Origin of the sequence: Streptomyces sp. NPDC091972, from assembly GCF_044756385.1 — a bacterium.
Classification (GTDB): domain Bacteria; phylum Actinomycetota; class Actinomycetes; order Streptomycetales; family Streptomycetaceae; genus Streptomyces.
In genome coordinates this window covers 440,864-498,153 of record NZ_JBIVSV010000002.1, presented here as the reverse complement: position 1 = coordinate 498,153, position 57,290 = coordinate 440,864, and the positions used below count along the sequence as shown (strand labels likewise).

The window sequence follows — 57,290 nt, the reverse complement described above, 5'->3', positions numbered from 1 at the left end:
CGCAGCGCCCGCCCGCCGCCCTGACCTTCGTCATCGACATCTCCGGCTCCATGGCCGAGCCCGGCCGCCTCGACCTCGCCCAGCACTCCCTCGACACCATGACGGAACGGCTGCGCGACGACGACTCGGTCGCCCTCGTCACCTTCAGCGACCGGGCCGAGACGGTCCTGCCGATGACCCGCCTCGGCGGCCACCGCGACCGCGTCCACGAGGCGGTCGACAGCCTGGAGCCGACGTACTCCACCAACCTCGGCGCGGGCGTCGAGACCGGCTACGAGACCGCCGTCGAGGGCCTGCGCAAGGGCGCCACCAACCGGGTCGTCCTCATCTCCGACGCCCTCGCCAACGACGGCGAGACCGACCCCGACGCCATCCTCGACCGCATCGACACCGCCCGCCGCGAGCACGGCATCACCCTCTTCGGCGTCGGTGTCGGCAGCGACTACGGCGACGCCCTGATGGAACGCCTCGCCGACAAGGGCGACGGCCACACCGTCTACGTCTCCGGCGACGACGCCGAGAAGGTCTTCTGCGAACAGCTCCCGCAGAACATCGACCTGACCGCCCGCGACGCCAAGGCCCAGGTCGCCTTCGACCCCGAGACGGTCGCCTCCTTCCGCCTGGTGGGCTACGACAACCGCCGCGTCGCCGACGACGACTTCCGCGACGACCGCGTGGACGGCGGCGAGGTCGGCCCCGGCCACACCGTCACCGCGCTCTACGCGGTCCGCACCAGGCCCGGCGCCGACGGCCGGCTCGCCACGGCCACCGTCCGCTGGCAGGACCCGAAGACCCGGGCCCCGCACGAGAAGTCGGCCGGCCTGGAGACCTTCGACGACTCGCTGCGGGACGCGGACCCCCGCTTCCAGGTCGACGCGGTGGCCGCCTACTTCGCCGACGCCCTCCGGGACGGTTACGCGGAGGACCGGCTGCCGGGACGCCCCTCGATGCGCGAACTGGCCGACTGGGCCGACGACTTGGCGGACCGCACCGAGGACGCCGCGGTACGGCAGCTCGCCGACTCCATCCGCCGGGCCCGGCACCTCGAGGACTGACACCGGCCCCATTGACCTTTTCTTACTTCAGAGTAAGTTAGCGGCCCAGTCGGAGCCGACCGGGGAGCCAGCATGGGCGTACGCAGGGATCTGAAGAGGGCGAAACACCTGGCGGGCCGGACCAGGGTCGAGGTCGTCAGGGACGAGAACGGCGTCGTACGGGAAGCCCGCACACCGCCCCTCGCCCCGCCCCCGACCACGGGCAGCCTCGCCGACCTCCCCTTCACCAACGCCACCGAGGCCCCCGACGCGGTGGTCCTGCACCGCCGGGACGGGACGGGACGGCAACCCGTCACCGCCCGGCGGTTCGCCGACGAGGTCACCGCCGTGGCCAAGGGGTTGATCGCCGAAGGACTCGAACCGGGCGGCCGGGTCGCGGTGATGTCCCGCACCCGCTACGAGTGGACCGTCCTGGACTTCGCGATCTGGGCGGCCGGCGGCCAGACGGTCCCCGTCTACGCCACCTCCTCGGCCCAGCAGGTGGAGTGGATCGTCCGGGACTCCGGGGTGCGCCACTTCTTCGTGGAGACCGACGACAACCTGAGGACCGCGACCGCCGCCGACCACCCCTCGCCCGACTCGGTGCGGTACTTCCGGATCGACAGCCACGACCTGGCCGCGCTCAGGGCCAAGGGGCTCGACGTCCCCGACGAGGAGGTCACCAAGCGCCGCGCCGCCCTGACCCCCGACACCATCGCCACCGTCTGCTACACCTCCGGCACCACCGGCCGCCCCAAGGGCTGCGTCCTCACCCACGCCAACCTGCACGCCGAGGCCGCCAACACCGTCGAACTGCTCCACCCCGTCTTCAAGGAGGTCACCGACCGGACGGCCTCCACCCTGCTCTTCCTCCCGCTCGCCCACATCATGGGCCGCACGCTCCAGATCGCCTGCCTGATGGCCCGCATCGAGATCGGCCACTGCCCGAGCATCAAGCCCGACGAACTGCGGCCCGCGCTCAAGGAGTTCCGCCCGACCTTCCTGGTCGGCGTGCCGTACCTCTTCGAGAAGATCCACGCCACCGGCCGCGCCACCGCCGAGAAGATGGGCCGCGCCGCCTCCTTCGACCGCGCCCACCGCGTCGGCGTCCGCTTCGGCGCGGCGTACCTGGACAAGTTCCTCGGCCGCGGCAAGGGACCGGGCCCCGGCCTCTACGCCGCCTGGGGCCTGTACGACCTGCTGGTCTACCGCCGTATCCGCAAGGAGCTCGGCGGCCGCACGCGCTACGCCATCAGCGGCGGCTCACCCCTGGACCGCGAGCTCAACCTGTTCTTCGCCGCGGCCGGAATCATCATCTACGAGGGCTACGGCCTCACCGAAACCAGTGCCGCCGCCACCCTCGTCCCGCCCCTCGACCCCCGCCCCGGCACGGTCGGACAGCCGATCCCCGGCACCGCGATCCGCATCGCCGACGACGGCGAGGTCCTCGTCAGGGGCGGTGTCGTCTTCGGCGCCTACTGGAACAACCCCGAGGCCACCGACGCCGTCCTCAAGGACGAGTGGTTCGCCACCGGCGACCTCGGCGCCCTCGACGAGGACGGCTACCTCACCATCACCGGCCGCAAGAAGGACCTCCTCGTCACCTCCGGCGGCAAGAACGTCTCCCCGGCCGTCCTGGAGGACCGCCTGCGCAGCCAGGCCCCCGTCGGCCAGTGCCTGGTCGTCGGCGACAACCGCCCCTTCGTCGCCGCCCTGATCACCCTCGACCCCGAGGCGATGGCCCACTGGCTGTCGGTACGCGGACTGCCCGCCGACACCCCGCACTCGGAACTCGTCGAGGACGAACGGCTGCACGCCGACATCCAGAAGGCCGTCGACCACGCCAACGCGGCCGTCTCCCGCGCCGAGTCGATCCGCGCCTTCCGGCTCATCGAGGGGGAGTTCACCGAGGACAACGGCATGCTCACCCCGTCCCTGAAGGTCAAGCGGCACGTGGTGACGGCGGCCTACGCGCAGGAGATCGAGGCGCTGTACCGGCGCTGACACGCCGAAGGGGCCGCCGAGATGCTCGGCGGCCCCTTCGGCCCTGACCAAAAGACCGGGATCAGTGACCGGCCTTCTTGTCGCCGGCCTCTTCGCTGGTGGACAGGATCGACACGTCCTCCAGCAGGTGGGCCAGCGCACCGTCCCGCTTGGCCTGGGTCGAGTTCTCCGCACACTGCTGGGTCTGCTGGTCCGACAGGATCGGCACGTCCTGGACGTTGACGACCTGGAGCACACCGATGGGCAGGTCGCTGACGGCGATGCAGGGCTTGTTGAAGGAGCCCTGGATCAGCGCCATCTGCGGGCTCATGTTCCCGTAGGTGCTCGAGTTGCCGAAGCTCTGCCACGAGCCGTTGCCGTTCGCCGCGGTCGGCCCCTGGTCGTTGCCGATCGCGAGTGCCTGCGGAGCCGCGGCGGCGGAGGCACCCACGGCGGACGCTGCGATGGCCGCGGTGGCAACAATCTTCTTGATCACTGGCCAGTCCTTTCTGAGGAAGCCCCGTGGACCGGAGCGTTCTGGCTAACTGCGCGCCCGCGACGAGGTTTCTCCCGTTCACTCCGACGGCCGATAGCGGAGGGCGCCCGGGAGCCCCGCCGGAACCCGGCCCCGCCGGGCGTCCATGACGGCGATACGGCCAAAGGGGTGAACGCCCGCAACCATTCCGCACGTGCCGGGTTGATGTGGCCGTAGGGCATTGTGTCGCTACGAGGAAAGGAACGCGAAGTGCTTAAGAAGGCAATGGCCGCCGCGGCGGCCGCCGCTTCTGTCGTCGGAATGTCGGTGGCGGCAGCTCCGACGGCGCTTGCCATCGGCAACGACAACGGACCGACCGTGCAGAACGGTAACGGCGCCACGTCGTCGTTCGGCAATTCGGCGACCAAGGGTGACATGAGCCCCCAGCTCTCGCTGGTCCAGGGCACGCTCAACAAGCCGTGCCTCGGCCTGAGCGACACCAACGTCGGCGTCCTGCAGATCGTCAACGTCCAGGACGTCCCGATCCTGTCGGACCAGCTCACCCAGCAGTGCAGCGACAACTCCACCCAGTCCAAGCGGGACGGCGCCCTGTCGCACGTCCTCGAGGACCTGTCGGTTCTCTCGGCCAACGCCGAGGAGTAGGTCGCATCCGACCGAACGGACGGCCCGCAGGAATGTCTGCGGGCCGTCCGGGTTTTTGTGCGTGTCCTTTCGCCGCGCGGTCGAGGGAAATGAGTGACGGCGCAGGGCAATCGAGTGAATTCTCCCGCGCCACGCGTTCGGTAGTTTCTCCGACGGCTATTCCTCGTTCTACAGCCTGCAGGTCATGGCGCGAGCCGTTCCGTCTGTGCTCGCTCGGTCACACGCCGACAAAGGGGCATGACCGCAGAGAAGGGAAATCTCATGAAGAAGACCGCCGCTGTTGCCGCGGGCGTGATCATGGCCTTCGGCGTGGCCGCCCCGGCCTTCGCGGACTCCGGAGCTCAGGGTGCCGCTGTCGGTTCCCCGGGTGTCCTCTCCGGCAACGTGGTCCAGGTGCCCATCCACGTTCCGATCAACGTGTGCGGCAACACGATCAACGTCATCGGTGCGCTGAACCCGGCGTTCGGCAACGCGTGCGTGAACGACTGACCGAGTAACGACTCAGCCTCACCGGCTGTCTTGGCCGGCCCTGGACCGCTCGATGCCGTCCGGGGCCGGCTTTTCCCACTTCTACAAGCAGGAAGACAACGAGATTGCGACAGACCCTGAGTAGGGGAATGGTCGCGGCCGCCGCCGCGACAAGCATTCTGTCCCTGTGCAGCAGCCCCGTCCTCGCCGACACGCACACGAGCGGGGTCGCCACGGACTCGCCCGGCGTCCTGTCCGGCGACAACGCGGCGGCGCCCGTCGAGGTGCCGGTCAACGCCTGCGGCGACTCCGTCGACGTGGTCGCCGGGCTCAACCCGGCCTTCGCCAACTCCTGCGCCGAGGGGCCGGGTTCGGGCAAGCACGGCTCACGCGGCCCGCGGCACGGCGACGACGGTCCCGGCCACGGGGACTCCGGGCACCAGCAGGACGGCGGGTACGGGGACGACTCCGGGGAGGAGGAGGGCGGCGGCTACGGCGACCACACGCCTCCTCCGGGCGGCCACCACACGCCCCCGCCGGACGACCACACGCCTCCGCCCGGTGGGCACACCCCGCCTCCCGGCGGGGAGCACACGCCTCCGCCCGGGGACCATCACACGCCTCCGCCGGGTGACCACACACCACCTCCCGGTGGGGAGCACACGCCCCCGCCCGGTGGCGAGCACACTCCGCCTCCCGGTGGGCACACTCCGCCCCCCGGTGGCGAGCACACCCCTCCGCCGGGTGGGCACACGCCTCCCCCTGGCGGCGAGCACACGCCCCCGCCCGGCGGCGAGCACACGCCCCCGCCCGGCGGCGAGCACACTCCGCCCCCCGGTGGCGAGCACACCCCTCCGCCCGGTGGGCACACGCCTCCCGGTGGGCACCACACGCCTCCGCCCGAGCTGCCGCACACCGGTGCCGAGGCCATGCTGGCCGCTTCCGGTGCCAGTGCCGCGATGATCGTGGGCGGGGTCGTGCTGTACCGCCGAGGCCGGGCCGCCTCCCGCCGCTAGTGCGCCGGGTGCCGGACCGTCGACGTCCGGCACCCGCGGCTCGCCGCACGAGCGCCGAAGCCGTCAGCCGCGCGCACCCGTCGGCGCCCCGCTGTGCCCCCGCCTCCCCGGCGCCGGGACCGCCGCTCCCACGCCCCCGGCCCGCAGCCGGCGCCGCACCCCCCGCACCAACGTCTGTGCCGTGTAGGCCGCCCCGTGCACGAACCGCATCGCAGGGCCGAACCCCGGTGCGGTGATCAGGCCGGCCAGGAAGAGGCCCGCGTGCGAGGACTCGAAGACCGAGGTCACCCGGGGTGCACCGGGCGAGCTCGTCACGAGGGCGGCGCGCAGGTCGGGGCAGAGGAGGGTCAGCCGGTCGCAGGTGGCCGTGAACCCCGTGGCCGCGACGACGTGGTCGGTCTCCAGGGCCGACAGGAGCTCTGGCCCGTCACCGCCGTTGCGGTGCACCACCTCCAGCCGGACCCCGGCCCCGTCCCGCACCGGCCGGGCCGCCGCGATCTCGTGGCCGGGCAGTACCTCCACCGTCCCCTCCACCCGGTCCCGCACCCACCACGCGCCCGCCGGGCCGAGAGCCGTCGCCGCGAGGCGGGTCCGGGTCGACTCCGGGAGGCGGTGGAAGAGGCCGGGGCGTTCGGCGTAGAACCAGTTGCGCCAGCCGCAGCCGAGGCCGCTGTGCGGGGCGCGGGCCGACTGCCACCAGGGGCGTTCCCACGGCGGTGGCACATCGTTCCAGACCAGGCGGTCGGCGCGCACCAACACCCTTACCCGTGTGCCCTGTTCGGCGAGCAGGGCCGCGGTCTCCAGGGCCGCCTGGCCGCCGCCGACGACCGTCACGTCCCGGCCGCGGAAGCCGGAGAGGTCGTGGTGGTGGCTGCTGTGCGAGACGAGGGAGGCGGGCAGGCCGCGCAGGGCCGGCGGGATCTCGACGAAGGGCATCACGCCGACCGCCAGGGCGACCGTGCGGGCGTGCACGACCTGGCCGTCCGCCGTGACCGCCTCGAAGCCGCCGGGGCAGGGGGTCACCCGGGTCACCGTGCGTTCGTCGACCTCGGGCGCGGCGTTGCGCGCGAACCACAGGCCGTACTCGGCGAAGGTCTCCACGGGGATCGGCTCCCCGTGCCGGGCCGCCGCCCGCCGTCCCGCGCAGTACCGGTCGAGCTGCCAACAGCCCTCCGGGTCCGAGAGGTTGGAGGCCCACGGCTCCGACTTGAGGAACATGCCGCGGGGCATGTGGTCGCGCCAGGACGCCATGGGCCGGCCGAAGACGCGCAGCCTCAGCCCGGCGGCCGCGGCATGGGAGGCGATGGACAGGCCGTAGGGCCCGGCGCCCACCACCAGCAGGTCGTACATCAGCAACTGCTCGCTTTCTCGTCGCGGAAGCCGTCGAAGCCGTCGGAGACGTCGCCGGACAGCTCGGGGGACACTCCCGGGGACAGGTCGTGGGACCGGTCGCGGGGCAGGCCAGGGGGGAGACCCGGGGACTGGACGCGGGGTGACCCGGTGCAGCGGGCGGTGGCGCGAGCCAGCAGCCGGTCCGCCACCCGGCGTGCCCACAGGCTCCACAGCGCCCGCCCGGGCCCCCGGTCGTCCCGCGCGTTCCAGGCCAGCTCGCGGCCGGCGCGAGGGGCGGGCCGCAGCGCGGTGAGTGGGGCGTAGTTCTCCACCACGAACTCCCGCCCCGGCAGCGGCACCCCGTCCGGCAGCGGACGGTGGGTCAGGTCGAGGTGCAGGGCGCGGACGACGTCCAGCCCGGCGCTGTCGGTGAACAGCCGGAACTGCGCCCCGGGGCGCGGGTTGAAGTCGAGCAGGTGATAGCGCCCCGTCGCGCCGCAGCGGCGGAAGTCGAGGTCGAAGATGCCCCGATAGCCCAGTGCGCCCGCCAGTTGCCCGGCGAGCGACCGCACCTGCGGGTTGGGTGTCCAGCGGCCGGCCGCCGTCAGCCCCGCCCCGCGCGGCCAGGCCCGTGTCTTGACGCCGGTGCCGCCGCCGCACACGGCCCCGGAGCGGTCGGCGTACCCGTGGAAGAACCAGTCCCGGTCGGGTCCGGCCGGCAGGAACGCCTGGAGCAGCAGCCGGCTGCCCGCCTCCCCGGTCCGCAGGTACAGGTCCCGCGCCTCCTGCGCCGAGCGGACCACGACCGTGCTGCGCAGCCCGGTCCCCGGGGGCAGCAGCCAGGGCCGGCTCCACTTGGCGACCACCGGGAGCCCCAGTCCCCGGGCGGCGCGCACGGCGTGTTCCGCGCTCTCCGGGACGACCGTCTCGGGGTGGGGCACGCCCGCAGCCGCGCACACCTCGGCCAGTTCCGCCTTGTCGGCCACGCGTTCGGGCAGCGAGCCCGGCTGCTGGGGCAGCAGGTAGGCCGGGGCCAGTTCGTCCCGCAGCCGGCCCACCGCGATGGCGCTCGCGTCGTCCATCGGGATCAGCACGGCCGGACGCGCGACACCGTTGGCGATCCGGCGCAGGGCGACGGCGATGTCACCGAGGGAGGCGCCGGGCGGCGGCGGGGGGTGGATCTGCCGTACGAACCGCGATGCCCGTACCGGGCTTCCGGTGGACTCCGCGACGAGATGGACGTGGACCCCCGCCCGGCCGAGTGAGCGTACGGCCCCCAGTGTTCCGTGGTGAAAGGGGTTCCGGTCGATCCGCAGCAGGACGGCGGGGACGCGGGTGTCGAGCAGCGACACGGGCATTTCCTTCGGCTGGTTTCACTCGGGCGGGCGATCGGTGCACTCGAAAGCCGCAACCGCGGTGGCGTTGGTCCTATTGATGTGACTGAGTGTCAGTTGACGGAGAGAAAGGAGCAGGCATGTCCTCACAGCAGCGAGGAGCCCGTTCCCGACGACTGGCGGTCACCACGGCGGCGGTCGCCGCGGCGGTCGTCCTGGCCTCGGGTCCGGGTTTCGCCGCGGGGACGGCGCGGGTCGCCGATCCTCCCGCTCCGACACCCACGCTCACCCCGCCGGCCCCGACGCCGACGGTCACCCCACCGGTGCCGGCGGTTCCGCCCGTCCCCGACACGCCGGGCACACCCGTCCCGCCGGTCCCGCCGGCGAAGAACGCGCCCGCCTTCGGCGCCTACCTCGACTACGGGCCCCGCGGCGTGGCCCGCATCGCCGAGCTCAGTCACTGGCTGGGCGGTGCCGAGCTGCGCGTCGGGCACACCTATCTGCCCGGCGACCGCTGGAGCAACATCGAGGGCCGGTACGGGTTCCTCGACGTGTGGGCGGACTGGCGCACCCGGCAGGCCGACCGGATGCTCGTCCTCAACGTGCCCATGATGGAGCGCAACGAGGAGAACGTCTCCGACGCCGAGGTGCGGCGGCTGCTGCGCCGGGGTGCCGCCGGCGAGTTCGACCGCCACTTCCGCGCGCTCGCCGAGCAACTGGTCGAGCTGAAGGTGCCGGACACCGTCCTCGTCCTCGGCTGGGAGATGAACGGCACGACGTACACCCACCGCTGCGGGCCCGACCCGCAGACGTGGAAGACGTACTGGAACAGGATCGTCACCACGATGCGCGCGGTGCCGGGCCAGAAGTTCCGCTTCGACTTCGCTCCGAGCCGCGGCCGGGACGCCGTCCCCTGGACGGAGTGCTATCCCGGGGACGACACGGTCGACATCATCGGCATGGACTCCTACGACCAGCCGAGCGGACTGTCCTTCGAGGAGCAGGTGAAGGAGCCGTACGGCCTCCAGCACCAGGTGGACTTCGCGAAGGCGCACGGAAAGCCCATCTCCTATCCGGAATGGGGACTCTTCCGCAACGGTGACAACTCCGCGTACATGCGGGGCATGCTGGCGTGGATGGACGCGCACAAGCCGCTGTACAACACGGTGACGGACTACTGCCCGCACGGGGTCTGGCAGTGCGCCGCCAACCCCAGGTCCTCGCAGGTCTACCGGTCCGTGCTCTTCGGCCGCACCGACGACCCGACCCCGAAGCCCACCGAGCCCGGCGGGGACACCCCGGCCCCGACCCCGACGACACCCACGGCACCGGCCACCCCGACGGCACCGGCCACGCCCGTGCCCCCGGCCGACTGCTCGCCGCTGCAACTCGGCGACTGGGTCGAGTACTGGCTCGGCGGGAAACTGTGCCTGCGCTTCGACTGGTGGTCGCGCAGCCGGTGAACCCGAGGCGGCGGGTCGGTCACGGCCCGTCGCCACCGCGCTCCCTCCAGCGTCGCAGCAGTTCCTTGCCCCGCCGCCGGGCGGCCACGTCGCACAGCGTCGCCGACAGCAGCGGGGCCGTGCGTCGCCGGGCCAGCAACAGCCGCTGGTTGACGACCGGTTCGGGACGCCAGTGATGCTTGTAGGGCTCGTTGCCGCGCAGCAGGCTCAGGGTGCCGCGCCCGCCGGTGCGGGTGTGCTCGGCGCACGCGTCGAGCAGCATCACCGCCACGTCCGCCTTGCTCTCCCGCAGCCGCGGGTGGGCCCCGTAGAGATAGCCGCCCGCCAGTCGCCGGGACAGCAGCGTCAGGTCCACGGCCACCACCTCCCCGCCGAGGCGGAACTCGGTGACCACGGCGTCCCCCGACCGCACCATCGGCCCGACCGACCGCACCAGGTGGTCGCAGAACCGGCTGCGCAGATGCTCGGACGTCACCTTCCGCCCCTGCCACTGGAGCCGGTGCAGCTCCAGCAGCCGCCGCAGCGCGGTGTCGACCTCCTCCGGCCGCACCACCTGACGCTGCACGCCGAGCGCGGTCAGTTTGCGCAGCTTGGCCCGCACCCGCTGGGCCTTCGCCGAGGGCAGCCGGGCGACCAGATCGTCCATCGGCACGGCGGGCAGCTCCAGGCAGAGCGAGTCGCTCACCCGGCGACGCGGGCCGCGCCAGCGCTCGTAGATCCGCTCGGCCGCGCCTCCGGGCCGCACCTCGCGGAAGTCGATCAGCGCGGTGCGGGCCGCCGCCGCGAGCCCCTCGGTGAGGGCGGCCACCGCCTCCTCGCCGCGCTCGTCGTCCAGCAGCACGTCCCCGTAGTCGGAGATCGCCCCGCCGAGCGGCACCAGCGTCGGCACCGGGCGCCGGACCCGCATCAGCGGGGCGGCGGCGACGAGGTCGCGGCCGTCGCGGACCAGCAGCAGGCGCAGCCGGCCACGGCTGCCGTAGGACAGCCACCACGAGTGCAGCCAGGCGTGGTTCTGGAACGGGGTCGCCGCCGCGCACCTGCCGTACAACCGGGCCCAGTCCGGGGCGAGTTCGGCGAAGGCGGTGTCGTCGGTGACGAGTTCCACGGAGTACGTCACGGCTGCCCGTGGACGTCGACGGCGGTGGCCGGGCTCGGCACGGACGGCGGCCGTACGGGTTCGCCCGTGCGCCGCCGGGGCCGGACCAGCAGCACCAGCCCGCCGAGCAGACCGCCCGCGCTCGCCCCGACCAGGCCGGTCACCGCGGACGACGCCGAGGACGGCCCGCCGGGACGGGTGGCGCGGGCGAACTGCCGCAGCTCGACGTGGGTGTCGGCCTGGGAGTCGTCGGCGTGCCGGGTCAGCGCGCGAGAGACGGCGTTGGCCATGTCGGCGGCCAGGTCCGGGCGCGAGGAGGTCGCCGTGACCGCGACCATCGGCGCGTCCGGGGAGGTCGCCGTCTGCACGCTCGACTGGAGCGTCTTCACCGGCACGCCCGCCCACACCTGCGCGTCCCCGAGCACCGCGAGCTGTGTGGCGACCCGCCCGTAGGCCTGCGCGAAGCCCAGCGCGGTCGCGGAGTCGGACCGCTCGGTCGGTACGGCGACCAGATAGCTGGTGGCCGTGTACGTCGGCGTCCTGACCAGGCCGTACGTGCCGCCGAGCAGACCGCCGGCGAGGACACCGGCCGCGAGCAGGGACCAGGCCGGCAGCGACCTCGCACGGGTGAGGGCGCGGTACGGGCGGCGGGGGCCGGTGGGATTCTCGGTCATCGGGAACTGACTCCGTGAGGTGACGGGGACGAGGAGTGGGCCGCCGCGTAGACGTCCATGAGCAGCGCGGCGCTGCGGGCGATGCTGTAGTGGTGGGCGGCGTCGGGCGCGGTGCGCGGCAGGGGACCCTCGGCGCGGGCTGCCGCCAGTGCCCGGGCGAACGCGTCCGCGCCGCCGGCCACCCGGCGGGCGGCCGGCGCGGAGTGCGGGGGCAGGTCCTCGACCGCCGGGCAGGCGGCGTAGCGCACGGGCAGTCCGGCGGCGAGGCCCTCCACGACGGCCAGGCCGAACGCCTCCTCCGGGCACGGTGAGGCGAGCAGGTCCATCGCGGAGGTGAGCGACGGGAGGTCGGGCCCCGGGGAGCCGTCGGGAACGCAGGGGCGTTCACCGGTGAACAGGACGCGGTCCGCGACCCCGGCCGTGTGCGCGGTGCGCCGCAGGACGTGCTCCTCCGGTCCGCCCCCCACCAGCAGAAGCCAGTAGTTGTCGGGGAGTTGGGCGACCGCGCGGATGAGCACGTCGAACCGCTTGGCCGCCGTGAGACGGCCGATGCCGCCGACGACGTACGCCGTCTCCGGCAGCCCGAGCCGCTGGCGGGTGTGCAGCCGCCGGGCCGGGTCGAAGCGGAAGCGGGCCAGGTCGATGCCGTTCGGGACGACCTCGATGCGCGGGGCGGGCACTCCCCAGCGCTTGAGCCGGTCGGCGACCGTGGGGGACACCGCGACGGTGGACCGGCCGAGCCGCTCGCTGGCCAGGTACAGCGCCCGGACGCCCGAGGTGAGCCTGCGCCCCTCCATCTGCGAGTCACCCAGCGAGTGTTCGGTGGCCACGACCGCCCGGACCCCCGCGAGGCGCGCGGCGAGCCGGCCGTACACGCAGGCGCGGTAGAGGTGGGTGTGCACGAGGTCGTAGCCGCCCCGGCGGATGAGCCGGACCAGCCGGGGCAGGGCGGCCAGGTCGCGGTTGCCGGCCATGCCGAGGTGCGTGACCCGCACCCCGTCCGCGGCGAGCCCGTCGGCGACCGGGCCCGGGTTGGTGAGCGTCACGACCTCGCAGTCGACGGGCAGGTGGCGCAGCAGCAGCCGCAGTTGCTGCTCGGCGCCGCCGACACCGAGGCCGGTGATGATGTGCAGGGCCCTCATGTCACAGACCCTCCACGGGGCGCCGCCGCAGCCGGTGCAGCCGGTACTTCAGGAACAGGCGTACGGAGTCGTCGTTCTGTCCGATGTGCAGGCGGGGCAGGGCGAGCGGGCCGGTGAGCGCGCCGGGGTCGATGGCGCAGGCGTAGCGGTACCCGGCGCTCCGGACGGCCTCGACGGCCCGCCGGTCGACGGTGCCGTAGGGGTAGCAGAAGCCGTCCACCGGCGCGTCGAGCAGGTCCTCCAGGGCGGCCCGGCTCTCGACGACCTCCGTCTTCAGCCGGAGGTCGTCCGCGGCCGTCAGGTCGATGTGCGTCAGCCCGTGCGAGCCGATCTCGATGCCCGCCCGCGCCGCCTGTCGGATGCCGTCCGCCGTCAGGAGCGGTTTGCGCGGCCCCAGCGGGTCCCAGGCGTTGTCGCCGCCGAGCCGGCCGGGCAGCACGAAGAGGGTGGCGCCGAAGTCCAGCCGGCGCAGCACCGGCAGGGCGTGGTCGACGAAGTCGGCGTAGCCGTCGTCGAAGGTGAGCCCGGCCAGCCGCCGGCCCTCGCCGCGCGCGCGTGCGGCCAGCAGCTCGGCCATGGACACGCCCCGCACACCTCGCAGGGCGAGCCATCTGAGCTGCCGTTCCAGCTGGTCGGGCGTGACGGTGATGCGGTACGGGTCGTCCGTGCAGTCCGTCACCGAGTGGTACATCGCCACCCAGGGAGCGGGACCGCGGCGGGGCGCCGTGCGGGTGCCGGCGGAGTCAACGGCCATGCGGGAGCCTTCGGGTGAGGGTACGGGCGGCGGCCCGTACGGAACGGAGGGCGGGTGCGAAGCCCTGGGCGCCCAGGGCCAGGCCGAGCAGGACGAACACGGCGGTCGCGGTCGCCGCCCCCGCCAGGAGCCCCGGCAGCGGCTCCGCGGTGCGGCCGGCGACCAGCCAGCCCGCCGGCGTCGCGGCCGCGGCCGCGCACACCGGGCGGCTCAGCTCGGCGAGCACCTGCCGGGTGCGGACGGGGATGCCGCGCGGGACGCCCCGGTACGTCGTCCCCATCCCGGCGAGCAGCAGCGACGCCGTCACGGTGATCCCGGCGGCGTTGGCGGCGGCGATCCCGGACACGCCCCAGACGCCCACCGCCCAGGCGCCGGCCGACGAGGTGACCGCGATGCCCGCGGCCATCGCGCAGACCGGGTACCAGGTGGGGCGGCCCGCCGAGAAGTACGAGCGGATCAGCGCGCCTACCAGGGTCTGGCCGAGCAGCCCGAGGGCGTACACGCGCATCACGCCTGCCGTGGCCGCGGTGTCCCGGTCGGTGAACGCGCCGCGCTGGAAGAGGAGTTCGATGATCTGCGGGGCGCACGCGATCACCGTGGCCGCGCCGAGCAGCACCGTGCAGGCGGCCAGCGCCAGGTCCCGCTCCACGCGGGTGCGGGCCCGCTCGGTGTCACCGTCGGCCAGGGCCCGCGCGACCACCGGGAAGGTGACCGTGCACAGCATCAGCGACAGGGTCATCGGGATCTGGGCGACCTTCTGCGCGTAGTTCAGGTGCGAGATGGCCCCGGCGGGCAGGGGCGAGGCGAGGAAGCGCTCGACGAGGACCTGGGACTGCCGGCACAGCGCGAAGAGCAGGACGGTGGCGACGAGCGCCAGCGTCACCGCCCGGTCCGGGGTCTCGGCGGGCGCCTCCCGGCCCACCGGCGAGTGGCGCAACCGCCGCCACACCGCGGGGAGTTGCACCACCACCATGAGGGCACCGCCCACCGCGACGCCCACCGCGGCCGAACGCACCCCCCAGGCGCCGCCCAGCACGAACATCGCCGTGATGATCCCGGCGTTGTACGCCACGTAGATCGCGCCCGGCATCAGGAACCGCCGGTGCGCCCGCAGCACCGCGCTGCAGTACCCGGCGAGCCCGAAGCTCAGCACGCAGGTCGCGGTGAGCCGGGTGCAGTCCACGGCCAGGGCGGGATCGGGCAGACCCGGCGCCAGGACCTCGACCAGGTAGGGGGCGGTGGCCACGATCAGTGCGGACGCGGCGACGAAGACCAGGGTCAGACGGGGCAGGGTGGCGGCGACCAGGGCGCGGACCGGATCGCCGGGGGCGCCCTGGGCACGCCGGGCCAGGGCCAGGCTGAACGCCGGGATCAGCACGAAGGCCAGCCCGTCCTCGATGAGCAGCGTGGCCGCGAACTCCGGCACGGTCCACGCCACCAGGAAGGCGTCCGTCCCGCTGCCGGCCCCGAACAGCCGGGCCAGCGACTGGTCACGGACCAGCCCGAGGAGCGCCCCGGCGACGGACAGGGCGGCGGTGACGGCGGTGGCCTTGGCGAGGAAACGGCGGGAGACGGGGGGCAGTTCGGGGGCATGGCGGACCGGCTCGGCGGCGGTGCGGGCCGGGGGGACGGACAACGGTCCACCGCTTCCAGGGCCCACGCCGGTTCCGGCCCCGGACCTCGGGCTGATGCCGGACGCGGGGCCGGGGCTGACGCCGGACCCGAAGCCCGGGCGCGCGCCGGACCCGGAGCTGACGCCGGACCCGAACCCTGGGCCCGCGCCGGACCCGGACCCCGTCGAACCCGAGGGATGTGGCGGTGTCACCGTCATCGGCTCCTGGCCCCCTCGGCCGCGCCGGACCCGTCCCGTGCGGGCACGTCAGCGCTCTCGTCCCGTGCCCGCACGGCACCGCTCCCGACCAGCGCCCACCACGCCACCACCCCGAAGCACACCGCCGTCAGCACGGTCGAGGGCCCGCCGATGTCCGCGTACACGAAGTCCGTGAGCTGCCACACCAGCAGCCCGCAGCCGACGAGCGCGCAGTCGAGCCCCCGCCCGGACGCGCGCGCCCGCACCAGCCCCCGCAGTCCGCACACCAGCAGCGCCAGCCAGGCGCCCGCGAGGGCGAGCAGACCGATCAGGCCCTGTTCGGCGAGCACGAGGAGGTACATGTTGTGCGGGGACAGCAGTGGCTGCCGGCGGAAGGCCGCGCCCGCGCCCTCCGTGTCGCTGCCGGCGGACAGGGCCAGCGAGGCGTGCGCGTCCCGCTGCTCGGGGAAGCCCTTCAACCCCACGCCGGCCAGCGGCTGTTCGCGCCACATGCCGACGGCCGCCGCCCACATGGTGTACCGGTCGGTCACGGACTGGTCGGGAGCGTCGGCGACCTGCGTGATGCTGCCGATCCGCTCCTGCAACTGCGCCGAGCCGACTCCGAGACCGCCCACCAGGACCACCCCGACGGCGGCCGTCACGGCCCCCACCACCAGCGCCCGCCGCAGTCCGGCCAGCACCAACTGCACCGAGCAGGTCACGGCGGTGGCGATCCACGCGCCCCGGCTGAAGGACAGCGCCAGCGGCAGGAGCAGCGCGAGCGCGCACCCGGCGGCCACCGCCCGCTGCCGTACGGACGCCTGTCCCAGCGCAAGCGCGAGCGCGCACACCAGGCCGAAGGAGACGACGGTCGCCATCCCCATCACGTCCGCCGCCCCGAAGGTGCCGACGGCCCGGATGTCCTCCCCCTGGTAGGAGGCGCCGGTCCCGGTCGCGTACTGGTGCACGCCGATCGCGCCCTGCCACCCGGCCAGCGCCACGAACGACCAGGCCAGCAGCCGGAAGTCGCGCCGGTCCCGGACCAGCAGCAGCACGGCCGCCGGGACCAGCACGAAGACCTGGAGGTAGCGGCCCAGTCCGGTGAGCCCGGCCGCCGGCGAGGACGCGCCCACCGCGGCCACGGCCAGTCCGGCCACCGGCAGGCCGAGGACGACGGCGGCCGTCCACGACAGAGGGCGCCGGCGTTCCCGCACCAGCCGGACCACGCAGTACAGCACCACCAGGCCGGAGACCGCGTCGGCCGGCCCCGCACCGCTCTCGGCGGTCGGTGACACCGGCAGCGCCAGCAGGGCGACCACGGCCACCACCGGCAGGACGGGGGAGAGCTCCCGCACCCGCGGCAGGTTCAGCGCGTGACTCATGCGCGCTCAGCTCCCCGTCGGACGCACGAGCGTGGCCGCGGTGCGCAGCAGGATGCAGATGTCCTGCCACAGCGACCAGTTGTCGATGTACGCGTTGTCGAACCGGCAGCGGTCCTCGATCGAGGTGTCCCCGCGCAGCCCGTTGATCTGGGCGAGCCCGGTGATACCGGTCCGCATCCGGTGGCGGGCCGCGTAACCGGGGTAGGTCTGGCTGAACTTCGTGACGAAGTAGGGGCGTTCGGGCCGCGGACCGACCAGGCTCATGTCGCCCCGCAGGACGTTCCACAGCTGGAGCAGCTCGTCCATCGAGGTCCGTCGCAGGAAGCGGCACAGCCACGGCATGTGGTGCTCGTTGGCCACGCTCCAGCGGGTCGCCGCCTCGTGCGCGTCGACCGGCCGGTGGGTGCGGAACTTCAGCAGCGTGAACGGCTTGCCGTCCTTGCCGATGCGCTCCTGCCGGAACACCACGCCCGGCCCGCCGCTCAGTCGCAGCGCCACCGCGCACACCAGCAGCAGCGGGCTGACCAGCAGCAGCAGCGTCCCGGACACCACCACGTCCAGCGCCCGCTTCCCGGCGCTGCCCCGCCGCCGCGACCCCATCACCAGACGCCGGCAGGAGAACCCGGCGAGTTGTTCGCGCATCTCGTACGACGGCGACTCCGCGTCGATCTCCCACACCGCGCAGCCCGACTCCGCGAGCGCCCGCAGCAACGGGCCCTGCCGGGACCGTACGGAGGGATGCACGGTCAGGACGTCCCGCACGCCGTTCTGGATGAGGGCCCGCTCGACCTCCTCGCCGGTGGTCAACACGGGCAGTCCCTCGCCGCCGTCGGGCTCCTCGGTCACGACCCCCACGGGGCGGACCCCGCAGCCCGGATGGCGCAGCACGGCGGCGGCCACGCGCTGGGCGGTCGCCGCCGGGCCGATGACGAGCGCGCTGCGCGGCCGGGTGAGCCGGGCGAGGCGCTGGCGTCGGCGCACGGCGCCGCGGCCCGCGCAGGCCACGGTCGACTGCAACAGGAAGCCGGCGGCGAGGGTGGCCGGGGAGAGCGCCCGTTCCGGGTCGTACGCGGCCACCACGGCGGCGAGGGCCAGCCAGGCGACGGCGATCCGGGCGCAGACGGCGGGCAGTTCGTCGAGGACGCCGGCCACCTGGCGGGGCGGGTGCGGGCGCAGCAGCATCGAGGCGGCCACCAGCAGCGCCACGAGCAGCGGCCGCCACTGGGCGGCGCTGCACGCGAACGCGCCCACGAGGGCGGCGACCAGGTCCGCGGTGAGCAGCGGGACCGGGGAGGCGGGGCGCGCCGGGGGCCGCCGGGCGGGGAACCGGAAACCCGCGCCGGAGCCGCGCGGCGGCATGATCGAGACGGATGAGAATCCGAGGTCCCTGGCCTGTGTGCCGGGGGAGGGGACGGTGCTTTCCGCGGTCACGAGTGGATGGGCTCCCTGTACTCGGTGGGCGCGACGCGCGCGGCGGGCTCGGCGTCGAGCAGGTCGCGGTACAGGCCCGCCACCGCCTCGGACGTGCGCCGCACGTCGTGCGTGGACAGGACGTGACGGCGCCCCTGGTGGCCGAGCGACGTGCGCGACGACGGGTCGAGCAGCAGTGCGGCGACGGCGTCGGCCAGCGCCGCCGGGTTCTCCGGGGGCACCAGGCAGCGCGGTGCGAGAGCGGGCGGCAGGCTCTCCCGGGCGCCGTCCACGTCCGTCACCACCACGGGCCGCCCGCAGGCCATCGCCTCCAGCGGGGCGAGTGCCATGCCCTCCCAGCGCGACGGCAGGACGACCAGATCGGCGGCCCGGTACCAGGGCACGGCGTCGGCGACGGGCCCCGCGAGGAGCACGGACCCCGGGGCCCGTTCGCGCAGCCGGTCCCGCTCCGGTCCGTCCCCGACCAGCACCAGTCGCGCCTCAGGCACCCGGTGCAGCACCGCGTCCCAGGCCCGCAGCAGGACGTCCTGCCCCTTCTGCCGGCACAGCCGCCCCACGCACACCACGAGCGGCGCCGCCGGGTCGACCCCGGGCAGAAGCCGCGCCCGTACGGTGTCCGCGGCGGCGGGACGGAAGCGTTCGGTGTCGATCCCGTTGGGGATCACGCTCCACCGCCCCGCGATCCCGGCCCGCTGCCCCGTCCGGCGCTCCGCCTCGCTGACGCACACGGTCCGCGTGGCCCAGCGCGCCCCGCGCCGCTCCCAGGCGAGCGCGAGGGCAGCGGTGACACCGCCGACCGCCTCGAACGACCATGCGTGCGGCTGGAACACGGTCGGGATCCGCCCCCGCACGGCGATCCGTCCGGCCAGTCCGGCCTTCGCGCTGTGCGCGTGCACCAGGTCCGGCCGCACCTCCTCGACCACCCGGGCGAGCCGCCGCACCTCGCGGACGAGTGCCGGACCCGGTGAGCGTGTCGCCTCCCACCGCCGTACGTCCGCGCCCAGGGCGCGCAGGTCGGCGGCGAGGGGGCCGTCCGGGCAGGCGACCGTGACGTGCAGACCGGCGGCGACCTGGGCCCGCGCGAGGTCCGTCACCACCCGGGCCACTCCGCCGTCCACGGGTTGCGTGAGGTGCAGGACCCGTGGCCCGGGATCGGTTGCTGACTGGTGCATTGCGCGGTTTCCTCGCTCACGGACGGGCTCGGGACGGGCCGGAACGCGCCTACTGCCGGGCGTCGACGGCGACGAAGAGCGCGCCGGCCCATGCCGCGTCCCGCTGGGAAACGAGCCGGAAGGCCAGGTGGTCACCGCCGTGCCGCAGAGCGTTTCCGAGTTCGAACACGTCCGAGTCGTAGCCGAGGGTGTGCGCGTAGGAGGGCACACGCTCCGGCGCGGGCGCCCCTGCCTCGGCGATCGTGGAGTTCAGCACGTCGTCGCGGGGACCGCCGGGACCCGCCAGAGAGGTCCTCGCGCCGCGGCCGGTCGACACGGTGAGCGAATCGCCCGTACGGCCGCGGTCGCCGTCGTAGGCGACGAGCCCGACCCGGCCGGCGCCCTTGCTCGCCAGGCGCAGCCCGCCCAGGCGGATCTCCGGCACGGTACGGGAGTTCAGCGCGTCGAAGCCGTCCCAGACGGCGAGGTGCCGCAGCGGCTCGGCCTGGTTCTCGTACGCCACCACCAGCGTCCAGCCGCCCCATGCCCCGGCCGCCGACCTGCCCATCGCCACGTTGACCTGCGCCACCGTCCACAGCCCCGAGCCGCTGTCCCGGACCAGTTCCGTGACGTCCGCCGAGGCCTGGAAGGCGTCCGCGCCGTGCGCCGTCCGGTGGCCCACCACGGTGTCCGCGAGGAGGGCCTTGTACTGCCCGCCGGGCTCCGCGACCAGCACCCGCCCGTTGTCCTTCGGCGGCTTCTGCTCGCCCACCCGCAGGTTGCCGCCCCAGTACAGCCGCGCGTACGTCACCCGCGAGCCCCTGGGCAGCCGGACCTCGGCGCGGGAGGAGTTGTAGGTGTTCGGGTCGCGGTCCACGTCGACGTAGAACATGTCGAAGTCGCCGTTGGCCCCCTTCCCGCCCGCGCGTACGGCCGGGCAGGAGGGTGCCGCCCCGGTGCCGGTGGCACGGCAGGTGATGGAGGTGTTGGCGGCGCGGACGATCCCGCCGTGCTGGGTCGCGCGGTACCGCTCGTCGAAGGGGAGCCGCCGCGCCTCCGCGGCCGACGGGCCGGGCACCGTCGCCTCGGCACGCAGGGGCGTGCACAGGGCCGCCAGCAGGAGCACGCCCGCGACCGCACGGCGCGGCAGTGGGCCCGGGGTATTGCGCATGACCGGCGTTGCCCTTTCGGGAAGGTACGGCGCCCCGTGCGTGCGACGTGCCGTCTGCGGGGGCCTCGGGAGGTCCGCAACTCTAGTCGCGATCCGGACTATTACTGTCAAATCAGTCAACCGTGTCGGAATCGCGCACCGGTGGTTCCGGCAGATCACCCCTTTGGCCGCACAACTCGCGCGGGCGCCGCGCGTTGACACAACGCCGGGCATCCCGCCCGGGTGTTTTGTGTCAATCCCCAAGGAGCAACTCTCCATGTCGCGTATCGCGAAGGGCCTGGCCCTGACCTCCGTTGCCGCCGCGGCCGTCGCCGGTGGTGCGGGCATCGCCGTCGCCGACAGTGGCGCGCAGGGCGCCGCCGCTCACTCCCCGGGCGTGCTGTCGGGCAACGTCGTCCAGGTTCCGGTTCACGTTCCGGTCAACGTCTGCGGCAACACCGTCGACATCATCGCCCTGCTGAACCCGGCGTTCGGCAACCAGTGCGAGAACGACTGACGTTCACCCGCCACCCCGTAGGCCAGCCGCCCTCCCGTGCTTCGCGCGCGGGAGAGCGGCCGGTCTGCGTTGCTCCGACGGTGGACACGAGTTGCGGGGCGCGGTGGGTGAACTCACGGTGGGCACAGATCCGACGCTCACCGAAAGGAACCCCCATGCGTGGTCTGCCCGCACGGCGCATCGCGTCCACCGCACTGTGCGCCACCCTCCTGGTCGGCCTGGCCGGTCCGGCCGCCGTCGCCGCCGACCCGGCCCGCGAGCATCCCCACGCGGTGTCCCGCGCGCCCCTGCCCGACGCCGACGCGCTCCTCGCCCAGGTCAAGGCTCTCAGCGACCTCGGGGGCGTGATCACCCCGGTCACCGACCTGCTGAACACCGTGCTCAGGGCCGACAACGGCCGCCTCCCGGCCGCCCAGGCCACCGAGCTCGGCACCGCCGTGAAGGACGCCATCGCCCGGGCCGACGCCGCGCCCGCCACCACGCTCCCCGCGCCCACGAGGAACGGCGGCGCCACCGGGGCGGCCCCCGCCGACGTCATCGGGGACGCGCTGGCCGCGCTGCAGAAGGCGATCGACGAGCTGATCGAGGCGGTGACCTCGGGCGACGCCGCTGAGATCTCCGCCGCGGTCACCGACTCGGTGGCGAGCCTCGTCGACACCGTGGCCGCGACGCTGGTCGGCGGCAGACTGCCCGCGCCGAGCCTGCCGGCCCCGCCCGCGGGCGGCCCGTCCAACTGACCGGCGGGATCTCATATGAGGACTCATAAAAGGAGTTTCCGCTCCGGTCGCAACTCGTTGGGCACGGCGTCAGAATTCCCTCTGGCGACATGAGTTGCCGAAGAAAGGAACACGATGAAGTCCCTGAAGGCCGCTGCTGTCGTTGCCGGTTCCCTGGTCCTCGCCGGTGCCGCAGCGCCCGCGTTCGCCTACAACAGCGCCGACCTCACGCCCACCAGCCTCAACGGCGCCGTGAACGCGCTCACCAGGGGGCCCATCGACGTGATGCCGCTCCAGCACCAGTCGGACGCGCTCGACACCGAGAAGACGGGCTCCGTGCTCAACGCCGTGAAGGGCGCGACCCAGGACCTGAACAACGACGGCGGAATTGCCGGCGTTCTTCCCGTGGGTGGCTGAATCCGCTTTCCCGGCGCCGGAGACATCCGGGAAAAGGGCCGATTCCGTGGTGGCCGTCCGGGCCCGGGATCGGCCCTTCGCGCTGTTCGACCCCGTCCCTCGTTCGTGTGGACGGACCGCGGCCCATCGCCCGCTCGGGTGAGAACGCCCAGGTGGCCCACCGGGGCGTCGATATGGTCGCCCGGTGACCTCAACCTCAAGCGAAACCCGCCCCCTGCGCTCCGCCGACCTGGGCACCGTCGTCGTACTGCCCTGGAGCGGGGAGAACGCGGACGGCGTCGCCATCCCCCACCTCCTGGTCTGCTCCCTCGGGAACACCGAGGGCGGTCCGCAGGCGACGTCCGCAGCGGTCGAGCGGCTGCTGACCGACAACGGCCTGCCGGTCGGCCGGGAGCTGGTCGACGGCATCGCCAGGCCCAGTCTCCCGGTCGGCCTGCTCGTCGTCGCGGGCCAGGCCGTCCTCACCATGCCGCGGCTCAACGTCCAGTGCACCGTGCCCCCGGAGTGGCTGGAGGCGGTCGAGGCGCGCGGCTTCGCCTACCTCATCTTCACCACCCGCGCCTGGACCGGGGCCGAGCCGGGCGAGTCCGTCGACCCGGAGACGCTCGCCGAGTTCGTCAACGCCGACGAGACCCTGGACGCCGCCGCGCACATCGTGCTGCCGGCCCGCAGCCTGCGCGCCTGACACCGTGGCCGCCCCGGGACGGCAGCCGCGGGAACCCGTGGGCGCGAGCCGTGCCCTCGCCCTCCTGCTGGTGGTCACGGGGGCGGCCGGGCTGCTGGCCTCCTGGGTCATCACGCTCGACAAGTTCCACCTGCTGGAGGACCCGGACTTCACCCCCGGGTGCAGCCTCAACCCGGTGGTCTCCTGCGGCAGCGTCATGGAGAGCGACCAGGCCTCCGCCTTCGGGTTCCCCAACCCGATGCTGGGCCTGGTCGCCTACGCCATCGTGGTCTGCGTCGGCACGAGCCTGCTCGCGGGAGCCCGCTTGCCGCGCTGGTACTGGCTGGCCTTCGGGGCCGGCTGCCTGTTCGGGATCGGGTTCGTGTCGTGGCTCCAGTTCGAGTCGCTGTACCGGATCAACGCCCTGTGCCTGTGGTGCTGCCTCGCCTGGATCGCCACCATCACGCTGTTCTGGTACGTCGCCGCGCACGCCGTACGCCACCGGCTGCTGCCCGCGCCCGCCCCGCTGAGGGACTTCCTCGACGAGTTCGCCTGGGTGCCGCCGGTGCTGCACACCGGGATCGTCGGGATGCTGGTCCTGACCCGCTGGTGGGACTTCTGGACGGGCTGACGGGCCGCTGTCGGTTCGTCGTACTACTGCGGCACCCGGGGGATTCTTGCGCTGGTGACCGCCCCAGGATCGTTACGCGGTAAGGACGTTGAGCCCCCGAACCCTGAAAGGGACCGCACCTGCCATGAAGTCGACCACCCGAGGAACCCTTGCCGCCGTCGTCACCGGCGTCGCGGCCGCCATGGGCGCGGCCGCCGCGCCCGCCGCCGCGGTCGGCACGGTCCCCGTCCCGGTGCCCCTGGAAGCCGCCGAGAAGACCCTCAACATGGAGCTGCCCAGCCTGAGCGGCGAGATCCCGCTGCCGAAGCCGGGCAAGCCGAACGGGCCGCAGTTCGTCGAGGGCCGGCTCCTCCCGGCGCGCACCGTCCCGCAGCTGCCGGTCACCGGCGGCCTGCCCGGCGCCGGCCTGCGCGCGCCCGTGCCGCACGTCCTCGGCACGGAGTTCGACCACGTCGGTGTCGGTGTGCCGGCGTCCGACCTGCGCACCCTCTCGCCCGGCCTGAGCGTGGACGCCCCGCTGACCCGGCCCAACCCCGACCACATGGGCCTGCCGGACACCAAGCTCCCGCAGGCGGGCATCCTCGCCCCCGTCCTGCAGGCGGTGCCCGCCGCGGACCTGGGCGTGGGGCCGGGCCTGTAGGACCGCGACCGGCGGGAGTGACCCCGGGGGGCCTCGGGCGGTTACGGCTGTGTACATCGGAACCGGACGAGGAGTGCACGATGGTCGTCAGCGTCGGTGGGGGAGTGGCGAGGGCCGGGACGGCGGCGGTGAGACCCCGGCCGGTGCGCACGGCGCGGCGGGGCGTGCTGCGCGGAGTGCTCGCCACGGCCGTGGCCATGGCGCTGGCCCCCGTCGTGGCCGCCTCCCGGCCCCTGCGCCGGGCCGCCGGGCCGGCCGACCTCGCCTTCGAGTTCGACGAGATCCGTCTCGGCCACCGCATCCGCGGCTCGCGGATGGCGACCGTCGGGCACCCGGTCGACGCCGACGGCCCGTGGCACGTCACGGTGGACGACCGGCCGCTGCACCTCATGCGCCGAGCGGACGGCAGTTGGCTGAGCATGGTCGACCACTACCGCTCGTACCCGACCCCGCTGGAGGCGGCCCGCGCGGCCGTCGACGAGCTGGGGCCGGGGCGGCGGCTGCGCGACCCGGGCGCCGGGGCGGGCGACACGCACACGGGGGGCCACCATGGTGTACACGCGTAAGGACGTCAGCACCCTGACCGCCGGCGAGAAGCGGCGGTTCGTGAACGCGCTGCTGGAGCTGAAACGGCGCGGTGAGTACGACGAGTTCGTGCGCGTCCACATCCAGTACTACGTCTCCGACGGCGAGGACGGTCTGCGCACCGCCCACATGGCGCCCTCCTTCCTGCCCTGGCACCGCCGCTTCCTGCTGGACCTGGAGCGGGCGCTGCGCCGGGTGGACTCCTCGGTGACGGTGCCGTACTGGGACTGGACCCGGGACCGCACCACAACGTCCGTGCCCTGGGCCAAGGACCTTCTCGGCGGCAACGGGCGGCGCTCGGACCGCCAGGTGATGACGGGGCCGTTCGCCTACGCGAGCGGCAACTGGACCCTCCGGGAGGGCGTCACCGACACGGAGTTCCTCACCCGGGATCTCGGGCGCGCCGCCGCTCCCCTCGCGCTGCCGACGAGGAGCGAGCTGGAGGGGGCGCTCGCCGATCCCGTCTACGACGTCTCCCCGTGGAACTCGACGGTGACCAAGGGCTTCCGCAACAAGCTGGAGGGGTGGGGGAGCGGGCGGGGCAGCGTCTCCTGGCGCAACCACAACCGGGTGCACCGGTGGGTCGGCGGGGCGATGGTCGGCGGCGCGTCCGTCAACGACCCGGTGTTCTGGCTGCACCACGCCTTCGTCGACCTGTGCTGGTACCGCTGGCAGCGCCGGCACGCGGGCGCCCGCTACCTGCCCGCCAGGCCGCCGGGCCCGGCCAGCGACCAGCACGAGCGGGTCGTGGCCCGGCACGAGCAACTGCCGCCGTGGGACGTGACGCCGGATCAGCTCGAGGACGTCAGCGGGATCTACCGGTACGCCTGAGAGTTCACGCGGGCGGGTCCGCCGACGCGGAACGGACGGACAGGGAAGAGCCCCGGCGCCTGAGGTGCCGGGGCTCTTGTGCGCGTACGGACGATCAGCCGCCGTAGCCGCCGTGCCCACCCGGGCCGGGGTTGCCCTTGTGGCTGTCGCTGACGTTGGCGCAGCTGTTGCCGAAGGCCGGGTTCAGCAGGCCGATCACGTTGACGGTGTTCCCGCACACGTTGACCGGGATGTGGATCGGGACCTGGACGACGTTGCCGGACAGGACACCGGGCGAGCCGACGGCGGTGCCGTCGGCGCCCGCGTCCGCCAGGGCCAGGCCCGCGCCGCCGATGACCACGGCACCGGTGCCGAGGGCGACACCTGCTGCCTTCGCGATGCGAGACATCACGTTCTCCTTTTGACTCGGTGAGTGCGACGGCAGGACGCGCCCTCGCACTTCCCCTTCAACGCGGAGGCTCACTCCTGGTAACGGCGTTCATGTGGGGATCACCCTTTTCGCAGCGGAGGCCCGGGCGCCGCCCGCGTCAGGGGAGCCGCCGCACGGGGGAGCCCGCCAGGTAGGCCTGGATGTTCTCGACGGCCTGGCCGTAGTACGTCGCGTAGTTGGCCTGTGAGACGTAGCCGAGGTGCGGAGTGGCGAGCAGGCGCGGTGCCGTGCGCATCGGGTGGCCGGCGGGCAGGGGCTCGGTGTCGAAGACGTCGACGCCCGCGCCGGCGATCCGGCCCTCGTGCAGGGCGGCGAGGAGCGCGTCCTGGTCGACGATCGCCGCACGCGAGGTGTTGACCAGGTAGGCGGTGGGCTTGAGGAGGGCGAGTTCGGCGGCGCCGAGCAGGCCCCGGGTGCGGTCGCCGAGGGCGAGGTGGACGGAGACGAAGTCGCTCTCGGCGAGCAGCTCTTCCTTGGACCCGGCGAGGTGTACGCCGACCTCGTCGGCGCGTTCCCGGGTGAGGTTCTGGCTCCAGGCGCCGACCTCCATGCCGAAGGCGAGCCCGACCTGCGCCACCCGGCCGCCGATCCTCCCGAGGCCGAGCAGTCCGAGCCGGCGGCCGTGCAGGTCGGCGCCGACGGTGGACTGCCACGGGCCGTTCGCGCGCAGGGCGTTGCTCTCCTCGACGATCCCGCGGGCCAGGCCGAGCAGCAGCGCCCAGGTCAGCTCCACCGGCGGGGTCGACGAACTGGCCGTACCGCACACGGTGATCCCGTGGGCCTCGGCGGCCGCGTAGTCGATGACGGAGTTGCGCATGCCGGAGGCGATGAGGAGCTTCAGCCGGGGCAGGCGGGCGATGAGGGAGGCGGGGAAGGGGACGCGCTCGCGCAGGCTGACCACGATGTCGGCGTCGGCGAGGGCGGCGGCCAGCGCGTCCTCGTCGGCGAAGTGGGTGTCGTACGCGACGACGTCGACCCGGTCCGCGAGTGGTGACCAGTCGGCGAACCGGGTCGCCGCCCGCTGGAAGTCGTCGAGCACGGCACAGCGCAGACGCATGTCGGTCCTTCCCCGCTTGATCCGGTCAGGGCTTGATCGTTCAGGTGATCGACCAGGTGATCGACTCTACGCCGTGGCACTGTCAGTAGTAGTCGCGCATGATCTCGCTCGCCCAGGCGGGCTGGTCCGTGGGTCCCTGCGGGCCGAACTCGGCCATGTAGGGCTTGATGTCGAGGACCGGGGTGCCGTCGACGGCGTCCAGGCCCTGGACGTGGATGTCGAGGCCGTCGGTGCGCAGCAGCCGGCAGCGGGAGACGCCGATGCGGTTGGGGCGGTTCTTGCCGCGCTGGGCGAAGATGCCGACCAGGGGCCAGTCGGTGTTGCCGCGCGGGTGGCGGGCGCCGGTCTCGATCCGGTCCACCGGCACGCGGTCGAAGTGGTAGACGATCTCCAGGTGCGAGAAGCCGTCCAGCCCGGCGAGCGCCTCGGGCCCGAAGCGGTCCGCGTCCAGTCGTACGACGGCGGTCTCCTTGCCCCAGTCGTCGTCCACGACCTCCGTGCGCCCGCCGACGACGGTCCCCACGGGGACGGAGACGACCTCTGCCGGGGAACTGTTCTCGGACACGCGGGCCCCTCTCGCCGCTCGGCCTCGGGCGCGCGACTGCCCCGAAGCGCTTGGCCACCTGCCGGTGCGGGGGCCGGACATGAAAAGACCCCCTGCCCGAACTACGTGGTCAGAAGGTGTTTGCGCCCCCGGCAGGACTCGAACCTGCGGCCAAGCGCTTAGAAGGCGCCTGCTCTATCCACTGAGCTACGGGGGCCGGGTGTGGTGGCCTCTGTCTTGGGTGCCCGGGTGTGGGCCGTTCCGTGACGTTGCCGGGGACAAGGATAGGGCTCCCACGACCTTGTCCCTGTTGCTTCGCCTCCGTGGCTCGATGTGGAGGTTCGGTGAAGCGGTCCTGATAATCGCAGGCAGGTACGAATCGTGCATCGCTTTTGGCGCCTCGCGCACCGGGTGTTGTGCACTCGTTATGCCTGGACTGTGCCTCCGTCCCAGTCATCCCTTCCGTCCCTTGTGTCCGGTCGGCGCGCAGACATGTTCATATGCTTCAGAATTCCCCTAAAATTGGGCATTCTTCACATGTGGTGACCTTGGACGTACGGCCTCAGCTACTCGACGCACTGTCCGCCCTGCGCGACCGTGTCGCCGCCGCACGCTTTCCGCTGCCCCTGGCGGGGGCCCCACGCGCGCGTGCCAACCGCGACGAACTGCTCGCCCAGCTCGACGACTATCTGGTGCCCCGGTTGCGGGACCCCGAAGCGCCGCTGCTGGCCGTGGTGGGCGGTTCCACCGGGGCCGGCAAGTCGACCCTCGTCAACTCCCTTGTGGGGCGCCGGGTGAGCGAGGCGGGCGTCCTGCGGCCGACCACGCGCACACCCGTACTGGTCTGCCATCCCGAGGACCATCACTGGTTCAGCGGAATGCGCGTGCTGCCCGACCTCACGCGCGTGTGGGTGCCCCACGGTCAGCCGGGGGACGAACTCCTGCTGCCCGGCGAGAACCCCGCGCGCGTGCTGCGCGTCGAGACCGCCGACACCCTCCCGCCGGGCCTCGCGCTCCTGGACGCGCCCGACGTCGACTCCCTGGTCGCCGACAACCGCGTCCTCGCCGCCGAGCTCATCTGCGCCGCCGACATCTGGATCATGGTGACCACGGCCGCCCGCTACGCCGACGCCGTCCCCTGGCATCTCCTGCGCACCGCCAAGGAGTACGACGCCACCCTCGTGACCGTCCTCGACCGGGTGCCGCACCAGGTCGTCTCCGAGGTCTCGCGGCAGTACGGCGCCCTGCTCACCAAGGCGGGCCTCGGCGAGGTGCCCCGGTTCACGGTGCCGGAACTGCCCGAGTCGGCCTGGGGCGGCGGACTGCTGCCGGCCACCGCCGTGGCCTCGCTGCGCACCTGGCTCGTCCACCAGACGCAGGACCCCGCGGCCCGGCAGCACGCCGTCGCCCGTACGGCCAACGGCGTCCTCGCCTCCCTCAGGTCCCGGATGCCCGAACTGGCCGGTGCGGCCGCCGCCCAGTACGCGGCCGCGCTGCGGCTCACCACCGCCGTCGAGGGGGCGTACGACAGCGAGTACGCGCGCGTGCGGGGGCGGCTCCAGGCCGGTGCCGTGCTCGCCGGTGACGCCCTCAAGCGCTGGCGGGCCTTCCCCCTCGACTGCACCGCGGCGGAACTCCTGGACGCCCTGGTGGAGAGCCTGGGTGCCCTCCTGCTGTGCGCGGTCACCGCCGCCGACGAACGCGTCGACGAGGCCTGGCGGCGCGAACCGGCCGCGGCCGCACCGGAACTGACGGAGCGCGACCCCGCCCCGGAGAGCGCCGAGCACCGGATCGGGATGGCCGTACGACGCTGGCGGCGGGAGCTGGAGGAGTACGCCGAGGAAGAGGTCCGCGATCTCGACCGCGGGGTCGCGCCCGACCCGGAGACGGTCGCCGCCCTCGTCGCCACCGCGCTGCTCGGCGGCCGCCGGGCGCGGATCGCGGGCGAGGGGCTCGCCCAGCGGATCGGCGCCCACGGGGCCCTGCGGCTGCGCGACCGGGGCGGCCGGCTGCTCGCCGAGCACCTCGACCGGGTCGTGCACGCCGAACGCGAACGCCGGCTCGCCCCGCTCGACGCCCTCGACGTCCACCCCGAACCCCAGGCCGAACTCATCGCCGCGCTGTCCGTACTGCAGAAGGAGAGGTGACCGATGACCGCCGTCACGGATCAGGACCACACGGAGCGGGCGGGGGACGCCGCGTCCGGGAACGGGAAAGGGCCGGCCGAGAAACCGAACGGGGGCGACGCGGTGGCGGACGAAGGCGGGAAAGGCGGGCACGCGCGCGTGAGGAGGGCGGAGACTGACCGGCGCGCGGACGCTGCTTCCGGTCCCGCGCGGGCGGAGACTGACCGGCGCGCGGACGCTGCTTCCGGTCCCGCGCGGGCGTACACCGGCCAGGGGCCCGCGCGCGGGGAGGCCGTGCAGGACTCCGGAGGGCCGGACGACGGCGAGTTGGGGGGCGCCTGGGACGACGGGCTCATCGCCCGCCGGGTCACCGCCGAGAGCGAGCAGGCCGCAGCCGTGGAGGCGCGCGGGACCAACGCCCCGCCGGCCGCCCCGCTCACCTACGACGGCCCCCTGCGCTCCCGTCTGGAGGCGCTGCGGGAACTGGTCGGGCTCTCACGGGCCCGGCTCGACAGCCGCACGCTCGCCGAGGCCGGGCAGGTCCTGGACGAGGCGGCCACCCGGCGCAGGCTCTCCGGGCAGCACACCGTCGTCGCCATCGCCGGAGCCACGGGCAGCGGCAAGTCGCAACTGTTCAACTCGCTCGCGGGGGTGGCCATCTCGGAGACCGGCGTGCGCCGGCCCACCACGGCCGCGCCGATCGCGTGCAGCTGGAGCGACGGTTCGGCCAGTCTCATCGAACGGCTCGGCATCCCGCCCCGGTTGCGGCGGCGGCCCTTGCAGAGCGCCGAGTCGGAGGCCCAGTTGCGCGGGCTCGTGCTGGTCGACCTGCCCGACCACGACTCGGCGGCGGTCCAGCACCGCGAGCACGTGGACCGGGTGCTGGCCCTCGTGGACGCCGTCATCTGGGTCGTCGACCCCGAGAAGTACGCCGACGCGATCCTGCACGAGCGCTATCTGCGGCCCATGGCGGGCCACGCGGAGGTCATGTTCGTCGTCCTCAACCAGATCGACCGGCTGCCCGGGGAGGCCGCCGAGCAGGTCCTCGACGATCTGCGGCGGCTGCTGGACGAGGACGGGATCGCCCTCGGGGAGTACGGCGAACCGGGCGCGACCGTGCTCGCGGTGTCGGCGCTCACCGGCGACGGCGTCGGTGAACTGCGGGAGGCGCTCGGCCAGTTCGTGGCGGAGCGCGGGGCTCCCGCGCGGCGGATCGCGGCCGACGTGGACGCGGCGGCGTGGCGGCTGCGGCCCGTGTACGCGACGGGCCGGCGCACCGGGCTGAGCGAGGAGGCGCGCGACGACTTCGCCGACCGGCTCGCGGACGCGGTCGGCGCCACCGCGGCGGGCGAGGCGGCCGAGCGCGCCTGGCTGCGCAACGCCAACCGCGCGTGCGGAACGCCCTGGCTGCGGCTGTGGCGCTGGTACCAGGACCGGCGCGAACCCCCCACGGGGCGGCTGCCGTCGCGTGCCCAGCCCGACGAGGAGGCGACCGCGCGGCAGCGGGTCGAGCATGCCGTACGGACGCTCGCCGACCGGGCCTCGGCCGGACTGCCCGCGCCGTGGGCGCAGGCGGTGCGGGAGGCGGCCGTACGCGGATCGCAGGGGCTGCCCGAGGCGCTGGACGAGCTGACGGCCCGGGCCGGGCTGCCGCCGGGCCGTCCGCCGCGTCCCGGCTGGTGGCCGGTGGCCGTGCTGGCGCAGGCGTCCATGACGCTCCTTCAGGTCGCCGGCGGGCTGTGGCTGGTGGGCCAGATCGTCGGGGTCCTGGCGCCGAACCTGGGCGTCCCGGTGCTGCTGATGGTGGCCGGCATCGTCGGCGGCCCGCTCGTCGAGTGGAGCTGCCGGATGGCGGCGCGGGGGCCCGCGCGTCGGTACGGCGTGGAGGCGGAACGGCGGCTGCGGGAAGCGGCGTCCGGCTGCGGGCGGGCACGGGTGCTGGACCCGGTGGCGGCGGAACTCCTGCGGTACCGGGAGGTCCGGGAGCAGTACCACAAGGTCGTCGGGGTGGGGTGAACGGGCGGTCCCGGGAGTGGAATCCCTCGTTCGGGTGGCGGAGTTCTCCACAGCCCGGGGACGGTCCACAGGGCGCGGCGGGCCCGGCCCGGCGGAGGCAGTCTGGCTTCACGGCGATCGCGGTGACGCGGTCGCCGGGCAGACGGCAGCAGCCGTACGGGACGGGCCCGTACGCATCTCCGGGAGGGGTTCCAGCGATGAACGAGACCATGATCTGCGCGGTGGGCAACGTGGCGACACAGCCGGTGTACCGGGAGCTGGCGACAGGTGCCTCGGTGCGGTTCCGGCTCGCGGCGACGGCGCGGTACCTGGACCGCGAGAAGAACGAGTGGACGGACGGGCACACCAACTTCTTCACGGTGTGGGCCAATCGCCAGCTCGCCACGAACGTGGCGGGGTCGATCAACGTGGGTGACTCGGTGGTCGTGCAGGGCCGGCTGAAGGTGCGCACGGAGACGCGCGAGGGGCAGCCGGCCTGGACCTCGGCCGACATCGACGCCGTGGCGATCGGTCACGACCTCGCGCGCGGCACCTCGGCCTTCCGGCGCACCCAGCGGCCGGAGCACAGCGCCGCGGGCGGGTCCGCACAGCCCGAGCCCGCCTGGGAGACACCGCCGGGTGAGGTCGCGGACCGACAGGAGCCCGTCGCGGTGACGTGACGGCGGCCGGGGATGCGGCGGGGCTGACCGAAGTGCGGCTTATCGGCACCTGTGCTCCGGATGTCACCGGTCGACTTGTCGATAAGCCATGCGGGTGAAAGTCCTTGGCGATAACGATTCCGAGTCGGATCGATCTTCCGACCGCATCCTCGGGAAGAGGGGGGCGGCCGCGTCCCTAGGATGCCGAACACAGCTCCCGGGGCTACTGATTCTGCTGGTGGTACCGCCACCCCGCTCGACAACGGGTCCTGCTCGAAGGGGAATTCCGTGTTTTCTGCGTTCTCTGCGCTGTCCGTGCGCGGACGCGGGGCGGCTCGCCTCGCGGCCGCCACGTTCGTCTCCGGCCTGCTCGCCGCCGGTGCGACGGTCGCCGTCGCCGGCCCGGCGTCGGCGGACGAGGCAGCGCAGGGCCAGAGAGGGGCGACCGCCACGATAGGGGGCCTGAAGACCTACGGTGACGCGGTGATACACGGCACCGACGGCGACATCCCGGTGCCTGCCGGGCTGTTCGAGATGTCCGTCGAGGGCGGCGGCACCCTGCAGACCTACTGCGTCGACCTCTACAACCCCACGCAGAAGGACGCCAAGTACCACGAGACCGACTGGAGCGGCACCTCGCTGGGGGCCAACAAGGACGCCGGCCGGATCCGTTGGATCCTGCAGAACTCCTACCCCCAGGTCAACGATCTCGCGGCGCTCGCCGCCAAGGCCGGTGTCGGTTCGGGCCTGACCGAGCAGGACGCGGCGGCGGGCACCCAGGTGGCGATCTGGCGCTACTCGGACCACGCGGACGTCGACGCCGCCGACCCGCAGGCCGAGAAGCTCGCGGACTACCTGGAGAAGAGCGCACGTGACGTCGCGGAGCCGACGGCGTCCCTGACGCTCGACCCGCCCGCGGTCTCCGGCCACCCCGGCGAGCTGCTCGGCCCGGTGACGGTGCACACCAACGCGGCCGGCGTCACGGTCACCCCGCCGGCGGACGCGGCCACCAGCGGCGTGCGGATCGTCGGCAAGGACGGCAACCCGGTGACCTCGGCGGGCAACGGCGGCGAGCTCTACTTCGACGTCCCCGAGGACGCTGCTGCCGGATCGGCCGACCTGACCGTGCAGGCCTCGACCACCGTGCCGGTGGGCCGGGCGTTCGCCTCCGAGAGCCGCAGCCAGACCCAGATCCTCGCCGGGTCCAGCGAGTCGACGGTCTCGGCCGCGGCGAGCGCGACCTGGGCGAAGGAAGGCGCCGTCCCGGCCCTGTCCGCGGCGCGGAACTGCGCCGAGGGCGGCCTGGACATCACGGCCGTCAACCAGGGCGACGAGAAGTTCGCGTTCGAGCTGATGGGCACGGAGTACACCATCGCGGCGGGCGAGACCCGCACGGTGACGGTCCCGCTCCAGGAGGACCAGGCGTACGACTTCACGATCACCGGTCCCGACGGCCTGGCCAAGCGCTTCACCGGTGTCCTCGACTGCCGCACCCGCAGCAGTGAGACGGGCGCCTCGACCCAGACGCTCAGCGAGCCCAGCCCCGCCACGGTGGCCGTCCCCACCACCGACGTCAACCTCGCCGAGACCGGCGGCTCCGCCACCACCCCGCTGATCGCCGGCACCGCCATCGCCCTGGTGGTGATTGGGGGCGCGGCCCTCGTCATCACCGGCAGGAAGCAGAACCGCGCACAGGACTGAACGGGGCGGGCCGGGGCGGGGCAGAATGGCGCCATGACCAAGCCCTCCGCATCGCCGGCGCGTCACCCCTCCTCGGACTCGGTGCTGTCCCTGTGGTCCCGCGACTCGGTGCTGTCCATCGGCTCGGTGGGCTCGGTGCTGTCCGTCGGTTCGGTGGGCTCTGCCCTGTCGGTCGGCTCGATCGGCAGCGCCCTGTCCGTCGGCTCGATCGGTTCGGCGCTGTCCCTGATCTCCGGGGGCTCCTGGCTGAGCACGGGATCGCTGCTGTCGGCGCGGTCCCGGTGGTCGGTGCTGTCGTGGGGCACGAACCGGGGGCTGATGCGGTCGGCGGGAGCGGTGGGGGTGCTCGCCGTGGGCGCGGCCGTGCTGGTGGCGGTGCGGCGGGTCGGTGACTGATCCCGCGTAGGGTTCGCGGGCCGGCGACTGATCCGGCGAGGCGTTCGGGGAGGCCGGCGCCGGCGCGGGCCGGGGCACGCTCCGCCGTCGTTGATCGACAAGGTGGTCGCAGGTCACAGCAGTCGTCGAGCAGGTGTGGCTGTACGCACGGTCGGTCACCAGGAGCCCGCGTTCAGGACTGCCGAGGAAGCGCGATCCAGGATCCAAGTGAAGTGCGGCCCGCCGCCGCTCGGCGACAGCCACGACGAAAACCCCAGGTCACAGCCCCCCGACCAAACGGGTTACCACCCGAGGGTGGACCTCAGGCAAGATGGGGTGTATCTGCCCACTGCCAGATTTCAAGTTGCCGGACGGTTTCTCTTGGCTGAGTACATCTACACCATGCGCAAGACGCGCAAGGCAATCGGCGACAAGGTCATCCTTGACGACGTCTCGCTGAACTTCCTGCCCGGCGCGAAGATCGGTGTGGTCGGCCCGAACGGTGCCGGTAAGTCGACCATTCTGAAGATCATGGCGGGGCTGGAGCAGCCGTCGAACGGCGATGCCTTCCTGTCGCCGGGTTACACCGTGGGGATCCTGCTTCAGGAGCCGCCGCTGAACGAGGAGAAGACCGTCCTGGAGAACGTCCAGGAGGGCGTCTCCGAGGTCAAGGGCAAGCTCGACCGGTTCAACGAGATCGCCGAGCTCATGGCCACGGACTACTCCGACGCACTGCTCGACGAGATGGGCAAGCTCCAGGAGGAGCTCGACCACGCCAACGCGTGGGACCTCGACGCCCAGCTCGAGCAGGCCATGGACGCGCTCGGGTGCCCGCCCGGCGACTGGCCCGTCACCAACCTCTCCGGTGGTGAGCGGCGCCGCGTGGCCCTGTGCAAGCTGCTCCTCGAAGCTCCTGACCTGCTGCTCCTCGACGAGCCCACCAACCACCTCGACGCCGAGTCGGTGAACTGGCTGGAGCAGCACCTCGCCAAGTACGAGGGCACCATCGTGGCCGTCACCCACGACCGGTACTTCCTGGACAACGTCGCCGGCTGGATCTGCGAGGTCGACCGCGGCCGCCTGCACGGCTACGAGGGCAACTACTCGAAGTACCTGGAGACCAAGCAGACCCGTCTCAAGGTCGAGGGCGCCAAGGACGCCAAGCGCGCCAAGCGGCTCAAGGAAGAGCTCGAGTGGGTCCGCTCCAACGCCAAGGGGCGTCAGGCCAAGTCGAAGGCCCGTCTCGCGCGGTACGAGGAGATGGCCGCCGAGGCCGACAAGATGCGGAAGCTGGACTTCGAGGAGATCCAGATCCCGCCGGGCCCGCGGCTCGGCAGCGTCGTCGTCGAGGTCAGCAACCTCAGCAAGGGCTTCGGCGACAAGGTCCTGATCGACGACCTGAGCTTCACCCTGCCGCGCAACGGCATCGTCGGTGTCATCGGCCCCAACGGCGCCGGCAAGACCACCCTCTTCAAGATGATCCAGGGCCTGGAGCAGCCGGACTCCGGCACCATCAAGGTCGGCGAGACCGTCAAGATCTCGTACGTCGACCAGAGCCGCGCCAACATCGACCCGAAGAAGACGCTGTGGGCGGTCGTCTCCGACGAGCTCGACTACATCAACGTCGGCCAGGTCGAGATGCCGAGCCGGGCGTACGTCTCGGCCTTCGGCTTCAAGGGCCCGGACCAGCAGAAGCCGGCCGGTGTGCTGTCCGGCGGTGAGCGCAACCGCCTCAACCTGGCGCTCACCCTCAAGCAGGGCGGCAACCTCCTGCTCCTCGACGAGCCGACCAACGACCTCGACGTAGAGACCCTCGGCTCCCTGGAGAACGCGCTCCTCGAGTTCCCGGGCGCGGCCGTGGTCGTCTCCCACGACCGGTGGTTCCTGGACCGGGTCGCCACCCACATCCTCGCCTACGAGGGTGACTCCAAGTGGTTCTGGTTCGAGGGCAACTTCGAGTCGTACGAGAAGAACAAGATCGAGCGGCTCGGCCCGGACGCGGCCCGTCCGCACCGCGCCACCTACAAGAAGCTGACCCGGGGCTGATCTTGCGGCACATCTACCGCTGCCCGCTGCGCTGGGCGGACATGGACGCGTACGGCCACGTCAACAACGTGGTCTTCCTCCGCTACCTGGAGGAAGCCCGTATCGACTTCCTGTTCCGCCCGGAGAAGGACTTCCAGCAGGGGTCCGTGGTGGCACGCCATGAGATCGACTACAAGCGGCAGCTCGTCCACCGGCACGCGCCGGTGGACATCGAGCTGTGGGTCACCGAGATCCGCGCGGCGTCCTTCACCATCGCCTACGAGGTGAAGGACGGCGACGAGGTCTACGTCCGGGCCTCGACGGTGATAGTGCCGTTCGACTTCTCGGCCCAGCGGCCGCGCCGGATCACCGCGGAGGAACGGGAGTTCCTCGAGGAGTACCGGGACGACGACGAGGAGGAGGCCGTCGCCGCATGACGGTGCTCCACCTCGCCGACGAGTCGGAGGCGGCCGACCTCGCCGCCTTCCTCTCCCGGCTGCTCCACTACGACCGCTCGGCCGCGGTGCGCCTCCAGGGCACCGGCACCGCGCTCGCCGTCTTCGGGCGGCCGCCGTCCTTCGAGGTGCTGGCGGTCCGGGCGGTCCGCCTCGCCAAGCCGTACGAGAACGGCCTCGACGTCACGCTCGACGTGACCGTGTCCGCCGGCGAGCTCCTGGAGTCCGTCGACGAGGGTGCCGGCACGGCTGTCGTGCCGGCGGCGGTGACCGGCCCGCCGTGGGCCGGAGTGCTGCCGCCGCGCGGCGGGTGGCAGGAGACGCCCGGGCTGCCGGAGCCGGAGGCGCTGCGGGCGCTCGTGCACGCCGGGGTCGCCGAATTCCGCTCCCGTACGGAGGAGTTGGGCCCCGAGGCGCGTACCCGGGCCGAACTCGACCGGATCGGGCGGGAGATCTGGTCCCGGACCGTGGGGGACACCCGGCTGCCCGTGCGGGCCGTGCACGCGGCCCAGTCGCTCGGCTTCCTGCGGCCCGGTGGCCAGGCGGCGCTGTACGCGTCGGGGGCGTGGCTGCGGCTGCGCACGCCGTACGGCTCGATCGCCGTACGCCCGGGGGGACTCGGGGCGCTCGGCGTCAGCGTGCGCTGACCGGCCGTCAGTCCCGGTCGCTGTCGTCCGGCCACACACCGATGTGGTCGGGCTCCAGTTCCAGCGCGACCCGGTCGCGCATGCCCAGCGCCTCGGTGTACTCCTTCGGGAGCTGGAGGCGGCCTGCGCGGTCGAGCATCGCGTACTCCCTCGCCACCACCGTCTCGTCGCCCGTGGCCGCGTCCACCTGACTGCGGCGCAGGACCTCGGTGGAGGTGCGGCCGTCCCTGATGGCCACCGCGCGGCGGACCTCGCCCGCCACCGCCTGGTCGTGGGTGACGATGACGATGGTCGTGCCGAGCTGTTCGTTGGCGGTGCGGAACGCGGCGAAGATCTGTTCCGCGGTCTGGGAGTCGAGTTCGCCCGTCGGTTCGTCGGCCAGGAGGACCGCGGGGCTGTTGGCCAGCGCCACCGCGATCGCCACGCGCTGCTGCTGGCCGCCCGACATCTGGTGCGGGCGGCGGTCGCGGCAGTCGGCCACCTCCAGCAACTCCAGGAGTTCCAGCGCGCGTTCGGTGTGGGCGCGGCGGCGTGCCCGGGAGCCGGAGAGCTGCATGGGCAGGGTGACGTTCTGGGCCGCGGTGAGGTAGGGGAGGAGGTTGCGGGAGGTCTGCTGCCAGACGAAGCCGACGGTCCTGCGGCGGTAGGCCAGGCGGTCCTTCGCGGTCATGGTCAGAAGGTCGTGGCCCGCGACCCTGGCCGCGCCGGCGGTCGGCGTGTCCAGCCCGGCGAGGATGTTCATGAGGGTCGACTTGCCGCTGCCGGACGCGCCCACGAGGGCGAGGAGTTCGCCCTCCCGGACGAGGAGGTCGAGGCCCTGGAGCGCCTGCACCTCGACGCCGTCCGTGGTGAAGATGCGGACGAGCCGGTCGCAGGTGATCAGGGCGTCGTGGCCGTAGGCGGGGCGGTCGCGGAACCGGGTCGCCTTGTGGGCGAGGTCGGTGAGGGTGGGGTTCGTGGTCACTGGCCGTCTCCTGAGGGGGCGCCTGTCGATGTGCCGCGCTGTGCCGTCCGGCGGGTGCCGTGCCCAGCGGGCGGTCGTGCCGCCGGGGCGGCCCCCGCCCGCGCGAAGTCGCTCACCGCGCGTCTCCCGTCCTTGCGAGGTCGCTCATCGCGCGTCCCCCGCCCGTACGCAGTCGCTCACCGCGTGTCTCCCGCCCGTGCGAGGTCGCTCGTCGGCGGCGGCCGTCCCTCCGAGGTCGCTCATCGCGCGTCCCCCGCCCTCAGCTCCCGCACCGAGCCCCGTCTTGCCGACCACCAGGCCTGGCCGACTCCCATCCCCACCGCCAGCAGCAGCACGGCCGTCGCCGGTATCGCCAGGGAGAGGGCGTCCGTGCGCAACCGGGCACCGGTGGAGGCGGTTTCGGCCGCGGGGAGGGCGATGGCGGTCAGGTCGATCCCCGGGGACAGGAGGTGGACGGTGGCCCAGCCCGTGAGGACGCCTCCCAGCGCGGCCAGGACCGCCTGGGGCAGGGACTCCAGGATCAGCAGACGGCGGCCCGCCGCCCGGGTCAGGCCCATCGTGCGCAGACGGGCCAGCAGAGCTGTGCGTTCGGGGGCCGTGCGCAGCAGGGACAGCAGGAGGGCCAGGACCGCGTATCCGGTGCCGGCCGCGACCGCCGTGGCGTAGACGCCTTCCGCCCCGGTCTGGAGGGGGGAGCCGGCGTAGCGCCGCCGTTCCTCGGACCGCAGGTGCACGGAGGCCGCCCGGGGGGCCGTCTTGCGCAGGGCGGCCCCGTCCAGGCCCTTGCCCGTCAGCAGCAGGGTCGTGGGGCGTGACATCGCCGGGTTCAGCGCCGCGCGGTTCACGACCAGGAAGTCCGGGCCGGCCACCGCCGGGGTGCGGTCGAGGACGGTGGTGATGCGGACGGTGACCGAGCTGCCGTCCGGGAGGAGGACCGGGAAGGGGCGGGTGCCGTACGTCCGGGCGGTGGCCGTGGAGGCCAGCGCCGGGACCGGGGCGCCGGGTGCCCCTTCCCGCAGCCGGGCCGCCGCGAAGGCGCCGATGTCCGTCCGGGACGCCAGTGCCGCGTAGTCCGCGGGGTCCACCCCGGCCAGCGGCAGCGACTGTGCCCCGTTCTCCGGTTTGGCGTCGTAGGTGACGCTCACCGCGGACAGGCCGCTCACCCCCGGCGACCGGCGCAGTCGGTCCGGCAGCCCCGACGGGAGCGGCGTCGACGTTTCCACGCGGGCGTCGGCGCCGACCGCGAGGAGGGCCGCCTGGTCGCGGGCCTCCTTCACGCCCGCGAGGACCGAGCCGCCGAAGGCCGCCGTGGTCAGGGCGGTCAGCAGGGCGAGCAGCGGCAGGACGGCGGAGGCCGAGGTGCGGCCCGCCCGGGCCAGGGACAGATGGGCGAGGACACCGCGCAGCCGGGCGGCCGGCCGGGCCAGGCCCCGCAGCGGCAGCGGGTACAGGCGGACCAGGACCAGGGCGGCGATCACGCCCACCAGCACGGGCGCCAGGGAGACGAGGTCGTCGGACGCGCCGGAGGTGCCCCGGCGGCGCAGCGACTCCACCGCCCCCGCCGCCAGCACCAGCAGCGTCAGCTCGGCGACCGTACGGCGCCGGGACGGCCGTACCGAGGAGATGTCCTCGCGTCCGGTGTGGAGGCGGACCACGCGGTGGGCGGCGGCCGCGCGGAGGGGGAGGGCCGCGCAGGTGACCGCGGTGACCGCCACGGCGGCCGCGACCGCGTACCCCAGGCGGCCCTCGGGGACCGTGACGAGCGCGACGGCCAGACCCAGGGCGCCCGCCGGGACGGCCACCACGGCGGTCTCGGCGAGGAGGCGGGCGGTGAGACCGCCCAGGGAGGCGCCGCGGGCCCGCAGCAGGGCGAGTTCGGTGCGGCGGCGGTCGGCGGTGAGGCCGCCCGCCATCAGCAGGACGACGACGGCGACCGTGCCGGTGCCGAACGCGGCGACCGCGACGAGCGGGGCGACTCCCGCCCGGAACCGGTCGTAGCCGATGAGGACCTCGTCGAGGTCGGTGAGGATCTCGGTCTGCCCGGTGATCTGCGTCAGCTCGGTCGGCGGACCGTCGATCCCCAGGCGCACCTTCCGCAGCGCCGGACCGGCCTCCAGGGAGGCGAGCGCGGACCGCAGGGCCGGGATCTCGCGGGCCCGGAGGACCTCCTCGGAGGGCGCCAGATGCCAGAAGCGCTCCGGGCGTCCGGGCGTGGCCAGCAGGACCGGGGCCGCCTCGGGGGCGATCAGCAGGGCGCCGAGCCAGTGCATGTCGATGGACGGCGCGGGCTCCCGGATCAGGGACGGCGAGCGCAGGACGGGCCGGGTGGACCAGTAGGCGCCCTTCGGGTCGCGCGGGGTGACGACGCCCGTGACGCGGACGGGCAGGGTGCGGCCGGCGGCGGGCAGGTGGAGCACCGAACCGACCTTGATGTGGAGGGACTTGGCGGTGTCGACGGTGACCGCGGCCTCCAGCTCGGGGGCGGTCGCGGTCACGTCCGCCGCCGCACGCGGCAGCCGCCCCCGGGTGGCCGCGGTGTGGGCGCCGAGCCCCGACTGGGCGACCAGGGTCACCTCGGCGGGCTTTCCGGTCGGCCTCGGCAGCCACGGGTCCGGCACCGGGATGTCCAGAGTGGTGCGCACGCCGTACGCCGACCGGTCCGGGTCGAGGGCGAGCGCGCGCGGGACCTGGGCACGGACCTCGGCGTACTGCCGGGCCAGCAGGGCGGGGCGCAGGACGTCCTCCCGCTCGGGCGGTGTCAGCAGCGGGGACGGCGGCGGGGCGTACACCTGGACGCTGGTCCGGTCGGGGCGGGCGTGCTCGACGGCCCGGCGCAGTCCGGAGTCCTCGTAACGGTCCACCGCGCGCGGGAACGCGGCCGCCAGGCACGCGGTCAGCGCGACCAGCAACGCCAGCCAGAACGCGGTGCCGGGCGCGGTCCGCAGCCGGGTGCGCACCCAGGGCACGGTCGCCCCCGGAACCCGCGGCTCGGCCCGTGCGAACAGCCTCACCTCACTCACCCCCCTCACGCAGCGCCCGCGCCGGATCCGCCCGCCGCAGCGCCAGCGCCGCCGTGACCAGGAGCGGGGCGAGGGCCACCGCCGCCAGCAACGCGGCCGCCTGCGGAAGCGGGAGCTGGACCAGGACCCGCGGGACCGGCCTGGTCGCCTCGTCCGTCAGCACGATCAGCGGGACCACCGCCCGGGTCAGCGCCGCGCCCAGCAGCGCGCCCACCAGCAGCGCCAGCACCACCAGGACCCCCTGTTCCACGGCGACCGCCCGGGCCAGCCGCCGTCGCGGGGCCCCCAGGGCGCGCAGTACGGCGAACTCCGCGCCGCGCTCCCGCAGCGACCCCGCCGCGCTCACCGCGAACCCGACCGCGGCCAGCGCCGCCGCCACCGCGGCCGCCGCGGCGAACGCGGCCTCGGGGCCCGCGCCGAACGGGTCGTCGCGCAGCTGCCCGGCCAGTTCGTCCCGCACCACGACCTGGGCGGGGTCCATGTCGGGCCGCGCCCGCAGCTCCGCCGCGACCTTGTCCGAGGCGCCCGGTTCCGTCGACAGCCACCACTCGGTCGGCTCCACACCGCCCCCGGACCGCTCCTGCAACTCGCGGTTCACGGTGCGCAGATCGAGCAACAGGGCCCCGCCGCTGTCCGCGGCGGTGGGCAGCTCCCGTATCGAGCGCACGATCCGCACCCCCACCGTCTCGCCGCCCAGCGGCACGTCGACCAGCTCCCCGACGGCCGCGCCCGACGAGGCGAGGAAGCTCTCGGTGGCGACGGCCGTGATCCCGGGCGCCTTGGGCTGCGGGGCCTTCAGCCGGACCGTCAGCGACCCCGAACTCCACTGGTCGTCCCACGGGATGAACCCGGTGCCGTAGTCCACGCTCAGCCGCCCGGCCGCCGAGCGCAGGCGCGGTGCCGTGGGCTTGGTCTTGGGGTCGGGTGTCGAACTCACCCCGTCGGTCTGCGAGTTCGCGTCCCAGTCGGTCGGCAGCGGCAGCCGGCGTACCGTCCCGTCGGTGCCCTTGGCGGTCAACTCGCTGACGGTGAGGCGCTGTCGGTCGGCCTTGCCGCCGGGGACGGACACCACGAGTTCCACGGCGGTGAGGGTCAGCGGGCCCCCGGACACATAGACGTCCAGCGGGTGGGTCCGGCCGTCGGCGGGCAGTTCGCCGGCGGGCAGCCGGTAGGGGGTGCCGTAGCCGTCGATCAGGGTGACGGCGGTCTGTGCCGTCGTGCTCGGGACCGCGCTGCGCATGCTCGCCGTCAGCCGCAGCCGTGCCGTGTCCGCGGGCACCTTCACCCCCACGGTCGGACCCTCGGGGGCGAGGCCGTGGAGGAACGGCCCGGAGTGCAGGTCGGGGCGGATCAGCATCGAGGCGTGCGAGGTGTCCAGCGCGAGCACCGTCGCCACCCGGCTGCCGGACAGCGGCAGTTCGGAGCGGGCGGCGGGGGCGGTCCGGCGTACGCCCGCGGCGGCCGCGTACTGCTCGGTGCGGCCGAGACCCGCGTCCCCCGACACCAGGACCCGTACCGGTGCCCCCGCCTGGAAGTCGGCCTGGTCGGACTGCGAACGGTCCCAGGAGGCGCCCTGTGCGATCGCCAGCATGCCCAGCGCCGTCGCGAGGACCAGCAGCAGCACCGGGCCCGCCCCGCGCATCGGGCGGCGGGCGATCTGCCAGCCCGCCAGCGCCGCGGTCAGCCCGCGCCCGCCGGTCGCCCGGCGTTCGGCGAGCCGGGCCAGCGGCGGCAGCAGCCGCAGCGTCAGGACGGTCCCGGCCAGCAGCGCGAGCGCGGGGGCGGCCACCAGCAGCGGGTCCACGCCCAGGGTGCCCGAGGTGTCGTCGGAGACGGCACCGGACGTCTGGCGGCTGAGCTGGTAGTACGCCACCCCGGCCACGGCCAGCAGCCCGAGGTCCGCCCCCGCGCGCACCGCACCGGGCAGGGCGGTGGCCCGGCCGCGCGCGAAGGAGGAGGTCAGCGCGGGCAGGGTCACCGCCAGCGCGCACCCGACCGCCACCACGCCCGCCACCAGCCACACCCCGGGCCGCCCGCCCGACGGCACCTCCAGGTGCAGCCCGATCCGGGCCAGCGGCCCCCGCCCGGCCAGCAGCCGGGTCAGCGGGCCCGCCAGCAGCGGCGCGCACAGAAGCGCGGGCGCCGCGAGCAGCACCCCCTCCAGGGCGGCCAGGCCCGCGATCCGGGACCGGGAGGCACCGCGCGCCAGCAGCAGCCGGCTCTCGCCGGTGCGCTCGCTGCTCAGCAGCCCCGCCACCAGCAGCAGGGCGCAGCCCGCGAGGAGGACCAGTTGGAGGGCGACGATCAGCAGGGTCGAGCGGGAGACGAGCAGGGAGCGGTCGGTGCGGTCGAGGACCTCGGGCAGCGAGGTCGACGCGGTCGTGGCGCCGCCGAGGGAGGACTCCTTGCGCAGGGCGGCGTTCGCGGCGACGGCCGACTTCCGCAGCGCGTCCGACCGCGCGGTGGTCACCGCCGCGAAGTCGGCCGACGCCAGCCACCCCGAGGTCCCGACGCTCACCGTCCCGTCGGCCAGTACCCCGGGGTCTGCGAGCAGGGGGCCGTAGGTGGTGAAGTCGAGCTTGTTGATGCCCCGCCCGTGCAGCTCGTCGAGGAGCCAGTACGGGTCGTCCGCGCGGACGGGCCGGTACAGGCCGGTCACCGCGACCCGGACCGCCGGGCCGCGCAGCCGGTCGGTGAGGGTGAAGCGGGCGCCGGGGGCGAGGTGCAGCGCGCGGGCGGCGGCCTGCGGGAGCGCCACCTCGACCAGCCTCTCGGCCGGCCGCGGCAGCCGCCCCTCGACCAGCCGCACCCGAGTGCCGTCCAGTCGCGCGAAGTGGGTCAGGTCCGGGTCCCCCGACCGCGCGGACTCGGGCTGGAACGACCGCGGCAGCGCGTACGGGCCCGACCGCAGGAACGTCCGCACGGTCACCGGCAGCCCGTCGAAGGCCCGCCCCGCCGCGTCGCGTACGGCGGTGTCGGCGGCCTCGCGGCGCTCCTCGGGCACGTCGGCCTTGACGACCAGCGCGGTGTCGGCGGCGTTGCGCGGGTCCGCGAGGGAGTGGCGCAGGGCCGCGTCGCCGATCGCGCCGGAGTAGGCGGTGAGGGTCGCGAGGACCGCGGTGGTGAGCAGGACCGTGAGCAGCGCGGCGGCCAGCAGCAGCCGGTGCGCCCGCGCACGCAGCAGCACCAGACGTGCGATTCCCCCGAACCCCGTCACCCGGCCCCCCGCCGTGTCGTGCCAGATCTCCGGCGAGGATGTCAGAGGGGATCGTCGGGGGTAAGCGCTTGTAGCGAGGGCTTGACCGGATCGTGACCGGAATCCGGCACCGCGGGACCGGAATCCGGCAATCAGTGAACGCCGGTCACCGAGCGGTGATCAGTCGGGGGTGTTCACCATCGAAGCGGCCGCGTACGTCAGGTAGTTCCACAGCTGCGTCTCGTGCTGCTCGGACAGACCGAGTTCGTCGACGGCGTCCCGCATGTGCCGCAGCCACGCGTCGTGCGCCTCGCGGTTGACCACGAAGGGCGCGTGCCGCATCCGCAGCCGGGGGTGGCCGCGGTTGTCGCTGTACGTCGTGGGGCCGCCCCAGTACTGCATCAGGAACAGCGCGAGGCGCTCCTCGGCCGGGCCGAGGTCCTCCTCGGGGTACATGGGCCGCAGGACCGGGTCCTCGGCCACCCCCTCGTAGAAACGGTGGACGAGGCGGCGGAAGGTCTCCTCCCCGCCGACCTGCTCGTAGAAGGTCTGCGTCTGAAGCGTGCCGCGCCGGATCTCTTTCACGTCAACCATGGTCTCAGACCGGGTGGACCAGGACTCAAGGCTTAGGACCTCCCGCCCGCAGGGTGCAGAGTGGAGGCATGAGCGCGCACGCTCTCGACAGGGACCTCGCCGGACTCGCCGCCGCCGCGCGGGCGGCGCTGGTGCGGGAGATCGACGCGAGCGGGGCCTGGGCCGCCGACCCGGCATGGCGGGCGGCCTTCGAGGCGGTGCCCCGGCACCTGTTCGTGCCGTACTACTACGTGGGCGTCATGGGGGGCTACGAGCGGCGCTGGGGCGAGAGCCCGGACCCGCGCACCCGGGAGAAGTGGGTCCGCGGGGCCTACGCCGACGCCCCGCTGGCCACCCGGCTGCGCGACGGCGAACTCGTCTCCTCCAGCAGCCAGCCCTCGCTGATGGCGATGATGTTGACAGAGCTGCGGGTACGGGACGGCGACCGGGTCCTGGAGATCGGCGCCGGCACCGGCTACAACGCGGCCCTGCTCGCGCACCGGCTCGGCGACGACCACGTCACCACCGTCGACCTGGAGCCGGAGATCACCGAGGCGGCGCGCGCGCATCTGGCCGCCGCCGGGTACCACCCCGTCGTCGTCACCGGCGACGGCGCGCGCGGGGTGCCCGAACGCGCCCCCTTCGACCGGATCATCGCCACCTGCACCCTGGCCTCGGTGCCGACCGCCTGGCTCGCGCAGTGCCGCCCCGGCGCGCGCATCCTGGGCCCGCTCGCCACCGGCCTGATCGCCCTGACCGTGCGGGACGCCGGGCACGCCGAGGGGCGGTTCCTGCACACGCCGGCCTACTTCGTGCCGTTGCGCGGCGCGGGCCGGCGGGACCGGGAACGACCGGACCCGAGCGGGGTCCCGCGCCGGGCCCGGGAGAGCGACCTGTTCCGCTTCCTGCTGGCCCTGACCGGGGACAGCCTCGCACCGCGGGAGGCGTACGCGCTGTGGGAGCGCGAGGGGCGGCCGAGCCGCGAGCGGTACGGCGTCACGGTCAGCGGGGACCGGGAGTGGGCGTGGCTGGACGACCCGGAGGGACCGTGTGCGTGGCCCCTCCGGTGACGTGACCGTCCACGTCCTTGCCGCTAACCCCGGCGGATCGTGATCGTCGTCCAGGCGCCGACGTGCACCCGGTCGCCGTCCTGGAGCGGCACCGGCACGAACGGCGTGATGGGCTCCTCGCCGCCGTTGACCGTGGTGCCGTTCGTCGAGTTCTGGTCGACGACCGCCCAGGAGCCGTCCGGCTGCTGCACCAGCACCGCGTGCTGGTGGGAGACGCCCGGGTCCTCCGGCGGCACCGACAGGTCGACGTCGGGGGTGTCGCCGGTGGAGTGCCGGCGGCGGCCGATGGTGACCTGGTTGCCGGTGAGCGTGCGCTGCTGCTCGGGGGAGTACGCGGGCAGGTTCAGACCCGCGGCCTCGGGGCCGGAGCGCTGCATCATCGCCATGAAGTACTCGCGGTCCGGGCCGATGGTCGCCGTCCAGGTCGCGGGCTGCTGCGGGAAGGACGGGCCGGGGGGCGCGGGCGGGGTCTGGGTGGAGCCGGGCTGGGGGTAGCCGTAGCCGCCGGGGCCACCAGGACCGCCGGGACCACCGGGACCGCCCGGACCGGACTGGCCGGGACCGCCAGGGGCGTTGCCGGAGGGCGGGGAGATGACCCAGTCGTCGGCGCCGCCGCCACCGAAGGACGGACCGCCCGGCTGGGGCCGGTTGGTCTCCTGCGGGAAGGCGGGCGGGGCGGACGCGCCCTGCGCCTGGAAGCCCTGCGGGGCACCGCTCGTGGCACCGGGGCCCGCGGGCGGGGTCGGACCGGGAGGCGGCGGGACCGGGCGGGAGGGGTCAGCACCGAAGTTGGGGGGACCGCCGGGACCGCCACCGGGACCCGAGGGGCCGCCCGGACCGGGACGTCCGGGGCCGCCGGGGAAGCCCTGCGGTCCACCGGGGCCGGACTGACCGGGGCCGCCGGGGCCGCCGGGGCCTGGCTGGGTCGGAGGACCACCGAAGCCCTGAGGGCCGCCGGGACCACCGGGGCCGGGGGGCCCGGGCGGGGCCTGATTGGAGCCGGGCTGGGGGTAGCCGTAACCACCCGGACCGCCGGGGCCGGACTGGTCGGGGCCGCCGGGGCGGGAGGGGTCGCCGGGGAAACCGGAGGGTCCGGGGCCGCCGGGACCACCGGGGCCGCCCGGGTAACCGGAGGGGCCGGGTGCTCCGGGGCGCCCGGGGTCACCGGGGAAGCCCTGCCCGCCACCGGGACCGGACTGGCCGGGGCCGCCGGGGCCGCCCGGGAAACCGGAAGGACCGGAGGAGCCCGGTCCACCGGGACCGCCGGGGCCGGACTGGCCGGGGCCGCCGGGGAAGCCCTGTGGGCCTCCGGGGCCGCCCGCACCACCCGGGCCCGTGCGGCCCGACGGCTCCGAGCCGAAGGGGATCGGTTCCGCGGGGCGGTTCACCTGGGACGGGCGCGAGCCCTGGTACTCGTAGGAGTCACCGCCGCCGAAGGACGGGCCGGGGCCCGGCTGCTGCTGGAAGTGCGAGGGCGGGCCGCCGGAACCGGCCGGCGGGCGCGGGGCGGCCGGGGTGTACGAGGTCGCCGTGTTCGTCAGGAAGTTCCACCGGCACTCCTCGCAGAAGGGCGCACCGCCCTCCCGGGGCGTACGGCACTGCGGGCAGAGCTCCGGCTCGGGGTCCGGCGCGGCGGAGGGATTCGGGCGTCCACCGGGCCGGCCACCGGGACCACCGGGCGGCGGGAAGCCGTAGCCGCCCCCGCCCGGACCGGGCGGCGGCGGAGGGGGCGGAGGTACGGCACCGGCCATGCGGTGACCGCAGACCTCGCACCAGTCGTCGGAACCCGACTGGTGTCCGTTCGGGCAGGTCGGCATGTCGGCGCTTCCCCCTCTCGGATCAGGGAACTTCTCCGTCGGTAACGGTCTACTTCTTTACACGAACAGTCTTTGTCGACCGGGTCTCGAGAGTCATCTCGTCGGCCTCCTCGACCTTCGCCTTCAGTCGCACAGTACCTGTCGTGGCATCGACGACGTCCACCACCTTCGAAAGCAGTTTCGCGGTATCGGCGTTCCCGGAGTCGTTCGCGAGCTGAACGGCACGGCCCAGCTTGGCCGTTGCTCCATCGATATCGCCCGCTTTGCGAAGGTCGAGCCCTTGTTGGATGGCCTGTGCCAGTTCGGCCTGGCCGGTGTAGTGGGCGACCTGGGGGTTGATCGACGTCGAGGCGACCATGTCGTCGGTCCACACCGCCCTGACGAGCCCCTGCGCGCCCAGGCTCTGTGAGCTCCCGTCGGGCTGCGGGACGACCAGGGAGACCCGGGCGGCGAGCATCTCCTGGCCGATGTGCGCGGCCGGGACCTCGACGCAGACGTGGTAGTCACGGGACTCGTCTCCCCAGGAGCCGGTGGGGTAGTCCCCGGCGCGCGGACCCGCCTCGGTGCGGCGGTCGGTGAGCTCCTCGACGGTGGGCGCGACCTGCTTGACGAACTTGATGGTGGTGCCCACCGGCGTCCACACCCGCAGCGCGACGTCGGCGACCTCCTTGCCCATGGCCGTCTCCATCATCTGCGTGAAGTCGGCGGCGAGGGCGGCCGGGTCGGCCACGATGTCGGCGGTCCCGAGCAGGGCGGAGGCGATCCCTGTGACTTCTTTCACTTCCCAGTCGGTGCCCACGCCTCGGGCGTCGCAGGTGAAACGCCCCGCGCAGGCGTCCAGGGAGGCCTTGAGGTCCTCCGGCGACTCGTGTTCGTTGCGCCCGTCGGTGAGCAGGATGCCGTGCCGTATGGCGACGTCCGCCGAGGACAACAGGCGTTCGGCGAGGCGCAGCCAGGTCCCGATGGCCGTACCGCCGCCCGCGCTGAGCCTGCGCAGGGCCTGTTTGGCCTGGTCGCGGGTGGTGGCGTCGGCGACCGCGAGACGCCCGCCGCCCGGATACACCTCCTTCGCCACATGGGTGCCGCCGATCACCGCGAAGTGCACGCCGTCGCGCAGGGTGTCGATCGCGGCGGCCGTGGCGTCGCGGGCGTTGCGCATCTTGGTCGGCGGGTAGTCCATGGAGCCCGAGCAGTCGACCATGACCGCGACCGCCGCCGAGGGGCCCTGCCCCGCCGACCACAGGTGCGGGGCGGCGACCGCGCTGCCGATCGTGCCGCCGCCGGTCGCGGTCACCGTGACGATCGCGTTGACCTCGCGGCCGCCCTCCGGCAGGTACTCGTTCTGGTAGACGTCCATCGCGAACTGCGGCACGTTCGACTTCGAGAAATTGGCCATGCCTGCTCACATCCCCCTCATGAACCCCACAGCCGTGGGGCGACGATGATCGCGGACCGGTCCCCTCCGGCCCGCCGAGGCATCCCCGTTCGTGCGGCCTCAGGCCGATCCTGCCCCCTGCACGGGGGTCGGGAACGGCACGACGGCCACTGTTACGTTGTCGTGGCCCCCGCCGTCCAGGGCGTGACCGACCAGCACCCGGGCGGTGTGCAGCGGACGCGCGGCGGCGTCGGCCGGTACGGCCTGCGCCATCTCGTCGGCCGCCTCCGCGTAGTTCCACAGGCCGTCGGTGCACACCACCACCACACCAGGCCGGTCCGGCTTGAAGGAAGCGGTGTGCGGGTCGAGTTCGTAGGCGTCCGCGCCGAGCCAGCCGGTGATCGCGTGGGCGCGCTCGTCGGCGTACGCCTCCGCCTCGTTCATCAGGCCCGCGGCGACCATCTGCGCGGCCCAGGAGTCGTCCTCGGTGAGCCGGGCCGGGGGCGAACTGCGGTCCGTGGGCACCCAGTAGACGCGGCTGTCGCCGACCCAGCCGACGACCAGCAGGCTCGGGGTGACGACCGAGCCGACGATCGTGCACGCGGGGGCGTTCTGGTGCGGCTGGTGCTCGCGGGCCGTGGCGGGTTCCCCGGCGAGGGAGTTGACCGCGCGGGAGGCGGCGACGATCGCCTCGTGCATGGCCTGCTGGGGGTGCGTGCCCTGCGGCAGCGCCGCGAGCAGCGAGTCGGCGGCGGCCCGGGAGGCGGCCAGGGAGGCGTCGTCGGGGCGGGTCGCGGAGGACACGCCGTCGCAGACGACCGCGAAGGTCGCGGGCTGTCCGTCCGGCAGCACGCTGGTGCCGAGACTGAAGGCGTCCTCGTTGCGGTGGTGGCGCAGGCCGCGGTCGCTGACGGCGGCGATCGGGCCGGCCTGCTGCTCCATGTGGTCGCGCTCACGCGGCTGGGCGTGCCCGCAGTTCTCGCAGTAGCCGTCGCCGTCGACCCGGCCCGCGCGGCAGGCCACGCACACCTTGGTCTCCTCGGCAGGACCCGCCGGTCCGGCGGCGACCCGCGGGTCCGGCGCCTGGAGGGGGTACTCGTCGGGCTCCGGGGGACGGTCGAAGCGCACCCCGGAGGCGGGGGACACCGGCGATCCGAGCACCGGCGCCGACTGGGGCGGCACCGGGGGCAGTTCGTGCTCGCCCGACGCGGCGGACCGCAGGTCGGTCGGCAGGTGCAGCTCCGCCGGGGGGTGCGGTGCCTGCGGCCAGGGGCCGTCCGGTGGCGTGCCGTTCAGGGCGACGGTCGGGTGGTCGTCCGGCCGTGCCGGGACGGCGGACAGGTCGTATCCGCACGCACCGCAGAAACGGTCGCCCGACTCGAGGGGTTCCTCGCAGCTCGGACACCTCGAAAGGGCGGTCTGCTGGGGCATCTGCGACATCAACTACACCCACGTCCGGGGGCGGTAACGGTTGGCTCGTTCCACCAGGTCGATCCTCTCCTCGCCGCCCTGCGCGAGCCGGGCCAGCGCGCGGTACGAACGCTCCAGGCCGAAGCGCAGTCCTCGCTCGTCCAGTCCGCTGCCGAGCAGTGCCCGTCCCCCGGTGGCGGGGGCGACGGAGTCCCGGCCACCGGAGAGTATCCAGTCCAGGGCCGCGCCCAGCACCTCGGCCGACAACTGCTCACGACGCGCCGGATCCAGTCCGTACGCGTCCAGCGCCTCGACCTGCCCGGCGGCGGCGGTCAGGTCGTCCAGGAAGGGTACGTCGCCCGCGGTCGCGGTGCGGCCACGCAGCCGTGCGCGGACGGCGGCCACTCTGGCGGCGGTGTAGTGGATGGAGGACTCCGGCACCGACTCCAGCGTCCGCACCGCGCCCCGGCGGTCCCCGGTGGCGAGCTGCACACGCGCCAGGCCGAAGGCGGCGCTCACATAACTGGGGTCGGTCGACCAGACCAGCCGGTAGTACTCGGCGGCGTTGTCGAGCTGGCCGAGGACCTCCGCGCACAGGCCCAGGGCCAGCTTGGGGGCGGGCTCGCCCGGGAAGGCGTCGTAGATCGCGTCGAAGGCGAGCGCGGCGGCCTCGTGGTCGCCGGTCACCAGGGCGGCCACCCCCCGGTACCAGACCACCCGCCAGTCGTCGGGCCGTTCGTCCTCCAGCTTCCGCAGCGCCTCGTCCGCGGTGTACGTGTCGCCGTTCTCCAGCCAGGCCCGCACCTGCCGGAGCCGTGACTCCGCCGAGGGGGCCGGTGCGGCCGCGAGGGCGCCGAGCAGCTCGGCGGGCGCGGTGGTCATCAGCCCGGCGAGGAAACCGGCGTTGGGGTCGGCGGGGTCGACGTGCGGGACCGGGAGCGCGAGCGCGGCGACCGGCGTGTTGACCGGCTTGACGAGGGCACCGGCGGAGGTGAGGCCTCCGCCCGACCGCGGGGCACCTCCGGCCACCGCGGAAGCGGCGGAGGCCTTCCGGGAGGGCACCACCCGTCCTCCGAGCCGCGACACCTCCCCGTCCAGCTTCGGGAACAACTCCGTGTCGGTGACCCGGACCTCGGGGCCGAAGAGGGTCGACAGGGAGGGCCGCGCCCGCCCCGTCTGCAACGAGACGACCTCGCGCAGGACGCCGGTGAGCTGCTCCGACATCTCCTGCGCGGAGGCGAACCGGCGGGCCGGGTCCGGGTCGGTGGCCCGGACCAGCAGCCGGTAGAAGGACTCGTACTGGCGGAAGACCTCGATGTGGTCGGGGTCGGGCAGCGAGTCGGCGAAGACGTTGGTGTAGCCCTGGAAGTCGAAGGTCAGCACGGCCAGGGTGCGGCCGACGGTGTACAGGTCGGAGGCGACCGAGGGGCCCACGTCCGCCACCTCGGGAGCCTGGTAGCCGACCGTGCCGTAGATGGCCGACTCCTCGTCGTCCATCCTGCGCACCGCGCCCATGTCGATCAGCTTGAGCTGGTCCTCGGTCTGGATGGCGTTGTCGACCTTGAAGTCGCAGTACAGGAGGTTGCGGCTGTGCAGGTGGCCGAGCGCCTCCAGGGCCTCGATGCCGTAGGCGCACGCCTGCTCCACCGGCAGCGGGTCCCGCTTGCCGTCGGCCGAACGGCGGCCGTTGGCGATCTCCTTCAGCGACTTGCCGCCGACGTACTCCATGACGATGTAGCCGTCGAGCGAGCCGGTGCGCTGGTCGAGGTGCTCGACGAAGTTGTAGATCCGCACGATGTTGGCGTGCTCGATCTCCGCGAGGAAGCGCCGCTCGGAGATCGCGGCGGCCATCGCGTCCTGGTCGCCGGTGTCGAGCAGGCCCTTGAGGACCACCCAGCGGTCGGACACCGCGCGGTCCACGGCGAGATAGACCCAGCCCAGTCCGCCGTGCGCCAGACAGCCCGCCACCTCGTACTGGCCGTGCACGATGTCGCCGGACTTCAGCTTCGGCACGAACGAGTACGGGTGGCCGCACTTCGTGCAGAAACCCTCCGTGCGCCCGGGCCGCTCGCCGCGCGAACGCCCCACCGGGGCCCCGCAGTCGGAGCGCGAGCAGAACCGCTTGCGCTCGGGCACCTCCGGGTTCTCCAGCACCATCTCGCGCGGGTCGGGCCGCGGCACCCCGGGCACCTCGACGAGCCCCGCGCCGAGTCGGCCGCGCCCGGTCGAACCGGCGGTGGAGCCGGAGCCGCGCACCGACACCGAACGGCCCGTGGACTTCCCGGAGACCGAGCGCGAGAGCCGTCCGGACACCGAGCGCCGTGACTTCGAGGAGTGCGAGGACGTCCGCGCCGAACCGCGGCCGGTGGCGGGGGTGCTGCCGCTGCCCTGCGAGCCCCGGCCGCCGGCCGTGCCGCTGGGCACCGAGCCGGGCCGGCCGCCCCCGGAGGCGGAACCCCCGCCCGCGACGACCGGCGCCAGACCGCAGGTGTCGCAGTACAGCTCGCCGCCACCCATGTCCTCGTACGTCCCGTCGCAGTCGGGCCGCTGACAGGACTGCTGTTCCTGACTCATGACGACGACTCCCCCCTACGGTCCTCAAGGCCGTGCTGCGGCACCCGCGGGGCGCCCAGCAGCTCGGCGGCCGCGTGCTGGTAGCGCAGCACGGCCTGTTCGGCGACCCGCAGGTCGCAGGGCGCGCTCCACAGCATCCGGCGGGCCGCGTCGTACCGCTCGATCAGGAACGGGTCCTCGGCCAGGCCGTGCCGGGCGACCTTCGCCTTGTACGCGTCGAGCCGGCCGCGCAGCTCCGCGCGGACCGCGAGCGGCGCGGTGACCGCGGTCAACGACTCGCGGGCACGCAGCAGTTCGTCCTCCGCCTTCTGCTCCAGGGACTCCAGGAGCGGTGACAGGCGGTGCCACTGGGCGTGTCTGCGGTACTCGGCGGCCGTCGCCAACTGCTCCTGGAGCACGGTCGGCGGTCCGCTGACGACCGGTACCTCCGTGGCCGCGATCTTCGCCAGGACCTCGCCGCGCGCGATGCGGGCCTCGGCGAGCGTGCGGTCCGCGCGGGAGAGCACGTCCCGCAGTCTGACCAGCCGGGCCTCGGCGTCCTGCCGGACCGTGAGCACCGCGTCGATCTCCCGGCGCACGTCCTCCAGGGCGCGCGCCTCCCGGTCGTAGGCCGTGGTGTCCGGCCTGCCGCCGCCGGGGGCCGAACTGCCCTGCGCGCGCTGCCAGAAGGCGAGCGGGTCGGAGATCACCTGCTCGCGCAGCGAGGTCAGGGTGCGGGTGATGCGTTCCAGGTCGTCGCCCGCCGGGTGCTCCCCGGGGCGGACGCCGACGGAGTGCGCGAGCTGGCGGGTGCGCTGGAGTTCGGCGGACAGCAGGTCTATCCGCGCGGGCAGTGCGGACCAGACGGCGTCGGCGGCGACGACCATGTCCAGGCTCGTCGCGTACAGCTCGTTCATCCGCTCCACGAGCGTCACCAGGGAGAACCGCTCGCTGAGCTTGCCCGAAGAGCCGTGCAGGGTGGGCGCGTTGGCCGTGGCGGTCGCCGAGCCGGCGACGGTGACCGACTCGCCGCGCAGCAGCTCGGTCAGCTCCACGAGGTCCTCGCGGCTGGACCAGCGGCGGCGGGAGCGGATCTCGCGGGCGGAGCGCAGCGCGTCGGTGTACGCGTCGAAGTACGCCCACAGCAGGGTGATCGACGCGTCGGCGGACTCCCAGCGCTCCTTGGTGACCCCGGTGAGGTCGGCGCCTTCGAGGAGCCTGCGGCCCGCGTGGTCCTGGAGGGCGAGGAGCGAGGTCTCGATCGCCTCGTGCTCCGCGCCGAGCCGCGCCAGCGCACGGTCCACCTCGTCCCGGTCCATCACCGGCCCAGGGGGTCCCGTGACGCCCATCGATCACCTCTCGCTGCTGAAGGGTTGCTGGGTGGTTGTGTGTTCCGGACGGTCCGTCAGCTCTTGCGCAGGTACTTCGCCGGCGGCGGTTCCGACTTGGCCGAGTCCCTGTCCAGTGTGGCGGACAGCCACCTGTCGTACGACGCCTGCCAGCCGTTCGTGCGGTCCTTGCGGTAGTCCACCAGGATCTGGTTGACCCGGCGTACCAGATCGTCGGCGTCGCTCTTCATCGCCACGCCGTAGTACTCGGTGGTGAAGGGGGAGCCCTTCAGTTCGACCGTGGGGTCCTGTGCGGCCTGGCTTGCGGCGAGCGCGCCGTCGGTGACCACGGCGTCGACCTCGCCGAGCTGGAGCCGGACCAGGCAGTCGAGCTGGTTGGGCACGGTGGTCCTGATGTCTGCGGAGGAGACGAGATCCCCCGACTTCTTGTCCTCGTCGAGCTTGCTGAAGGCGGTCGAACCCTCCGCCGTGCAGATCCTCTTGTCCGCCAGCGTGCCGTCGTAGCCGTCGATGTCCGAGGACTTGGGCGCGAGGACCTGCTGACCGGTCTTGAAGTACGGGGCGGAGAACGCCACTTGGCCGACGCGGGTGCAGTTGATCGTCATGGTGCGGACGACCATGTCCACCCGGTCGTTCTGTATGGCCGGGATGCGCTGGTTGGTGGGGATGGCCTTGAACTGCACGGCGTCGGCGTCGCCGAGGATGTCCTGCGCGATCCGGTGGACCAGGTCGATGTCGAAGCCCTCCAGGTCGGCGTTCTCCCCGCCGTTGGGGTTGCGGTAGCCCCAGCGGTAGCTGTTCTGGTCGACGCCGACGACCAGCTTGCGCTTCTCGCCCTCGCGGGCCTTGATCTTCTCGATGGTCGGGCCGTCCGCGCCCGACGGGGAGAGCGTCTGGTCCTCGGGGTGCGCCTTGATCGCCGGGTTGAGACAGGGGTCGTCCGCCGCGGCCTGCCCGGCACGGCCCAGGCCCGGGCCGCCGGTGCCCGTGCTGCCGTGGCCGGCCGTCCTGAGCAGCGGCAGCAGCAGGGCGCAGGCGAGCACCAGGGTGCAGACGACGGCCATCGCCCCCACCCCGCCCCAGCCCCTGAGACCGGCCCGCACACGTCCGCGCATCCGCATCGTCACGCCCCCTCTCACCGGTACTCCGACAGCCTGCGCCCGATGCCGAGCACCGCGCCGGCGGCCCCCAGCACGGCCAGTACGGCGGCACCCACCGACAGCCCGGTCATCGCGTCCACGCCGTCACCGGCGGACTGCCTGAACTCGGACTCCTCGTGCGTCAGGGCGAGACGGAGGTTGTGGTCGACGCTGTCGAAGCACTCGCCCGTGGCGCCCTTGCCGCCGACGACCCGGCTCAGCGCCTCCTGGTAGTTGCCGTAGTCGTCCTGCTCGCGGGCCGCGGCGTGGCGCTCCTTCCACACCTTCATGTTGCCCTGCGCCGCGGTCACCGGCTTCTCGCCGCTGCTGTCGTCGGCGAGCTTCGACGCCTCGGCCAGTCCCTTGCCGAGGACGTCCATGTCCTGGTCGAAGTCGTGGTCGTAGGCGTCGACGGTGACCTTCTCGCCGGTCTTGCGGTCCGTGAGCGTGATGGTCTCCGCGCCGCGCGCCACCAGCGTGAGGTTCTCGTTGCCGCGCGCCTTCAGGGAGGCGATGCGGGCGTCGTGCAGGACGTTGAGCGAGCGGACGCCGTGGTCGTAGGAGGCGTTGAGGCCCGCGCGCGCGACCGTGTGGCCGACGACCAGCCACAGCAGCACCACGGTCGCCGCCGCGGTGGCCGCGACCAGGCCGTGGTTGAGGACCCGGTTGGTGCGCCGGTAGTTGCGGTGCTGCGCCCAGGCCAGCCCGGCGAGCGCCAGGACACCGAGGCCGATCGCCGCCCACGGGTAGGGCGTGGCGTCCGCGTAGTCGGCGCGCAGCCGCTGGTTCTCGCTGGTGTAGAGGTTCTGCGCCTTCGGGAGCATCTCCTCCTGCATCTTCTCGTTGGCGTACCGCAGATACGCCCCGCCGACCGGGAAGCCCTGGCGGTTGTACGTCCGGGCCTGCTCCACCAGCCCCTTGTACTCCGGCAGCAGGGTGTTGAGTTCGGCCACGGTCCTCGCCGCGCGGGAGTCCGGGTCGGAGTTGGAGGCGGCCCTGACCAGGCCCGCGGCGGCCCGGTCGATGTCGTCCTCGTAGCGCTCGCGGGACTCGGCCGACTCCTGGCCGCCGGCGAGGAAGCCGCTGGAGGCGGCGGTGTTGGCGTCGGCCAGGTAGCGGTAGATGTCGGCGGCGGCGCTGCTGAGCGGCTGGCTCTTGTGCAGCACGTCGTCCGCGGCGGCGGCCCGCTCGTCGGTCTGCCAGGCGGTGACCGCGCCGAAGAGGACGACGAGCAGGGCGAGCGCCGCGCCGATGATGCGCAGCTTGCCCGGTTCGGTGGTCGCGGCAGCGCGCACCTGGTCGAAACCCTCGGCGAAGGCCGTACGGCGGGCGGGCGCACGATCCGGCGCGGGGGCGGGCGGGGACGGCTGCGGGGCCGGGGGCCCCGGCTGCGCCGGTACGGCCGGCATCGTGGGCACCCCGGAACCCGGTGGCGCCGCGCTGCTCTTCGG

General features: G+C 73.8%; 49 protein-coding genes and 1 tRNA gene (1 of these 50 cut by a window edge). 23 read left to right on the top strand and 27 right to left on the bottom strand.

The features are described 5' to 3' along the window. On the top strand, nt 1–1,055 hold the 3' portion of the coding sequence (locus ACIQJT_RS07505; protein ID WP_402640725.1) for a von Willebrand factor type A domain-containing protein. Its footprint begins 469 nt before the window's first position; 1,055 of the gene's 1,524 nt are visible here — the last part of the coding sequence; its start codon lies beyond the left edge, outside the window; its stop codon occupies nt 1,053–1,055. 72 nt (nt 1,056–1,127) lie between these two features. Next, nucleotides 1,128–3,038, top strand: a complete 1,911-nt coding sequence (locus ACIQJT_RS07500) for an AMP-dependent synthetase/ligase (protein ID WP_402640723.1) — start codon at nt 1,128–1,130, stop codon at nt 3,036–3,038. 61 nt (nt 3,039–3,099) lie between these two features. Here the strand turns inward: ACIQJT_RS07500 and ACIQJT_RS07495 are convergent, their stop codons facing one another. Continuing rightward, entirely contained in the window at nt 3,100–3,513 is a 414-nt protein-coding gene (locus ACIQJT_RS07495) for a rodlin (protein WP_365450088.1), read from the bottom strand. A 249-nt stretch (nt 3,514–3,762) separates the two neighbouring features. Here ACIQJT_RS07495 and ACIQJT_RS07490 point away from each other — a divergent pair, with 249 nt between their 5' ends. From ACIQJT_RS07490 to ACIQJT_RS07480, 3 genes are all read left to right on the top strand, one after another. Beyond that, nucleotides 3,763–4,155 (top strand): rodlin, encoded by a 393-nt coding sequence (locus tag ACIQJT_RS07490; RefSeq protein WP_053849903.1) that lies wholly within the window; start codon nt 3,763–3,765, stop codon nt 4,153–4,155. Nucleotides 4,156–4,392: 237 nt separating this feature from the next. Further along, nucleotides 4,393–4,644: a chaplin gene (locus ACIQJT_RS07485; RefSeq protein ID WP_373413150.1), complete on the top strand. Its 252-nt coding sequence runs from the start codon at nt 4,393–4,395 to the stop codon at nt 4,642–4,644. A gap of 128 nt (nt 4,645–4,772) precedes the next feature. After that, the gene (locus ACIQJT_RS07480) at nt 4,773–5,639 is read left to right on the top strand and encodes a chaplin (protein WP_402640718.1); all 867 of its coding nucleotides are present in this window, start codon (nt 4,773–4,775) and stop codon (nt 5,637–5,639) included. A gap of 63 nt (nt 5,640–5,702) precedes the next feature. Here ACIQJT_RS07480 and ACIQJT_RS07475 read toward each other — a convergent pair whose 3' ends face one another. Together ACIQJT_RS07475 and ACIQJT_RS07470 are read right to left on the bottom strand one after the other, a co-directional pair. Beyond that, on the bottom strand, nt 5,703–6,989 hold the full coding sequence (locus ACIQJT_RS07475) for an NAD(P)-binding domain-containing protein (RefSeq protein ID WP_365450092.1): 1,287 nt from the start codon (nt 6,987–6,989) through the stop codon (nt 5,703–5,705). Beyond that, nucleotides 6,989–8,329 (bottom strand): ATP-grasp domain-containing protein, encoded by a 1,341-nt coding sequence (locus ACIQJT_RS07470; RefSeq protein ID WP_402640715.1) that lies wholly within the window; start codon nt 8,327–8,329, stop codon nt 6,989–6,991. The genes ACIQJT_RS07475 and ACIQJT_RS07470 overlap by 1 nt, the downstream gene beginning before the upstream one ends. Before the next feature lie 116 nt (nt 8,330–8,445). On the opposite strand from ACIQJT_RS07470, the gene ACIQJT_RS07465 reads away from it, so the two are divergent. Then, nucleotides 8,446–9,768 carry a glycosyl hydrolase gene (locus ACIQJT_RS07465; protein ID WP_365450096.1) on the top strand — a complete coding sequence of 441 codons (1,323 nt, stop codon included), beginning with the start codon at nt 8,446–8,448 and terminating at the stop codon, nt 9,766–9,768. Between the two features lie 19 nt (nt 9,769–9,787). Here ACIQJT_RS07465 and ACIQJT_RS07460 read toward each other — a convergent pair whose 3' ends face one another. Genes ACIQJT_RS07460 through ACIQJT_RS07420 form a run of 9 tightly spaced genes read right to left on the bottom strand, consistent with a single transcriptional unit; the run spans nt 9,788 to nt 20,379 of the window. Beyond that, entirely contained in the window at nt 9,788–10,885 is a 1,098-nt protein-coding gene (locus ACIQJT_RS07460; RefSeq protein WP_365450098.1) for a GNAT family N-acetyltransferase, read from the bottom strand. Continuing rightward, nucleotides 10,882–11,538, bottom strand: a complete 657-nt coding sequence (locus tag ACIQJT_RS07455) for a lipopolysaccharide biosynthesis protein (RefSeq protein WP_365450100.1) — start codon at nt 11,536–11,538, stop codon at nt 10,882–10,884. Before ACIQJT_RS07455 ends, ACIQJT_RS07460 begins: the two co-directional genes overlap by 4 nt. Further along, entirely contained in the window at nt 11,535–12,680 is a 1,146-nt protein-coding gene (locus ACIQJT_RS07450; RefSeq protein ID WP_365450102.1) for a glycosyltransferase, read from the bottom strand. The genes ACIQJT_RS07455 and ACIQJT_RS07450 overlap by 4 nt, the downstream gene beginning before the upstream one ends. A 1-nt stretch (nt 12,681) precedes the next feature. Continuing rightward, a complete protein-coding gene (locus tag ACIQJT_RS07445) occupies nt 12,682–13,434 on the bottom strand; it encodes a polysaccharide deacetylase family protein (protein WP_402640711.1) in 753 nt (250 codons plus the stop codon). Further along, a complete protein-coding gene (gene murJ, locus ACIQJT_RS07440) occupies nt 13,424–15,265 on the bottom strand; it encodes a murein biosynthesis integral membrane protein MurJ (RefSeq protein WP_402640709.1) in 1,842 nt (613 codons plus the stop codon). Before murJ ends, ACIQJT_RS07445 begins: the two co-directional genes overlap by 11 nt. Further along, nucleotides 15,262–16,626: an O-antigen ligase family protein gene (locus ACIQJT_RS07435; protein ID WP_402640707.1), complete on the bottom strand. Its 1,365-nt coding sequence runs from the start codon at nt 16,624–16,626 to the stop codon at nt 15,262–15,264. Before ACIQJT_RS07435 ends, murJ begins: the two co-directional genes overlap by 4 nt. A 6-nt stretch (nt 16,627–16,632) precedes the next feature. Further along, nucleotides 16,633–18,057, bottom strand: coding sequence for an exopolysaccharide biosynthesis polyprenyl glycosylphosphotransferase (locus ACIQJT_RS07430; protein WP_402640705.1), 1,425 nt, complete (start codon nt 18,055–18,057; stop codon nt 16,633–16,635). Further along, nucleotides 18,054–19,229: a glycosyltransferase gene (locus tag ACIQJT_RS07425; protein WP_402640703.1), complete on the bottom strand. Its 1,176-nt coding sequence runs from the start codon at nt 19,227–19,229 to the stop codon at nt 18,054–18,056. Before ACIQJT_RS07425 ends, ACIQJT_RS07430 begins: the two co-directional genes overlap by 4 nt. A 49-nt stretch (nt 19,230–19,278) precedes the next feature. After that, entirely contained in the window at nt 19,279–20,379 is a 1,101-nt protein-coding gene (locus ACIQJT_RS07420; protein ID WP_402640700.1) for a DUF3344 domain-containing protein, read from the bottom strand. A gap of 256 nt (nt 20,380–20,635) precedes the next feature. Between ACIQJT_RS07420 and chpG the strand changes: the two genes are divergently transcribed. From chpG to ACIQJT_RS07380, 8 genes are all read left to right on the top strand, one after another. Further along, a complete protein-coding gene (gene chpG, locus ACIQJT_RS07415) occupies nt 20,636–20,875 on the top strand; it encodes a chaplin ChpG (RefSeq protein ID WP_365450115.1) in 240 nt (79 codons plus the stop codon). Between the two features lie 155 nt (nt 20,876–21,030). Then, entirely contained in the window at nt 21,031–21,612 is a 582-nt protein-coding gene (locus ACIQJT_RS07410) for a hypothetical protein (protein WP_402640695.1), read from the top strand. Between the two features lie 114 nt (nt 21,613–21,726). After that, nucleotides 21,727–22,008 carry a hypothetical protein gene (locus ACIQJT_RS07405; RefSeq protein ID WP_365450119.1) on the top strand — a complete coding sequence of 94 codons (282 nt, stop codon included), beginning with the start codon at nt 21,727–21,729 and terminating at the stop codon, nt 22,006–22,008. Nucleotides 22,009–22,192: 184 nt separating this feature from the next. After that, nucleotides 22,193–22,693: a DUF5949 family protein gene (locus ACIQJT_RS07400; protein WP_365450121.1), complete on the top strand. Its 501-nt coding sequence runs from the start codon at nt 22,193–22,195 to the stop codon at nt 22,691–22,693. A gap of 4 nt (nt 22,694–22,697) precedes the next feature. Further along, nucleotides 22,698–23,303, top strand: coding sequence for a vitamin K epoxide reductase family protein (locus ACIQJT_RS07395; RefSeq protein ID WP_402640691.1), 606 nt, complete (start codon nt 22,698–22,700; stop codon nt 23,301–23,303). 124 nt (nt 23,304–23,427) lie between these two features. Continuing rightward, nucleotides 23,428–23,943 (top strand): hypothetical protein, encoded by a 516-nt coding sequence (locus ACIQJT_RS07390; protein ID WP_365450125.1) that lies wholly within the window; start codon nt 23,428–23,430, stop codon nt 23,941–23,943. An 80-nt stretch (nt 23,944–24,023) separates the two neighbouring features. Beyond that, nucleotides 24,024–24,509: a tyrosinase family oxidase copper chaperone gene (locus ACIQJT_RS07385; RefSeq protein ID WP_402640688.1), complete on the top strand. Its 486-nt coding sequence runs from the start codon at nt 24,024–24,026 to the stop codon at nt 24,507–24,509. Then, on the top strand, nt 24,493–25,359 hold the full coding sequence (locus ACIQJT_RS07380; protein WP_402640685.1) for a tyrosinase family protein: 867 nt from the start codon (nt 24,493–24,495) through the stop codon (nt 25,357–25,359). Before ACIQJT_RS07385 ends, ACIQJT_RS07380 begins: the two co-directional genes overlap by 17 nt. A gap of 94 nt (nt 25,360–25,453) precedes the next feature. Here ACIQJT_RS07380 and ACIQJT_RS07375 read toward each other — a convergent pair whose 3' ends face one another. The 4 genes from ACIQJT_RS07375 to ACIQJT_RS07360 form a co-directional block, all read right to left on the bottom strand. Continuing rightward, nucleotides 25,454–25,747, bottom strand: coding sequence for a chaplin (locus ACIQJT_RS07375; RefSeq protein WP_053849884.1), 294 nt, complete (start codon nt 25,745–25,747; stop codon nt 25,454–25,456). Between the two features lie 139 nt (nt 25,748–25,886). Beyond that, nucleotides 25,887–26,846, bottom strand: a complete 960-nt coding sequence (locus ACIQJT_RS07370) for a D-2-hydroxyacid dehydrogenase family protein (RefSeq protein WP_402640682.1) — start codon at nt 26,844–26,846, stop codon at nt 25,887–25,889. An 82-nt stretch (nt 26,847–26,928) separates the two neighbouring features. Further along, nucleotides 26,929–27,411, bottom strand: coding sequence for an SAM-dependent methyltransferase (locus ACIQJT_RS07365; protein WP_365450133.1), 483 nt, complete (start codon nt 27,409–27,411; stop codon nt 26,929–26,931). Nucleotides 27,412–27,534: 123 nt separating this feature from the next. Then, nucleotides 27,535–27,607 (bottom strand) — tRNA-Arg (locus ACIQJT_RS07360). A 322-nt stretch (nt 27,608–27,929) separates the two neighbouring features. On the opposite strand from ACIQJT_RS07360, the gene ACIQJT_RS07355 reads away from it, so the two are divergent. From ACIQJT_RS07355 to ACIQJT_RS07320, 8 genes are all read left to right on the top strand, one after another. Then, nucleotides 27,930–29,537: a dynamin family protein gene (locus ACIQJT_RS07355; protein ID WP_365450135.1), complete on the top strand. Its 1,608-nt coding sequence runs from the start codon at nt 27,930–27,932 to the stop codon at nt 29,535–29,537. A gap of 3 nt (nt 29,538–29,540) precedes the next feature. After that, nucleotides 29,541–31,532, top strand: a complete 1,992-nt coding sequence (locus ACIQJT_RS07350) for a GTP-binding protein (protein ID WP_402640680.1) — start codon at nt 29,541–29,543, stop codon at nt 31,530–31,532. Nucleotides 31,533–31,729: 197 nt separating this feature from the next. Continuing rightward, the gene (locus tag ACIQJT_RS07345; protein WP_402640678.1) at nt 31,730–32,191 is read left to right on the top strand and encodes a single-stranded DNA-binding protein; all 462 of its coding nucleotides are present in this window, start codon (nt 31,730–31,732) and stop codon (nt 32,189–32,191) included. 267 nt (nt 32,192–32,458) lie between these two features. Further along, nucleotides 32,459–33,871, top strand: a complete 1,413-nt coding sequence (locus ACIQJT_RS07340) for a Cys-Gln thioester bond-forming surface protein (protein ID WP_402640676.1) — start codon at nt 32,459–32,461, stop codon at nt 33,869–33,871. A 33-nt stretch (nt 33,872–33,904) separates the two neighbouring features. Beyond that, nucleotides 33,905–34,267: a hypothetical protein gene (locus tag ACIQJT_RS07335; protein WP_402640673.1), complete on the top strand. Its 363-nt coding sequence runs from the start codon at nt 33,905–33,907 to the stop codon at nt 34,265–34,267. 360 nt (nt 34,268–34,627) lie between these two features. Next, nucleotides 34,628–36,292 (top strand): energy-dependent translational throttle protein EttA, encoded by a 1,665-nt coding sequence (gene ettA / locus ACIQJT_RS07330; RefSeq protein WP_365450145.1) that lies wholly within the window; start codon nt 34,628–34,630, stop codon nt 36,290–36,292. 2 nt (nt 36,293–36,294) lie between these two features. Beyond that, nucleotides 36,295–36,708: a thioesterase family protein gene (locus ACIQJT_RS07325; protein WP_053849892.1), complete on the top strand. Its 414-nt coding sequence runs from the start codon at nt 36,295–36,297 to the stop codon at nt 36,706–36,708. Then, the gene (locus ACIQJT_RS07320) at nt 36,705–37,373 is read left to right on the top strand and encodes a hypothetical protein (RefSeq protein ID WP_402640669.1); all 669 of its coding nucleotides are present in this window, start codon (nt 36,705–36,707) and stop codon (nt 37,371–37,373) included. The genes ACIQJT_RS07325 and ACIQJT_RS07320 overlap by 4 nt, the downstream gene beginning before the upstream one ends. Before the next feature lie 7 nt (nt 37,374–37,380). Here ACIQJT_RS07320 and ACIQJT_RS07315 read toward each other — a convergent pair whose 3' ends face one another. The 4 genes from ACIQJT_RS07315 to ACIQJT_RS07300 form a co-directional block, all read right to left on the bottom strand. Next, complete coding sequence (locus tag ACIQJT_RS07315; protein WP_402640666.1) at nt 37,381–38,337, bottom strand: ABC transporter ATP-binding protein; 957 nt, start codon at nt 38,335–38,337, stop codon at nt 37,381–37,383. Between the two features lie 239 nt (nt 38,338–38,576). Next, on the bottom strand, nt 38,577–41,357 hold the full coding sequence (locus tag ACIQJT_RS07310) for an ABC transporter permease (protein ID WP_402640664.1): 2,781 nt from the start codon (nt 41,355–41,357) through the stop codon (nt 38,577–38,579). Then, nucleotides 41,350–44,544 carry an FtsX-like permease family protein gene (locus ACIQJT_RS07305; protein WP_402640661.1) on the bottom strand — a complete coding sequence of 1,065 codons (3,195 nt, stop codon included), beginning with the start codon at nt 44,542–44,544 and terminating at the stop codon, nt 41,350–41,352. Before ACIQJT_RS07305 ends, ACIQJT_RS07310 begins: the two co-directional genes overlap by 8 nt. Before the next feature lie 189 nt (nt 44,545–44,733). Further along, nucleotides 44,734–45,147 (bottom strand): globin, encoded by a 414-nt coding sequence (locus ACIQJT_RS07300; RefSeq protein ID WP_402640659.1) that lies wholly within the window; start codon nt 45,145–45,147, stop codon nt 44,734–44,736. A gap of 68 nt (nt 45,148–45,215) precedes the next feature. On the opposite strand from ACIQJT_RS07300, the gene ACIQJT_RS07295 reads away from it, so the two are divergent. Beyond that, a complete protein-coding gene (locus tag ACIQJT_RS07295; protein ID WP_402640657.1) occupies nt 45,216–46,196 on the top strand; it encodes a methyltransferase domain-containing protein in 981 nt (326 codons plus the stop codon). Between the two features lie 23 nt (nt 46,197–46,219). Here the strand turns inward: ACIQJT_RS07295 and ACIQJT_RS07290 are convergent, their stop codons facing one another. From ACIQJT_RS07290 to ACIQJT_RS07260, 7 genes are all read right to left on the bottom strand, one after another. Further along, entirely contained in the window at nt 46,220–48,013 is a 1,794-nt protein-coding gene (locus ACIQJT_RS07290; RefSeq protein WP_402640654.1) for an FHA domain-containing protein, read from the bottom strand. Nucleotides 48,014–48,062: 49 nt separating this feature from the next. Beyond that, a complete protein-coding gene (locus tag ACIQJT_RS07285; protein ID WP_402640652.1) occupies nt 48,063–49,409 on the bottom strand; it encodes a VWA domain-containing protein in 1,347 nt (448 codons plus the stop codon). Between the two features lie 99 nt (nt 49,410–49,508). Next, a complete protein-coding gene (locus ACIQJT_RS07280) occupies nt 49,509–50,828 on the bottom strand; it encodes a protein phosphatase 2C domain-containing protein (protein ID WP_402640649.1) in 1,320 nt (439 codons plus the stop codon). Nucleotides 50,829–50,831: 3 nt separating this feature from the next. Continuing rightward, on the bottom strand, nt 50,832–53,372 hold the full coding sequence (locus tag ACIQJT_RS07275) for a tetratricopeptide repeat protein (RefSeq protein ID WP_402640646.1): 2,541 nt from the start codon (nt 53,370–53,372) through the stop codon (nt 50,832–50,834). Further along, nucleotides 53,369–54,700: a hypothetical protein gene (locus tag ACIQJT_RS07270; RefSeq protein WP_365450167.1), complete on the bottom strand. Its 1,332-nt coding sequence runs from the start codon at nt 54,698–54,700 to the stop codon at nt 53,369–53,371. Before ACIQJT_RS07270 ends, ACIQJT_RS07275 begins: the two co-directional genes overlap by 4 nt. 56 nt (nt 54,701–54,756) lie before the next feature. Beyond that, nucleotides 54,757–55,821, bottom strand: a complete 1,065-nt coding sequence (locus ACIQJT_RS07265; protein ID WP_402640643.1) for a glutamate ABC transporter substrate-binding protein — start codon at nt 55,819–55,821, stop codon at nt 54,757–54,759. A gap of 14 nt (nt 55,822–55,835) precedes the next feature. Further along, nucleotides 55,836–57,248, bottom strand: coding sequence for a hypothetical protein (locus ACIQJT_RS07260; RefSeq protein WP_402640640.1), 1,413 nt, complete (start codon nt 57,246–57,248; stop codon nt 55,836–55,838). Nucleotides 57,249–57,290: the final 42 nt, after the last annotated feature.

Bases quoted from the DNA above. Each gene is read 5' to 3' on its own strand.
- ACIQJT_RS07475 (WP_365450092.1), bottom strand. From the start codon at position 6,989: ATGTACGACCTGCTGGTGGTGGGCGCCGGGCCCTACGGCCTGTCCATC.
- ACIQJT_RS07280 (WP_402640649.1), bottom strand. From the start codon at position 50,828: ATGTCGCAGATGCCCCAGCAGACCGCCCTTTCGAGGTGTCCGAGCTGC.
- ACIQJT_RS07455 (WP_365450100.1), bottom strand. From the start codon at position 11,538: ATGACCGAGAATCCCACCGGCCCCCGCCGCCCGTACCGCGCCCTCACC.
- ACIQJT_RS07270 (WP_365450167.1), bottom strand. From the start codon at position 54,700: ATGGGCGTCACGGGACCCCCTGGGCCGGTGATGGACCGGGACGAGGTG.
- ACIQJT_RS07385 (WP_402640688.1), top strand. From the start codon at position 24,024: ATGGTCGTCAGCGTCGGTGGGGGAGTGGCGAGGGCCGGGACGGCGGCG.
- ACIQJT_RS07300 (WP_402640659.1), bottom strand. From the start codon at position 45,147: ATGGTTGACGTGAAAGAGATCCGGCGCGGCACGCTTCAGACGCAGACC.
- ACIQJT_RS07265 (WP_402640643.1), bottom strand. From the start codon at position 55,821: ATGCGGATGCGCGGACGTGTGCGGGCCGGTCTCAGGGGCTGGGGCGGG.
- ACIQJT_RS07405 (WP_365450119.1), top strand. From the start codon at position 21,727: ATGAAGTCCCTGAAGGCCGCTGCTGTCGTTGCCGGTTCCCTGGTCCTC.
- ACIQJT_RS07285 (WP_402640652.1), bottom strand. From the start codon at position 49,409: ATGGCCAATTTCTCGAAGTCGAACGTGCCGCAGTTCGCGATGGACGTC.
- ACIQJT_RS07435 (WP_402640707.1), bottom strand. From the start codon at position 16,626: ATGAGTCACGCGCTGAACCTGCCGCGGGTGCGGGAGCTCTCCCCCGTC.
- ACIQJT_RS07350 (WP_402640680.1), top strand. From the start codon at position 29,541: ATGACCGCCGTCACGGATCAGGACCACACGGAGCGGGCGGGGGACGCC.
- ACIQJT_RS07425 (WP_402640703.1), bottom strand. From the start codon at position 19,229: ATGCACCAGTCAGCAACCGATCCCGGGCCACGGGTCCTGCACCTCACG.
- ACIQJT_RS07390 (WP_365450125.1), top strand. From the start codon at position 23,428: ATGAAGTCGACCACCCGAGGAACCCTTGCCGCCGTCGTCACCGGCGTC.
- ACIQJT_RS07290 (WP_402640654.1), bottom strand. From the start codon at position 48,013: ATGCCGACCTGCCCGAACGGACACCAGTCGGGTTCCGACGACTGGTGC.
- ACIQJT_RS07420 (WP_402640700.1), bottom strand. From the start codon at position 20,379: ATGCGCAATACCCCGGGCCCACTGCCGCGCCGTGCGGTCGCGGGCGTG.
- ACIQJT_RS07410 (WP_402640695.1), top strand. From the start codon at position 21,031: ATGCGTGGTCTGCCCGCACGGCGCATCGCGTCCACCGCACTGTGCGCC.
- ACIQJT_RS07275 (WP_402640646.1), bottom strand. From the start codon at position 53,372: ATGAGTCAGGAACAGCAGTCCTGTCAGCGGCCCGACTGCGACGGGACG.
- ACIQJT_RS07480 (WP_402640718.1), top strand. From the start codon at position 4,773: ATGGTCGCGGCCGCCGCCGCGACAAGCATTCTGTCCCTGTGCAGCAGC.
- ACIQJT_RS07260 (WP_402640640.1), bottom strand. From the start codon at position 57,248: ATGCCGGCCGTACCGGCGCAGCCGGGGCCCCCGGCCCCGCAGCCGTCC.
- ACIQJT_RS07320 (WP_402640669.1), top strand. From the start codon at position 36,705: ATGACGGTGCTCCACCTCGCCGACGAGTCGGAGGCGGCCGACCTCGCC.
- ACIQJT_RS07345 (WP_402640678.1), top strand. From the start codon at position 31,730: ATGAACGAGACCATGATCTGCGCGGTGGGCAACGTGGCGACACAGCCG.
- ACIQJT_RS07370 (WP_402640682.1), bottom strand. From the start codon at position 26,846: ATGCGTCTGCGCTGTGCCGTGCTCGACGACTTCCAGCGGGCGGCGACC.
- ACIQJT_RS07375 (WP_053849884.1), bottom strand. From the start codon at position 25,747: ATGTCTCGCATCGCGAAGGCAGCAGGTGTCGCCCTCGGCACCGGTGCC.
- ACIQJT_RS07445 (WP_402640711.1), bottom strand. From the start codon at position 13,434: ATGGCCGTTGACTCCGCCGGCACCCGCACGGCGCCCCGCCGCGGTCCC.
- ACIQJT_RS07380 (WP_402640685.1), top strand. From the start codon at position 24,493: ATGGTGTACACGCGTAAGGACGTCAGCACCCTGACCGCCGGCGAGAAG.
- ACIQJT_RS07295 (WP_402640657.1), top strand. From the start codon at position 45,216: ATGAGCGCGCACGCTCTCGACAGGGACCTCGCCGGACTCGCCGCCGCC.
- chpG (WP_365450115.1), top strand. From the start codon at position 20,636: ATGTCGCGTATCGCGAAGGGCCTGGCCCTGACCTCCGTTGCCGCCGCG.
- ACIQJT_RS07470 (WP_402640715.1), bottom strand. From the start codon at position 8,329: ATGCCCGTGTCGCTGCTCGACACCCGCGTCCCCGCCGTCCTGCTGCGG.
- ACIQJT_RS07500 (WP_402640723.1), top strand. From the start codon at position 1,128: ATGGGCGTACGCAGGGATCTGAAGAGGGCGAAACACCTGGCGGGCCGG.
- ACIQJT_RS07335 (WP_402640673.1), top strand. From the start codon at position 33,905: ATGACCAAGCCCTCCGCATCGCCGGCGCGTCACCCCTCCTCGGACTCG.
- murJ (WP_402640709.1), bottom strand. From the start codon at position 15,265: ATGACGGTGACACCGCCACATCCCTCGGGTTCGACGGGGTCCGGGTCC.
- ACIQJT_RS07465 (WP_365450096.1), top strand. From the start codon at position 8,446: ATGTCCTCACAGCAGCGAGGAGCCCGTTCCCGACGACTGGCGGTCACC.
- ACIQJT_RS07485 (WP_373413150.1), top strand. From the start codon at position 4,393: ATGACCGCAGAGAAGGGAAATCTCATGAAGAAGACCGCCGCTGTTGCC.
- ACIQJT_RS07450 (WP_365450102.1), bottom strand. From the start codon at position 12,680: ATGAGGGCCCTGCACATCATCACCGGCCTCGGTGTCGGCGGCGCCGAG.